Here is a 56,161-nt window from a genome sequence, read left to right on the forward strand (position 1 = left end):
GGAAACGCGGTCAGCCCCGGCTCACAGGCCGTGACCAGCAGGTCGACGACATCGGACGGCGGGCTCGGACCGTCGGGCAGCTCGGCACCCAGCGCGCCCACGATCTCGTCGACCGAGGCGCGGGCGGGAACCGGGCGGTCGTCCAGGCTCGCCAGCCACCGGGCGGCATGGCCGTACGCCCGTCGGAGCGCCTTTTCGCGCGCGTCCATACCTCGGACTATGGGACCAGCGCCGCCGCCCCGCAATCCGCGCAGCGGGCAGTCCGGAGCGGGCGGCCCGCCACAGTGCGCCGCCGCCGACGGACGGCGTCCAAGCCAGGCTGCGCCGCTTCCACCGACGCCGCTCGTAGCCGAATTCGTGCAGGGGCGGCCGTGGTGCATGATCGGGGGATGTCTGATCGCATCATTGCCGCCTGCGACGGCGCGGCGAAGGGTAATCCCGGACCTGCTGCCTGGGCGTGGGTCATCGCCGACACACAGGGCCGCCCGGAGCGCTGGGAGGCCGGACCCCTGGGCCGGGCCACCAACAACGTGGGCGAGCTCACGGCTCTTCAGCGGCTGCTGGAGTCCCTGGCCCCCGGAACGGCCGTCGAGGTCCGGATGGACTCCCAGTACGCCATGAAGGCCGTGACCCAGTGGCTCCCGGCCTGGAAGCGCAACGGGTGGAAGACCGCGGCAGGCAAACCCGTCGCCAACCGGGAGCTCGTCGAGCAGATCGACGCGCTGCTGGCCGAGCGGGACGTCGAATTCCGCTACGTTCCGGCCCACCGCGAGGACGGCGACCTCCTGAACGCGATCGCCGACCAGGCCGCGAGTGACGCCGCAGTCACCCAGCAGGCGGCCGGCACGGCCCTCGGCAGCGAGTCGCTTCCCGTCCCCGCTCCGGCCCGCGCTTCCGCGCCCCGCGCCGCCAAGCCCGCGGCCGGAGCCAAGAAGCCGGCGCGTAGCCGGGGCGGCTCCATCAAGGCGAAGTTCCCCGGCAGCTGCCCCTGCGGTAGGTCGTACGCGGCCGGTGACCAGATCACCAAGCTCGGTACCCGCTGGGGCCATCCGGGCTGCGACAGCCCCGTACCGAGCGACGCCCCCGCGTAGAGGGGGCCGCTACGGCGAGGCCCACCTGACCGTCGCCACCTCGGCCGGAGCCCGCACCCTGGCCGTCATCGAGCCGCCGGCTCATCTGTTCCCGGGGTCACCGCCCACCGCGACAACCACCGCACATTCTCGGCCAGTTAGACGCGTGTGGCGCATGGGACGCCCGGCCTGGGGCACACGAGGCGCAGTGGCGTCCCGGCCCCGTGATGGCGATGTGTGAAGGAGCGAGATCGTGCTGATGGCTCACCCCGCGGTGCTGGCGCGTCTGATGGAGGAGTACGAGACGGTGTCGCAGCTCCATGCCGGAGGCCGTCATGGAGCGGTGCGGCAGCGACTGGAGGACGTGGTCTACACGCTGTGCGTGTCGACCGGGACACGCGACATCGATGCCGCGCTGGCCTCGGCCCGGGAACGGATGGGCACCGCCCGGCTCACTGACGCGGACGGCACGGCGGCGGCCTGAGGACCGTACCGACCCGGCCGGCGCGCCGGTACGTGCCGTACCGGGCCCAGCCGGACCCGGTACGGCACCCCGCCGAGCCGGCGCGGGCAGGACGGTCAGGCGCCCTCGCCCAGGACTGCGGCGATCAGCTGCCGTTGTTCCTCGGTGAGGTACGGATCCCGTAACTCCACCAGCTTGCCGTCGACGTGGACGACGTAGTTGAACCCGTCCGGCACGGGTTGCCCCTCCGCGGGGCACTCGCCGCTCAGGGCTCGCTCGGCCAGCTGCTCCAGCTCGGCGCCGTCGCTGCGGTACTCCGTGTCGAGGGAAGCGGTCCGTTCCCTGCCCGCGAACCCGCCTGTACGGGTGACGGTGATCAGCATCGCGAAACCTCCTTGAGTCGAGCGCCGCCTGCTGCCGGCCGGCCGGGCCGGCCGCGTCAGGCGGCGCGCGGGATGGGCACCCCCTCGCCTGCCCCCGAAAGCCCCACATGTGCCTCTGCGCACGACATCGCCGGGAGATGTCCGAAAGTGGCCCACCGCAGGGATCCGACACCCCCTAGGGAATGCGCAGCACGAGAAGGACCACATCGTCTCCCGGGGGCGGTTCGGCCATCCGGTTGCTGATGCGGCGGAGCAGTTCGGGCAGAGGACGGTCGCCGTGGCGGGCCAGCAGGCCGGCGAGTTGCGCGATGGCGTCGTCGATGTCGTGGCCGCGCCGTTCGACGAGTCCGTCGGTGTAGAGCAACAGGGTCGAGCCCGGCGGAAGTTCTCGCCGCGTCTCGGTGCGCCGAGGCGCGCCGAGACCCGGGTGGAGGAGGACGTCGTGTTCCACGAGGGTGGTGACGGCGCCCTCCGGGGTGCGCAGGAGCGGGGGCGGGTGGCCTGCGTTGGACCAGGTCAGGGCCCAGCCGCCGGCGTTGCCCAGCGGGTCGAGGCGGGCATGGACCAGCGTGCCGCCGGCGTCGATGGGCAGGATCGAGCAGGCTGCGTCGAGGGCGGTCAGAGCGGCGGCCGGGCTGTACGGGGGGTGGTCGAGGGTGGCCTGGCGCAGCATGCTGCGGATCTGACCCATCACGGTGGCGGCGTGCATGTCGTGCCCCGTGATGTCGCCCACGGTGATCATGAGCGGGGCGACGTCGCCGGACCCGGCCCGCGGCAGGTGGTAGGCGTCGTACCAGTCTCCGCCGATCATCTCCTCGTCGGCGGCCGGCTGGTAGAGGGCGTTGATTTCGAGCGCGTCGGTCCGGGGGAGGTCGGTGAGCATGGCGGCCTGGAGCTGGCGGGCGATGGAGATCCGTTCGTCCAGGTACAGGGCCCGCTCCACCGCCTGGGCGGTGTACCCGGAGGCCGCGGTGAGCGCCGCCCGCTCGGGGGTGCTCACCTCGTGCGGGTTGGTCCAGCAGGTCACGAGGACGCCCAGCAGCCCGCGACTGCCCCACAGCGGCAGGCACAGCACCGTGGTGAAACCCATGCGGTCGAAGAAGGCGACCGCCTCGGGGCCGTAGTCGGCCACGAGTGCCTCACGGTCGGGCACGAACACGGTCCGCCCCTCCCGCATGGCCCGGGCGCTGGGGAATGCCGCGTCCCTGGGGAGGCTGAGGAGTTCGTGTTCCATGGAGTGCACGACGTCCGGGTCCGGGATGCGGCGCAGTTCGTTGTCGTCGGCGACCAGCAGGCCCACGTACGAGGGCTTGCCGACGCCGACGAACAGGTCCCGCAGCCGTCGCCGCAGGTCCTCCAGGCCGGAGGTCTGGGACAGCTCCTCGGAGGCCCTCAGCAGCAGCTCGGCGTGGTCCAGGCCGGCCTGGGCCTCGTGTTCCAGGCGCTCCGCGTCGCCCTGGGCCCGCTCGGCGACGGCCCGCGCGGTCTTCATCACGTTCTGCGCGGCATGGCGCTGCGCCGACACGATCCGCAGGCGCAGCTCGGCGGAGCAGGCCGCGGCGAGATCCTGCAGGTCGGCCAGCTCCCCTTCGCTCCAGGTCCGGGGCGTGTGGTCGAGGGCGCACAGAGAGCCGAGGACGAGCCCGTTGCCGTCGGTCACCGGTATTGCGGCGCACGCGACCGCCCCGAGGTCCCGCACGTCCGGGCCGGCGAGCAGCCTCTCGTCGGCGCGGGCGTCGGAGATGCCGAGGGGCTTGCCGGAGTCGACCACGTAACGGCAGAGGGAGTGCGACAGCGGCAGTGCCCGCCTTTCCGCCCAGGGCTCGGGCAGACCGACCGTGCCGGGCAGGATCTGCCGGTCCTCCTCGATCAGCGAAACGAGGGCCACGGGCACGCGGAGGAGCCGCGTCACCAGTCGCGCGAACCGGTCCATCCCCGGATCGGGGTCGGCCGACAGCCCGGCCAGCCGCAAGGCCCGCCGCCGAGCGCCGTCCAGGGCCTCCACGGGCTCCCGGCCCCGTTCCGCCATGTTGCACCTCCGGTCCCGGACCCGAGGCTGTCCTGGCAGCATCGTAAGACATCGGAACGTGGATGACCGGTCGTGTGCGGACGGTGCCGGCGGGCACAGCACCGATGGGGACGGATTTCCGGGGCAGACGCCGTTCGAGGCGCCAAGGCGGTTCCAACCGTTCCGCCGAAACCCCAACGTGAGAACGAGGGCATCATGATTCTCGTCGGACTGATTCTCCTGCTCATCGGATTTCTGACCGGAATTTCCATCCTTTGGACCATCGGGGTCATCTTGCTCGTGGTCGGCGCGGTGTTGTGGCTCCTGGGCTCGGTCGGGCACTCGGTCGGCGGCAGGCGCCACTACTGGTAACCGCTACTGGTAACCGCACCAATACTGGTAACCGCACCAAGCGGTGCACACGGCACGGGCGGGTCCCCCACAGGGGACCCGCCCGCCTCGATCGAGAAGCGCGGGCGGTGCCCGTGACTCGTGAGTACTGCACACCCCATCGGTGACAGGCGTGACTGTCGCCGCTTCCTCCGTGCGTGACACCGTCGGGCCTGCCGCCGACCGAGGGAGCAGGTGTGAACAAGGGGTACGCCGCCTTCTGCGACGCCGACCGCTGGTTCTACGACACGCCGTACCGGCGCGCCGGTGAGAGCTACCCGGCCGCGCTCGCCCCCGTCCCGTCGGGGTGGCGCTCGCACCGCAGCGGCGACTGGCTCGCACTGCGCCCCGCCGACGCCGAACTGCCCGCGCAGGGCTGGAAGATCCACGTCTCGGCCACGCTCGACAACGCCGAATCGCTGCTGACGACGGTGTACGAGTACTGCACCGCCCGACGCATCGCCTTCAAGTTCATACCGAGCCGGTACCTGCTGCACCTGCGCAACGCCAAGTATGCCGACCGCGCGGCGAGCGGCAAGTTCATCACCGTGTACCCGGCCGACGAGCAGCAGTGCCGCCGGATCGCGGAGGACCTCGACGCCGCGCTGGCCGGGGCGGCCGGCCCGTACATCCTCAGCGACCTGCGCTGGGGCGCCGGCCCGGTCCACCTGCGCTACGGCAGCTTCACCCTGCGGCACTGCTACGACGAGCACGGCGAGCTGGTCCCGGCGATCGAGACCCCTGACGGGCGGCTCGTACCGGACCCGCGCGGACCGGTGTTCCAGCCGCCCGAGTGGCTCGAACTGCCCGCCTTCCTGGAGCCGCACCTCGCGGCGCGCTCCGCGATCACCCTGAAGGGCATCCCCTTCACGGTGGAGCGGGCGCTGCACTTCTCCAACGGCGGTGGCGTCTACGTCGGCAAGGACAGCCGCACCGGCGAGTCCGTGGTCCTCAAGGAAGCCCGGCCGTACGCCGGCCTCGCCGCCGACGGCGCCGACGCCGTGACCCGGCTGCACCGCGAACAGGCCGCACTCGAACGGCTGTCGGGCCTGGACTGCGTGCCAGCGGTGCGTGGCACGTTCACGGTCGGCGACCACCACTTCCTGGTGCAGCAACACCTCGCCGGCAAACCGCTCAACACCTACTTCGCCCGCCGCCACCCGCTGATCGAGGCGGACCCCGACCCGGCGGAGCTCGCCTCGTACACCGAGTGGGCCCTGAAGATCCACGGCCGCGTCACCGAGGCCGTCGAAGCCGTGCACGCCCGCGGCGTGGTCTTCAACGACCTCCACCTCTTCAACATCATGGTGGCCGAGGACGAGAGCGGCGAACCCTCCGTCGCCCTGCTGGACTTCGAGGCCGCCGCGCACGTCGACGAGGGACTGCGGCAGACCGTCGCCAATCCCGCCTTCGTCGCACCCGCCGAGCGGCGCGGGTTCTCCGTGGACCGCTACGCCCTCGCCTGTCTGCGGCTCGCCCTGTTCCTCCCGCTGACCAGCCTGCTCGTCCTGGACCGGGCCAAGGCGGCCCATCTGGCCGCCGTCGCCGCCGCGCAGTTCCCCGTACCGCGGCAGTTCCTCGACGAGGCCGTCGAAGAGATCCTGTCCGGCGCCCCGCAGGGCGCACCGGGCGGCCGCCTGGCCGCACCGCCCGGCCCCTACCTGCCCGTCGAGCCGGGGGACTGGCCGGCCGCCCGTGCCTCGATGGCCGCGGCGCTGCGCGCGAGCGCCACCCCGGACCGCGAGGACCGCTTCGTGCCGGGCGACATCGCCCAGTTCGCGACCGCCGGCGCAGGTTCAGGCTTCGGCTACGGGATCGCCGGGGTGCTCCACGCCCTCGCCGAGACCGGCGCCGGACCCTGGCCCGAAGCCGAGGAATGGCTGCTGGCGCGGACCGAGGACGCGGCCTCCGGCACTGCGCTCGGCTTCTACGACGGCCTCGCCGGCACGGCCTGGACCCTGCACCGGCTCGGACACCCGGACCGCGCCCTCGCCCTCACCGAGCGGCTGCTGCACCAGCCCTGGCAGAGCGCGGGCCCCGACCTGCACGGCGGACTCGCCGGAATCGGCCTGGCCCTGGACGCGCTCGGCACCGCGAGCGGCGAGAGCGGGCTGCACACCGCGGCCCTGCGCTGCGCCGAACTGCTCGCCCGGCCCGAGCAGCGGCCCGCCCGCGCCGGACTGATGTACGGAAACACCGGTCCCGCCCTGCTCTTCCTGCGGCTGTACGAACGCACCGGAGACAAAGAACTGCTGCTCCAGGCCGCCCGGGCGCTCCACCGCGACCTCGACCGCTGCGTCACCAGCGCGTACGGCACCCTCCAGGTGAACGAGGGCTGGCGCACGATGCCGTACCTCGGCGAGGGCAGCGTCGGTATCGGCATGGTCCTCGACGACTGGCTGGAGCACGCTCCCGACGAGCGCTTCGAACAGGCCCGGTGCGAGATCGTACGGGCGGCGCAGGCGACCTTCTACGCCCAGCCCGGGCTGCTGCGCGGAGCCGCCGGGATGATCCTCCACCTGGCCCGTACCACCACGCCGGGCCCGGGCACCGGCCCCGCGGACATCGCCCGCCAGATCGACGCGCTGGCCCGGCACGCCGTGCCGTACCAGGGGCATCTGGCCTTCCCCGGCGAGCAGATGATGCGCCTGTCCATGGACCTCGCCACGGGCACCGCCGGCGCTCTCCTCGCCCTCGGCAGCGCCGCGCCCGGCGGGCGCGCGCACCTGCCGTTCCTCCCGCCGCTGCGATCCACCGCGGCGGCCCCAGAGCCGGTCCCGCACGGGACCGTGACCCATCGCACCACTCGACAGATGAGGAATCTGACATGACGCTTCTCGACCTGCAGTCGATGGAGACCCCCAAGGAAGAGGTCACCGAGGGTGCGCTGCACGGCGGCGGCGGTGGCGGCAGCCGGGCCAGCCTGCTGCTCTGCGGCGACAGCAGCCTGAGCATCACGACCTGTAACTGACCAGGTCACCCCGGGCCCGGGCGGTTCGCCGCCCGGGCCCGCACCACACCACCGGAGGCATCCACCGATGAGCCCCCCCGACGCGGCGGGCGGCACGGAGGCCGCAGCGGCGCAGGCCGCGGCCGTGGCACGCACCGCCGACCGGGCCCTCGTGGCAGCGGCCCGGCACAGCGCCGGGCGCAGCGCCGCCGTCCTCGGATGCACCGTCAGCGCCGCCGCGGCGGCGCTCGCCGAACCCGCGGTCCTCGGCCACACCCTCGACCTGCTGCTCCGCCGCGCCCCGTCGGGCCCCGCCTGGACACTGCTGTGCGCCGCGGTCATCGCGGCCGAAGTGGCGCTGGACGCGGCCGCCGCCCGGCTGACCGGCGAGATCGACGGCCGCTCCACCGCCCGCCTGCGCAGGCTCGGGCTCGCCCGGCTGCTGCGGACGGCCCCGCACCACGCCGCCCGCCACGCACCCGGCGAAACCGCCGCGCGGCTGACCGCGCACGCCACCGAGGCCGGGAAGGTTCCGGCCGCCGTCGCGCACGCCGTCGCCGCACTGCTGCCGCCGCTCGGCGCGGTGACCGCCCTCTTCCTCATCGACCTGTGGACGGCACTCGCCTTCCTCGTCGGCGTTCCGTTCCTGGTGCTCCTGCTGAGGGCCTTCGCCCGCGACACCCACACCAGCATCGCCCGCTACCAGCAGGTCCAGCTCGCGACCGCCGGCCGCCTGACCGAGGCGCTGGCCGGGGCGCGCACGATCGCCGCGGCCGGCACCGCGGAGCGCGAACGCGCACGGATCCTCGCCCGGTTGCCCGAGCTGGGCACCGAGGGCAGGCGGATGTGGCAGGTCTACGGCGGCACCACGGCCCGGTCCGCGGCCCTCATGCCGATGCTCACGTACGCGGTCCTGGCCGTCGGCGGCATCCGCCTGTCGGCCGGGGCCATCGGCGTCGGAGAGCTCCTCGCCGCCGTACGGTACGCGGGCCTCGCGGCCGGCATCGGCGCCGTGACCGGGGGACTGGCCGCCATGGTCCGAGGCCGGTCCGCGGCCCGGCGGACCGCCGCCCTCCTGGCCCTGCCCGTACTCGGCCACGGCCGGGCGGAACTGCCGGAAGGCGGTCCGGGGGCCCTCGAACTGCGCGACGTCCGGGTCGTGCGCGGCGGAGCGACGGTCCTGCACGACATCAGCCTGGTGATCCCCGGAGGCACCACGGTGGCCGTGGTGGGCCGCTCGGGCGCCGGCAAAACCCTGTTCGCCGCCGTGGCCGGCCGGCTCACCGACCCCGACACGGGCCGGGTGCTGCTGGACGGGGTGCCCCTGCGGGAGGTGACCGCCGAAGCACTGCGCCGCGAGGTCGGTTACGCCTTCGACCGGCCCGCGCTGCTCGGGGACACGGTCGGCGGTGCGATCGCCTTCGGCGCCGGCCCGGACCCCGGCCCCGAAGCGGTGCGCGCCGCGGCCCGTGCCGCGGGAGCCGACCTGTTCGTACGGCGCCTGCCCCACGGGTACGGCACGCGCCTCGCCGACGCCCCGATGTCCGGCGGGGAGGTCCAACGCCTCGGGCTGGCCCGGGCGTTCTGCCACGCGGGCCGGCTCCTCGTACTGGACGACGCCACCTCCAGCCTCGATACCGTCACGGCCCGAGAGGTGGAGCGGGCCCTCGCCCGCGAGATCCGGCCCGGCACCCGGATCGTGGTCGCGCACCGCCTCTCGTCCGCCGTCCACGCCGACCTCGTCGTATGGCTGGAGGACGGGCGGGTACGGGCGACCGGAACCCACGGTGAGCTGTGGCAACGCGACCCCGCCTACCGGGCGGTGTTCGCCGCCGACACGGAAAGGGACATGCAGAACGACACGGAGCGGGAGGCGGCGCGGTGACCGGGGGAGGGGCCCGGGGCCGGGTGGGCCCCGAGGGCCGGAGGTTCCTGCGCGGCCACAAAAGGGCCGTCGGCCGGCTGGCCGGATGGTCGCTCCTGGAATCCGCGCACACCTTCCTCGGCGGCTACGGCGTGGCCCGCGCCCTCGACGACGGCTTCCTCGCCGGGCGTACCGCCACCGGTCTCGGATGGCTGGCCGCGGCCGGAGCCGGGGCACTGCTCGGCGGGTTCGCGCTGCGCGGCGTGTTCGCCGGGCTCGCGGACCTCGTGGAGCCGCTGCGGGACGGCCTGGTCCGGCGGGCGGTGCGGCAGGCGCTGGACCGGGCGGTCGCCGACCCGGCGGGCGCCGGCGACACGGGCGCCGTGTCCCGGCTGACCCAGCAGACGGAAATGGCCCGGGACTCCTTCGCCGGGCTGGTCCTGACGGCACGTTCGTTCGTGTTCACCGCCGTGGGAGCCATCGCCGGCATGGCCGCCCTGGCGCCCGAGCTGCTGCTGGTCGTGCTGCCGCCCCTGCTGCTGGGCGTGGCCGCCTTCCTGGCCACGCTCCGCCCCCTGGCCTGCGTACAGCGCAGGTCCCTGGACACCGACGAGGCGCTGGCCGACCGGGTGGGGGCGCTGACCGAGGGCCTGCGCGACATCGTCGCCTGCGGGGGACAGACCGCCGCGGAAGCCCGGGTGGAGCCCCTGATCGCCACGCAGGAGCGGCTGGCGCGCACCCTCGCGGGCTGGGCGGCCCTGCGCATCCTGGCCCTGGGCACGGCGGGCCGGCTGCCGGTCGTCGCGCTCCTCGCGGCGACGCCCTGGCTGCTGGGCCGCGGGATCACCGCCGGTACGCTGGCCGGCGGCCTCACGTACCTGGTGCAGGCCCTGCTGCCCGCTCTCAACTCCCTGATGACCGCGCTGGGTTCCGCCGGGACCCGGCTGCTCGTGGTCCTCGAACGGTTCAGCGGTCCGGCGCCGCCGGACCGGGACGGCCACGGCCCCGCGACGCCGAAGCCGACGCCGAAGCCGACGCCGACGCCGAAGCCGACGCCGCAGCCGCCCGGGCCGGTCGGCCTGCCGACCGACGCCGCGGCCGAGCTCCGGGGCGTCACCTTCGCGTACGGCCCCGGCGCGGCTCCCGTACTCGACGACCTCGACCTGGTGGTGCGCCGGGGGGAGCACCTCGCGGTGGTCGGACCGAGCGGAATCGGCAAGTCCACGCTCACCGCGCTGCTCGCCGGAATGCTGTCGCCCGGCGCGGGATCGGTCCTCGTGGCCGGGGCGGCCGCCCGCCGGGATCCGGGGGCCACCGGACCGGACCCGCGGCGGACCCTGCTGCCGCAGCAGGCCTACGTGTTCACCGGCACCGTACGGGAGAACCTGACCCACCTCGCCGCGGCCCCGGGCGCCGCCGGGCCCGGGGACGTCCGAGTGCAGCGCGCCGTCCGCGCCCTCGGGCTGGAGGACCTGGTGGCGCGGCTCGGCGGCCTGGGCGCCGAGGTGTCCCCCCGGCAGCTGTCCCGGGGCGAGAGCCAGCAGCTCGCGCTCGCCGCCGCCTACCTCTCGCCCGCTCCGCTGCTGCTGCTCGACGAGGCCACCTGCCACCTGGACCCGGCCGCCGAGGAGCGTGCCGAACGAGCCCTCGCGGACCGTCCCGGCACCCTCGTCGTCGTGGCCCACCGCGTCTCGTCCGCCGCCCGCGCCGACCGGGTCCTCGTCCTCGACGGGACCCGAGCCGTCTGCGGCACACATGAAGAACTCCCCGCCAGGTCACCCCTGTACCGCGATCTGGTGGGGAGGTGGAACCCGGCCGCGGAGGAGTGACACGACACGGCCCTCGTGCCCGTCCGCGGCACCTGCGGCGCCCGCGGATCAGACCCAGCCGGCCCGCCGGGATATCCGGATGGCGTCGATGAGATTGCGCGCGCCGGTCTTGCGGGTCGCCGCGGCCATGTAGTTGCGTACCGTCCCACTCGCCAGGTGCAGCGTGCAGGCGATCTCGGCGATCGAATCGCCCTCAGCGGCCCGGGTCAGCACGCTGAGCTCCCGAGGGCTCAGCGGAACGGGGTCGGCCTCCATGAACGCGGAAGCCAGCGAGGCGTCGATGAACCGTTCCCCCGCGGCGACCTTCCGTACCGCCCGTACGAGCCGCCCCGGCGAGCCGTCCTTGTCGACGTAGCCGCGCGCCTCGGCCCGGAAGGCCCGGTGCAGCAGCCCGGGCGCGCCGGTCGAAGCGAGCACCAGGACCGGGGACGCGGGCGCGAAGACCTGGCGGTCCTCCGCGCACCCGTCATCGGCGAAGACGGCCGTCGTCCCCGGACAGTCGAGGTCGACGACCGTCACGTCTGGTCGTAACGACTCGGCCTGGCGTGCCGCAGCCCGCCAGCCTGCCGAGGTGACCTCGAAGCGCCCCTCGGATCTCAGCAGGGCGGCCAGTGCCGACCTGACCAGGCTGACGCTGTGCAGGACGAGGACCTTCGTCATCGTGTGCGCTCCTCGGTAGACGTACCAACGGCACCACGGGTGCCCCCATACAGGGCCGATGGAACGTCACTGCGGGGGGCGTTCAGGGGCGTACGGGCAAGTTGGCCGAGATACCCACGCATTCCGCTTCCCTTCGGCGGGTAACGCCCTTGAGCGGCCGGTTCCGCCCCGCCTGCCCGGCGCAAACGGCGGCCCGTCTCAGATCTCGCCCCGCCAGGCGCCCGTCTCGACTCCGCGCGATTCGATGAACAGCTTGAACCGCTTCAGATCGCCGGCCACCTGGCGCTTGACGAAGCCGAGTTTGTCGGCGGCCGTCTCGGCCAGGCCGTCGGGCACCCAGTTCATGCGCAGGACGACCTTGGTGGTGGTCGCGTCGATCGGCTGGAAGGTGACCAGACCGGCCTGGCGCGCCTCCCCGTCCACCGTCATCCACGCGACGCGCCGGTCCGGGAGCTGCTCGGTGATCTGCGCATCGAACTCGCGCTGCACACCGTTCACGTTCGTCACCCAGTGGGTCAGCGTGTCCGTGCGCTGGTAGATGCGCTCGACCCCTTCCATGAAGACGGGGAAGTCCTCGAACTGCGTCCACTGGTTGTAGGCAGTGCGTACGGGGACGTTGACCTCGACATACTCCTCGACGTGTGACACGTGCACCCCTTCCCTATCGTCGGCGGCCCGGCACCGCGGGGTGCGGTCGCGCCGCCTCCAGACCTTTCACGGCCCGGCTACCCGGCCCGGGTCGCGCCATGCGCCGTCGGGGATGCGGGCGCCGACCTGACACCCTCGCCGGACCTGACAGGTATGAAGACGCACCCGCGGCCCTGCGCGGCACCGCTGCCTACTGTGCCCCAGTCGCACGGGATCGACGTGCGGCTTCGGGGGGTCGAGAAAGCCTCCCCGGTCAATCCACGGATGGCTGCAGGGAGTAGAAGTGAACCGCAGGAAGATGTCGATGATCGCCGCACTCGTGGTCACGGGCGCGACGGCGCTGACCGGCTGCAGCAAGGACAGCGGTGCCTCCAACGTCGGAAGCGACGGCAAGGCGATCTACAAGATCGGTTTCCAGGGCCCGCTCACGGGTGAGAGTTCCGCGATCGGCATCAACATGGAGAACGGCGTCAAGCTCGCCCTCAAGCAGGCCAACGCCCGCGGCGACCTGCCCTTCCACGTCGACTACGCCCCCTCCGACGACGCCGGATCCCCGGACCAGTCCCCGGCCGCAGCGCAGAAGCTCATCGACGACGAGAGCGTCGTCGGCCTCGTCGGACCCGCCTTCTCGGGCGCGGCCAAGGCCTCGGGCCGGCTGTACTCGGAGGCGAACCTGGTCACCGTCTCCCACGCCAGCAACCCGAACCTGCCCGAGCTGGGCTTCCGTTCCTTCGTGCGCTCCGTCCCGAACGACAACGCCCAGGGAGGCGCGATGGTCACGTACTTCACCAAGAAGCTGCAGACCAAGAAGGTCTACCTCGTCGACGACAAGAGCGAGTACGGCGTCGGCCTGTCCAAGGTCGCCGAGAAGCAGCTCAAGGAAGCCGGTGTCGAGGTCGTCAAGGCCAGCGTCCCGGCGAAGACCCCCGACTACACCGCCGCCGCGACCGCCGTGAAGCACTCCGGCGCCGACGCCCTGATCTACAACGGGCTCTACGCGGACGCGGCACCGTTCGCCAAGAAGCTCAAGGACGTCGGCTTCGACAAGCCGAAGATCGCCAGCGACGGCACGTACGACAAGAAGTTCACCGAGCTGGCCGGTGACGCGGCCGAGGGCTGGATGCTGACCTGCCAGTGCCTGGACGCCAACGTCGACCCGGGCACCAAGCAGTTCGCCGAGGACTACAAGGCGGCGTACAAGACCGCTCCCGGCCTGTACGCGGCCGAGTCATTCGACGCCACCAACCTCATCATCGAGCAGATCAAGTCGCTCGGCGGCGGCGACGGCGGCGACGTGCGGCGCGAGACCGTCCTGGAGAAGGTGAAGAAGGCCAACTACAAGGGCCTCACCCGGCAGTTCTCGTTCAAGGAGAACGGCGAGTTCGCCGGGAACGGCATCTACCTCAGCGAGGTCAAGGGCGGCGCGATCACCCTCAAGGGGAACGTCGACACCCTGGTGAACGCGGGCTGAGGACCGATGACTCTGCTGGAATTCCGCGACTACCTGGTCCCGGGCCTCGCGCTCGGCGCGCTGTACGCGGTGATCGCCATCGGCTACACCTTGGTCTACGGCGTACTCAAGCTGATCAACTTCGCCCACAGCGAGGTGTTCATGCTGGGCGGCTTCGGAGCGCTGATCGTGCTCACCGAGGTCGCCCCCGGCCACCCCTCCGGGCTGGTTTCGGCCCTGCTCGTCCTCCTCGGCCTGGTCGTCTCCGGTCTGGTCGGGGCGGGCACGGCCTTCGGTCTGGAGAAGGTCGCCTACCGGCCGCTGCGCAAGCGCAACGCCCCCGCCCTGATCTTCCTGATCAGCGCCATCGGAGCCTCGTTCTTCCTCTACAACCTCGCGGGCAAGCTCTTCGGGCGCGACCCCAAGTCCATGCCCGCGCTCTTCGACAACGGCGTGCTCTTCCACGTCCTCGGAGCACCGGTCGACGTCATCAAGCTGCTGCTGATCGTCGCCGCGCCGGCGATGATCGTCGGCCTCGACCTGCTGGTGCGCCGTACCAAGCTGGGGTCCGCCATCCGGGCCGTCGCACAGGACCCCGAGGCAGCCGGCCTGATGGGCGTCGACATCGACAGGGTCGTCTCGCGTACGTTCGTGATCGGCGGTGTCCTCGGTGGAATCGCCGGTTTCCTCTTCGGGCTCAACAGCCAGGTGTCGTTCACCATGGGCTTCGCCCCCGGGATCACGGCCTTCGCCGCGGCCGTCCTCGGCGGCATCGGCAACATCCGCGGAGCCATGCTCGGCGGGATGCTCCTCGGCCTGGTCGAGACCTACAACGTTCCGCTGTTCGGGGAGGAATGGCGCTACGTCGCGGCCTTCGTGGTCCTGGTCGTGGTGTTGATGTTCCGCCCGACCGGCATCCTCGGCGCGAAGCTCGGGAGGACGGCATGAGCACCACGCTGCACGGCACGAACGCGGTGGCCCCCGGGCGGGGTCCGGCCGCGGCCGCCGCGGGCCGCCCCTCCGCCGAGGCCCTGGCCGCCCTGCGCCGGGTGCGCTGGTACCGGCTTCCGCGCTGGCGCAGGCTCGGCACCCTCACCGCGGTCGGCGTCCTGCTGGCCGTGATGACCGGGGAGCAGGGGTCCGGGGCGGACCTGCTGTTCTCCCTGCGTACGACCTTCACCGGGACGGCCCTGTGGGCCTGGACCGCCGCGGCCGTCGCCCTCTGGGCGGTCGCCGAGTTCGGCGCCGCCCCGCGCCGGGTCGTCGCCTCCGGCGCCAAGGCCGCCGCCGCGCCCCTGACCAGGATCCGTCCCGCGCTCGAACGCCGCCCCTGGCTGCGCGTGACGCTGGTCGTGGCCGGTCTCGCCGCGGCCGTGCTCCTGCCGCTGCTGTTCGACCGGTCCACCAACCAGGTGCTGGTCGACTGGGTGGGCATCTACATCCTGCTCGCCCTCGGCCTCAACGTAGTCATCGGCTGGGCCGGCCTGCTCGACCTCGGTTTCGTGGCGTTCTTCGCGATCGGCGGCTACAGCACCGCCTTCTGGAGCGGACACCTGCCCATCAAGCCACCGTTCGAGCTGAACCCGTTCCTGTCCATCCCGGTCGCGATGGTCACCTGCCTCCTCGCGGGCATCCTGCTCGGCGCCCCCACCCTGCGCCTGCGCGGCGACTACCTCGCCATCGTCACCCTCGGCTTCCACGAGATCATCTACCTGATCGCGAAGAACGCCGAATCGGTGACGGGCGGCTCCCTCGGGGTCTTCGGCATCCCGCACTTCTCCGTGGACCTCGGCCCCCTGCAGTACCGCTGGGGCCTGGACCCGCTGGACTACCTGTGGCTGCTGATCGGCCTGATCACGGGTCTGGTGCTGCTCTTCCGCAAGCTGGAGCGCTCCAAGATCGGACGTACCTGGGAGGCCATCCGGGAGGACGAGGTCGCCGCGGCCGCGCACGGCGTGGACACGGTGAAGTACAAGCTGATGGCCTTCGCCATCGGCGCCTCCACCTCCGGGATCGCCGGCGCCGTGTACGCCAGCAAGGTCGGGTTCATCAACCCCGAGAACTTCCCGCTGCTGTACTCGGTGCTGGTCCTCGCCTACGTGATCTTCGGGGGGATGGGCTCCGTCCCGGGCGTCCTGCTGGGGGCCGCGCTGCTGGCCTATCTGCCCCACGGCCTGAAGGACGTGGTGGACCAGAAGGACCGGTTCATGTACCTGGGCGCCCTGCTGGTGGTCATGATGATCTACCGCCCGCAGGGACTGCTGCCCGCCAGGCGCCGCAGGCGCACCGTACCCACGGGGGGACAGTCATGACGACCACGTTGCCGGAACGGACGGCGGCGGCGCGCACCTCCTGCGGCCCCGTCCTGGAGGCATCGGGGGTGACCCTGCGCTTCGGCGGCCTGGTCTCCCTGTCCGGGGTGGACCTCGCGGTGTGCCGGGGCGAGATCCATGCGGTGATCGGCCCCAACGGCGCCGGGAAGACCTCTTTGTTCAACTCGCTGACCGGTGCCTACACACCGCAGGAGGGGCGCGTTCTCCTGCGCGCCGACGACGGTACGGAACACAGCCTGCTCGGTCGCAAGCCGCACCGGATCAACCGGCTCGGCGTGGCCCGCACCTTCCAGAACATCCGCCTCTTCGCCGCGCTCACCACCCTGGAGAACGTCAAGGTCGCCGCGGAGAGCAGCAGCCGCTCCGGGCCGCTCGGCATCATGCTGGGCCTGCCCCGGGCCAAGGCGGAGGAGCGCGCCGCCGAGGAGACGGCGCAGCGGCTGCTCGCACTGCTCGGCCTCGAGGGCCGGGCCGACGAGACGGCCGGCTCGCTCTCCTACGGGGACCAGCGCCGCCTGGAGATCGCCAGGGCCCTCGCCACCGGACCGCGGCTGCTCCTCCTGGACGAGCCGGCGGCGGGCACCAACCCCACCGAGAAGCGGGACCTGGCCGCGCTGATCCGCCGGATCAACGGTGAACTCGGCATCAGCGTGCTGCTGATCGAGCACGACATGCCGCTGGTGACCTCGGTGGCCGACCGGGTGACCGTGCTCAACTTCGGCAAGGTGATCGCCTCCGGCTCGCCCTCCGCGGTGCAGCGCGACCCGGCGGTCGTGGAGGCCTACCTCGGCGCCTCCGACACGAACTCATCACAGGGGGAGACCCGATGACCGTCGCGACACAGCGGGAGCGGCAGACCGCGACCGCCGCCCCGACCACCGCGATCCTGGAGCTCGCCGGCCTTCACGTGTCCCACGGCGCCATCAATGCGCTCAAAGGCATCGACATGGTCGTCCGTGAGGGCGAGGTGGTCGCCCTGCTCGGCGCCAACGGCGCCGGCAAGACGACCACCCTGCGCACCGTCTCCGGCCTGCACGCGCCCGCTTCGGGAGCGGTGCGGTTCTGCGGGGAGCGCATCGACGGGCTCCCCTCCCACGCGATCGTGGGCCTCGGCATCGGTCACTCGCCGGAGGGCCGCAGGGTCTTCGCCGACATGACGGTCCTGGAGAACCTCCACATGGGTGCCTACCGCTTCAAGCGGCTGCGGCAGGAGGACCTGGAGCGGGTGTTCGCCCTCTTCCCCCGTCTGGCCGAGCGGCGCACCCAGCAGGCGGGCACCCTCTCGGGGGGAGAGCAGCAGATGCTGGCCATGGGACGCGCCCTGATGGGCCGTCCCGAACTACTGCTCCTCGACGAGCCGTCGATGGGCCTGGCGCCGCTGGTCGTGGCGCAGATCTTCGAGATCATCAAGGAGATCAACGCACAGGGAACGACGGTCCTGCTGGTCGAGCAGAACGCCGCCCAGGCCCTGAAGGTCGCCGACCGCGGCTACGTCCTGGAGACGGGCCGGATCACGATGCAGGCCCCGGCCTCCGAACTCCTCGACGACCCCCGAGTCCGCGCCGCCTACCTCGGCGAAGCCGCCCGCTGACACAGCCGCCCGGTGCTCACTCGGGCGGCTCACACTGCTGGGGGAGCGTCACGGTCCCGGGCCGGTGCTCGAAGGTGTCCATGACCAGCCACTCGTCCAGCTCGGGGTCGTAGAGGTTCTGGATACCGAACTGCAGCACCTGCCAGAAGGTTCCCCGGTTGTCCTCGTCGACGTAGATGTCACCCAGTGCGAGCGGCAGACGCGGATAATTCCCGGGAGGCAGCTGCGGCAGGACCACGCCCACCCTCCAGTGGTTCACGTGCCGCTGCGGGTGGGTGCTCCGCAGGGTCTCCCGCCCGACGAACCGGGCCTCCTCGAACCCCTGGTTCAGCGCCTCCAGATTGAAGTCCGGGATGCGTGAGCAGGGATGCTCGGTCAGACCGGGCCATTTGTACGTCAGCGTGTAGAGCGTGTCGTGGTAGATCAGGTTGGTGAACCAGATCGGGTACTGCGGTCCCCCCGCGGTCATCTGGCTGTCGCCGTCCCTCCCCTCCCAGGTGAACGGCACCGTGATGTCCAGGTCCTGGACGATCCACTTGCCCTTGCCGCGGAAGTCACGGGGGAGGCGGGGCGGAGGCGGCGTCGCGGAGGTGTCCTGCCGTGCGGCCACCGTCACGAACGGCGGCGCGGTCCCGGTCCGGGGCTCGCTGCCGCCTGGGGGCGGAGCTGCCAGGACGAGGGCGACCGCTCCGGCAAGAGCGGCCGACGTGGCCGTCTTGCGTGTGCCTTTCCAACCCATGGTCTCCCTCGGCTGTCGCGTCTGGCGCCGTCATGGCGCGGGGTACAGTCACGGCGATGCTGGGACACCGTCCCCGGAATTGAAGATTCCGAAACCGGCGGCTCCGGGTTCCCGCCCCGATCATTGTCATGGAACCGGCCGAACGCACCGGCCTGGACAGCGACTCGCTCCGGTTCCCCGGTCCACGACGTACCGCGCGTCCCCGGCCTGCCGTCGCCACTGACCGTCGAGCAGGCCGACGAGGCACTGTCCGGTCTGCTCGACCGGTTCCGCCGTGGGCTGCCCCCGCCTCGCCCGGAACGCCCCCGGCGGCATCGCCACCTACAGCCGGCTCCTGGCAGGCCAAGCCGCGCGCCTCGGCCACGATGTGACGGTCTTCGTCATCACGGGCGGCCCCGCGCAGGCACGGACGCCGCCCTTCACCGGCGGAATCCGCGTCGTGGAAGTCCCCTACCCGGGCCCGTCGCCCTGGGCATGCGCCGAGGCCTTCCGCGACGCGGTACGACGGCACCACGGTCGGGGCCACCAGCTGGACCGCATCGAGGCAGCCGACTTCCTGGGCCGCGCCGGCCTGCTCGACCGTACCGTCCCGCTCACCACCCGCCTCCACGTGCCCTCGTCCTGCGACGGCGCCACGAGGACGACCCGCCCGGCGCCTACGCAGACCAGGCAGCCCGGCTCGAACACCTCCAGGCGACCGGCTCCCGCCTGGTGACCAGTCCCACCAGCTGGCTCGCCGACCAGGCCCGCATGCTGTGGAACCTGCAGGTCACACCCGAGGTCATCCCCAACCCCTACGAACCACCCCCAGCCCGGACAGCCCCGCCCCGGCAACGCGACGAAGGCCCGGACCGCGGTCTGCGGATCCTCTTTCTCGGCATGCTGCAACGCCGCAAAGGCGTCTTCACCCTCGCCGAGGCTCTGAGGTCCTGGTTCGACGCCAGAGGCGAAGGGACCGTCACCTGGGTCGGGCAGGACAACCACTGGAAAGCGGACGGCGCCGCACGCATCGCTGCCATCCTCGGCCGCCACGCCCAACGCTGCACCTTCCTTCCGGAACAGTGCGGCATCAGCCTGAACGCCGCCATCCGGCAAGCCGACCTCGTCGTCCTGCCCTCCTTCTGCGACAACGCCCCCTACTCCTGCGTCGAGGCCATGGCCCACGCCAGGCCCGTCGTCACCACCACCGGCAGCGGCACCCGCGAATTCATCATCGACCGCTGGAACGGCATCCTCGTCCCTCCCGGCAACGCCCCGGCCCTGACAGCAGCGCTGACCGAAGCCGCCGCCGACCGCACCGCCGTGCGGACACTCGGCGAGAACGCACGGCGAAGCCTGGAGCTGAGGCTCTCACCCGAGCAGACCACCGGCCGGCTCTGCAACGCCTACAGCCGGCTCGCAGGATCACCAGCCGACTGAGCCCGCCGCCCACAGCCCACCGCCACCTCGTACGACCATTCCGCTCCAGCGCGCCAGGAGGCAGCCGTGCTGGTAGGAATCTGCGATTTCCCCAGCAACTTCGCCTTCCCGCCCGACGCCTACGGCGGCACCGAACGCCGGCTGTGGGCAGCCGCGGTCGATGCCCGCGCCGCAGGCGCGACCTGGCGACCTTCCAGCACTGGGCCGTCACCCCCCCCCCACGAGCCCGGCGACTTCGACGGCCACCGCTCCCCGCCTCGACTGCTACTCGCCCGAGATGGCCGGCCGCTACCAGGACCGCCACCCCATCCTGGAACTCGCCGTCCACCAAGGCTTGAACGAGGACGAACCCCGCGCCACCAGTGGCCGCGACCTGGTGCGGCTCGGCCGCATCGACCAGACGAAAGCACCCCACCACGCGGTACGGGCGGCCCGAATCCTCGGCCGCCGCATCCGCATCACCGGCCCGGTCTTCGACCGCGACTGCATGCAAGCCCACCGGAAACTTCCAGGCCCTCGCCACCCGCCCGCCCGCTGTACCAGGCCCCGGCCCTCTCCCCGCCTGATCGGCTCGCTCCCCCAAGCCGCCCGGCCCACGGCCTACCGCTCGGAGTTGGCTGACATCAACGGAGGAGCCACTGCCTGGTCCGGGTCATGACCTCGGCGCGGGAGCGACCGGGGTGGTCGGCGGCGATGAAGTGGTAGCCGATCCGGAGGGAGAAGGCCAGCATGCAGCGGACCTCGACTTCGTCCTCGTCGGGGCAGAAAGAGCGGAACAGGGAACGCAGGTAGTCCATGCGGCGGTTGTCGCAGCGCCGGAGGCGTTGTGCGACGTCTTCGTCGCGCCGGGCCCAGTCGCGGATCGCGAGGTCGGCCGCGACGCCCGTCGTCGGGCCGTCGGCGGACGAGGCGATCGCGAAGAGGCGCTCCAGCTTGGCCCTCGCGTCTCCTCCGCCGCTCTCGACCTGCTCGATCACCGACTCGGTGACCCTGCGCTCCCAGGTGTCGAGCATCTCCGTGAGCAGCGCGCCCCGGTTGTCGAAGTACCCGTAGAAACCGCCCTTGCTGACGCCGAGCGCCTGCGCCAGCGGCTCGATTCGCACGGCTTCCGGGCCGCCGGCGGCCAGGGCCTTGAGGCCCTCATCGATCCACTTGCCGCGAGGCGTCCGCGTCACGCCCATGATGTACCTCCCTCGTCTATACGGTGCCGTATAGATGGTGCTAGTTTGATCTATACGGCATCGTATAGATAGGGGCCAACAGATGAGACTCCCCATGACCGCGCACACCTCCCGCCCCTGGCGGATCCACGAGATCGCCGGCGACTTCCAGATCGAAGACGTGTGGGCACTGCCGACCCCAGGCGGCCCCGACGACCTCGCGCGACTGGTGGACCAGTTCACCCACGGCACCGGGGAACCCGTCTCCGCCCCGATCCCGCGCATGCTCTTCGCGATCCGCTGGAAGCTCGGCAAACTCTTCGGCTGGGACAAGCCCGGTGCCGGGGTCGGCACCCGTGTGCAATCGCTCCGGGACCGACTGCCCGAAGACCTCCGCGAGGGCCCCCGGGGCGCCGACCCCGGCTCGGTCCCCTTCACCTCCGTCTACCAGACCCACGACGAGTGGGTGGCCGAGATGGGCAACCGGACAGTGCACGGCCTGCTGCACATCGGCTGGGTCCCCGACGGATCCGGCGGCTACCGAGGACAGATGGCTGTCCTGGTAAAGCCGAACGGTCCCCTCGGCACCGTATACATGGCAGCCATCAAGCCCTTCCGATACCTCGGCGTCTACCCGGACCTGATTCGGGGCATCGGCCGCAAGTGGCAGTCAACCGCCGCCGAACGAAACGCAGATTGACCGCATCCCCTTCCTGCACGCACGACCTCGTCCGCGATCCGCGTCCGTGAGCCCCAGAGGGCCCCCGGGCGCTGAGTCGTGAGGAGCGCCCGGCCCCCGGGACGCTGAGTCGTGGGGAGCGCCAAGCCCGAGGCGGTGGGCATCGTCGGCCCGCTACGACGACGACCCGGAGGTCACCGTGAGCCGGCCCCGCGAAATCGGCCCTACCGTCTGCGCGGCCAGGCCGGCCGGCGGCGGGAGATGCGCGGCCTGCGTCCGGCGGGAGCCCGCGCCGCCAGGGCGAACGACACCGTGATGTGCGCGCCTCCCAGCGGGCCCCGGCCGATGTGTACCGAGCCGCCCGTCGCGGTCGCGGCCCGCCCCGCGATGTCGAGGCCCAGCCCGGTGGAACCGGTGCTGCTCCCGCGGGAGAGGGCCAGGTCCGGCTCGGGGATGCCCGGTCCTCCGTCCGCCACGACCAGCTCCACGGCCTGGGCCGTGCGTACCACCTGGACGGCGAACGGGGTCCCGGGCGCGGTGTGGCGGAAGATGTTGCCGATGAGTGCGTCCACCACGGCGGCGACGTCGTCGTCCGACAGGCCGACGGTTGTGGGTTCCTGGGTCAGGTCGAGGGAGCAGGACCGGTTCTGCTGCTCCGCCAGGACCGACCAGAAGGCGGTACGGCGGCGGACCACGTCGGCAGCCTCACAGCGCGGGCCGGACGCCCCGGCCCCGGCGTCGTGGCCGGCGGTCGGTTCCGTGCCGAGCATGCCCTGGCCCATGGGGCCGACGGCGAGCGGGGTGCGCGCCGCGGCGATGATGGCCCGAAGTTCCGCCTCCAGTTCACCGACGGCCGCCTCGACCCTGGCCGACTCGGGTGTGCCCTCCATGCGCTCCGATGCGAGATGCAGTGCGGTGAGCGGCGTACGCAGCCGGTGGGACAGATCGGCGACCAGTTCGCGTTCGACGGCGAGCAGCTCGGTCATCCGGTGCGCCATCGCGTTGAAGGCGACACCCGCGTCCCGCAGCTCCTTGGGGCCCACGGGGTCCACGCGGGTGTCCAGGTCGCCCTGGCCGAGTGCGCGCGAGGCCTGGGCGAGCTTCCTCGAGGATGTGACGACCTTCGAGCCGAGACGGTCGGCGACCAGGACGGAACCGCCGATCAGCGCGACCGCGAGGAAGGACATGACCGCCCACGATTCCTTGACCCCGTGGGTCAGTTCCTCCTCGGGCACGAAGTTCTCGATCACGGCGACCCGGTCGCCGGGGAGCACCACCGGCTGCAGGCATATCCAGCCGTCGGGGATCGCCTGGGAGATGGACTCCCGCCCCTGCTGCGCCCGTTCGAGCAGCGCTGCGGGCGCCTTGGAGCTGCCGAGGGCCCCGGCGTCCGCCGGCAGGTGAACCACCAGCTGCTGGGCCGGGTCCAGGCTGGCGACGGACTCCCGCAGGGCGGAGGGGTCCGTGGTCAGCGTGAGGACGGGGGCCAGGGCGGCGGCGCGCTGTTCGGCCGCGGTGACGGCCTGTGCCTTGACCAGCGACATCACCAGTGCGGCCAGCGGTATGAGGAAGGAGAGGGCGACCATGGAGGTCACGGCGAGTGCCACTCCGGCCAGCGATCGTCTCAACGCGGTGCCACCAGTTTGATGCCGACGCCGCGGACGGTCAGCAGGTATCGGGGGGCCGCCGCCCGTTCGCCGAGCTTGCGGCGCAGCGACGACAGGTGGACGTCGACGGTCTGGTCGTCGACGTACGGCTCACGCCAGACCTCGGTCAGCAGACGGCGTTTGGAGACCACCTGGCCGGGGTGGCGGGCGAGGAACGCGAGCAGGTCGAACTCCCGGCGGGTCAGGCGCAGCTCCACGCCTGCCAGGTACGCGGTGCGCGCGCCCGGGTCCACGGCGAGTTCACCCACGGTGGTGGGGTGCTGCAGGTCGGCCGCCGGAGCGATTCGCGCCACCGGTGCTCCCCGCGTCCCCGGCGCGGGTCCGGTTGCGGGAACGTGAGCGGTGCGCCGCAGGACGGCCGAGAGGCGCGCGACGAGCTGTCCGCCGGAGAAGGGCTTGACCAGGTAGTCGTCGGCGCCCGCGTTGAGGAGGCTGATGATTTCCCGCTCGTCGTCGCGGGCGGTGGCCACCAGGACGGGTACGGAGGAGATGCCCCGGATCATGCGCAGTGCGTCTCCTCCGTCCAGATCGGGCAGGCCCAGGTCGAGGACCACCGCGTCGAAGGGCGTCTGGGTGATCTCCCGCAGGGCTCCGAAACCGTCGGCCGAGCTGCGTACGGCATACCCGTGTTCCGCCAGAACCTCGATCAGTGACTGGCGGATGCTGGGGTCGTCTTCCACGACCAGGACGCTGGGCATGGGGGACACCTTAGGGTCGGCCGCGTGACTTGCGGCTAGTGGGGGCTGAACGTCGCCCGGTCGCCGGTGACGTGCAGGTGCACCGGGCGGTCGGAGACCGGAATCGTACAGCCGTCCTGCATGCTGCAACTCGCGTATCCGATCAGCACCGTCGCGTCCCCGTTTCCGTCGGCGCGGACCGGCAGCGTGGTGGTGACGGGGCCGTCCGGGTAGACGGGCACCGGGGTTTCGACGCCGGGCACGGTGATCGACCGTGGCTCCGCGGAGGCCGCCAGCCTGCCGTCCGCCCTGAGGGGCCCGGTGACGGCCATCGCCGTCGGTCTGCCCACGCCCTCTACGCCGCCGGCCGGCAGATCGGTGCTGTAGAGGTGGAAACCCTTGCGCTCGGGCGTGAAGACCGCGGTGAGCGTGCCCTTCGAGGCGTGCCAGTCGGACACCGAGAGCGTGACCGTGACGCCCTGCTCGGTGAAACTCGTCGTGGGTGCGGAGTCGCGGGCGCCCTCGGCGTGTTGACTGCCGCATGCCGCGAGGGCGGCGGAGGAGAGAAGGGCGGCCGCGACCCGGACCGTCCGGGAATGCCGTATGTGCAGCCAAACGTTCATGTGCGTCTCTGTATCTCTGTGGATCGGTTCGGTTCTAGAGGGCGGTGGTGAAGTCCGCGCTCCACAGCTGCAGTGTGTAGACCAGGTCGTTCCACACCCCGGTTGCCAGCAGTACGCCGACGAGGACGAGCAGACCTCCGCCGGTCCGTAGGACCCACGGGTAGTGGCGTTTGACCAGGCCGAAGGCGTCCAGGGCGCGGCGGAAGGCCAGCGCGGCCAGGACGAACGGCAGGCCCAGCCCGAGGCAGTAGGCGGCCATCAGCAGGGCTCCGCGGGCCGCGCTCGCCTCGGTCCAGGTCAGTGCCTGGACGGCGGCCAGCGTCGGGCCGATGCAGGGGGTCCAGCCCACCGCGAACACCGCCCCCAGCACGGGGGCTCCGGCCAGCCCCAGCGCGGGCCGTCGGTGGCTGCGGAACTCCCGCTGTGCGAAACCCGGCAGGAAGCCCATGAAGGACAGGCCCATCAGCACGGTGAACCCGCCGACCACCTGGGTGACCGCCTCCTGGTGAGCCAGCAGGACACGGCCGAAGTGGCCGAACAGGGCGCCTCCGGAGACCAGGACCGCCGTGAAGCCCAGGACGAACAGCAGGGCTCCCGTCGCCATGCGGCTGCGGCGCCCGCCGCGCGCGTCCGCCAGGTCGGAGACCGACAGGCTGGTCACGTAGCTGAGGTAGCCCGGTACGAGCGGCAGGACGCACGGCGAGAGGAAGGAGACGAGTCCCGCGATGAGCGCCACCGGGGCTGCGATCAGGAGTGTCCCGTTGACGAGGGCGGGGGCGTCGGCGGAGGCGAGCCTCATGACCCCTCCTCCGCCACGTGCGCGAGCACGGGCCGCAGCTGCTCCTCGGTGACGGCGCCCCCGATGCTGGCGGCGATGCGTCCGCGGCGGTCGATCACGAGGGTCGCGGGGACCGCCTGCGGGTTGAGCAGCGCGGGTGGGAAGCGGAGCAGCAGTTCGCCGGTGGGGTCGGGCAGGCTGGGGAAGGTCAGATCGTGTGCGCGTACGAAGGACCGGGCGGCCGTCCGGTCCCGGTCCCGGCTGTTGATCCCGAGGAACCGGACCCCGTCGGCCCGGGTCTGCCGGCTGAGCCGCTCCAGGTCGTCGGCTTCCGCCCGGCAGGGGCCGCACCAGGAACCCCAGACGTTGAGGACGACGACGTTGCCCCGCAGCCCGGCGAGGCTGACCGGCTTCCCGTCCAGGTCCTCGCCGGTCAGTTCGGGCGCGTCCGATCGGGAGCCCGGGTCCATGACCGCGGCTGCGGCCGCGGTTCCCACGACCGTGCCCGCCTGCTCCCTCGGCGCCCCGTGTCCTGCGTCGTCCGTGGCGAGGCCGGCGAGGACCAGAGCGGCGGCCACCGCGAGTCCGGCCCCGGCCGGGACGACGACCGAGCACCGGGCCGGTCGTCTCATGACGCCCACTGGCGCAGGAAGGAGTTGATGCCCTCCGGGGTCAGGGACGGGTTGCCGGTGAGGTGGGTGTCGGTGCGTACGGTGCCCGACGGGGAGACGACGACCAGCACGGGCATCGTGTAAGTGCCGCCGGACGGGCTGTACTTGCGCAGGAGCGCGGAGTTGGCGGAGCTGTTGCCACCGATGTCGATCTTGACCATCCGGTACGAGGCTCCGAGGATCGCGGCGGTCTGCGGCTGCGCGAACACCTTGTCGGCGGCCTTGCAGTTGCCGCACCAGTTCGCGCCGAAGTCGAGCAGCACCGTCCGCCCCTCGGACTTGGCCGTGCGCAGGGCCGCGTCGATGAGCTTCTGCGCGTCGGCCGAACTGTCGTAGCCGGGTCCGGGTACGGCGGCCGGCTGGGCCGCGGCGGACGTACGGGACGGCTTGGCCGACGTTCCGGTGGCGGCGGACCCGGTCTTGACGGGCGATGAGCCGGGCCGGGGGGTGGAGGGCGCGGACGCCGAGGCCGAGGCCGATGCCGATGCCGATGCGGTCGGGGACGCCGTGGGTGACGCGGTGGCGGACTCGGTGGCGGAGGCGGCGGAAGGCTCCGGGGATGGAGAGGCCGCGGTCGGCGCGGCGGATCCGACGGGCTGGGTGGACGGCCCGCAGGCGGCGGTCAGACCCGCCGCGACCACGGCCGCGGCGACCAGCGGCAGTCGCATCCCCCGCGGCGTGCCGGGGCGGGGCGGCTGCGTACGGCGCTCGGAGCGGACGGGTCGGAGCATGCGAGAAGTCATGGCGAAGACACCCCAGGCGCGGATCGGAATGCGGGAAGGGCAGGGCGCCCCCCGGCGCGGCGAAACGGGCGTGCCGACGGATCGTCGGGGTCACGCCCCGGCGCCGAAGGCCGCTCGGCTGAGGCGAGCATAGGACCGCTCCGGGCCGCCGGAACCGGCTCTGCCCGATCTTGAGGATGCCCTAAGGAACAGCTCACCTTCCGCTTCGTCGGAGCGCGATGCGGGGGCGGGCGCAGGGTGATGAATCCCGTCAAAGGGGGCGGGGCTGCGCCGTGTCGTCACCGCCGAGCCGGCCGGAGTGTCCGGCGCGACCAGGTGTCAGAGGGAAGACTCGTGGACGGTGGCCTTCGCCGACGGATCGATCGTCGCCGTCACGACCGACCGGTGATCGGCGCTGGTGAACGTGACCGAGAGGGTGTCGTCCGAGGTCTGCGAGGTGGTGGTCTTGAAGCCGCGGTCCGGGACCGCGGAGATCAGGCACACGCCGCGGCTTCCGTACCGCACGGTGACCTTGCCGCCCTGCGAGGGGACGGTGTACAGGCCCGGTCCGCCCTCCGCGCAGTCCACGGCGCTCTTCGAGGCGTTGGTACGGGAGGTTCCCGGCGAGGCCTTGGCGGGGGTGGCGGACACGGCCGAGGGGGACGGCCGCTGCGTCACCGGAGGTGAGGGGCTCGCGGATGCGCTCGGGGGCGGCGTGCTCGGCGACGGGGTGCCGGCCTGCCATGCGGGCGGCGTCTCGATGACCGTCGGGGCGGACCGGGCGACCGGGGGCGTATGCCGGGTCGAGCCGACAACGAACTGGACCGTGGCGAGCACGGCGGTCACGCTGGCGGCCGTGCACGACAGCCATATGAGCAGGTAACGCGGAAGTCGGGGCACGGCCCCATAGTGGCGGACGCGCCCGCAGGCCCGTTACCGCCTCCCCGTTCCGCGGAACTCGGGGTTCCGCAGGGCCGGTACGGGCGGCCGGGCCGGCGAACGCCGACGTCCTCCGTACCCGTGGACGGGTCGGAGGACGTGGGGGCGTTCGGTGGGCGGGCTACCTGGAGGCGCCGAAGTCCTGCGTCCACCACGGGCCGCCGTCGCCCTTGTGCACGCCTATGCCGATCTCCTTGAAGGCGCAGTTGAGGATGTTGGCCCGGTGGCCGGAGCTGTTCATCCACGCGTTCATCACCGCGTCGGCGTCGGCCTGGCCGCGGGCAATGTTCTCGCCCAGGTTGGACCAGGAGTAACCGGCGGCTTCCACCCGGCTGGTCATGGTGGACCCGTCGGGCCCGGTGTGGGACATGATGCCGCTGCGGGCCATGGTGTCGCTGTAGGCCCGTGCGGCTGCGCTCAGCTTGCCGTTCGAGGTCAGCGGGCCGCACCCGGCGGCGGCCCGCTCCTTGTTGACCAGGGCGAGGACCGCCGACTCGCTGTCCTTGTCGACCGTGCCGGAGCCACCGGAGCCACCGGAGCCACCGGAGCCACCGGAGCCACCGGCGCCCCCCGAGCCGCCGGACCCCCCGGAGCCGCCGCCCGTGGTCGCTGGCTTGCGCGTGGGCTTGTCGTTCTGGGCCGATGCCGACTTGGCCGCAGTGCTGCTCTCCGCCGCCGAGGGCTGCGCGGGAGTGGCGGACCCCGAGGCGTCGGCTCCGGGCGTCCCGGACGGACTCGGGCTCGTCGTGGCCGAGGCCTCGCCGGTGGGGGCGGGAGGGGTGGGGGCGGCCGTTCCGGCGCCGGTACTCGCCTTCGCGGACAACGGTCCCGCGGCGCCATCGGTGTGCCCGCCCCCGCGCGCAGCACCGTCCGAGTCGGCCACCGCGACGCCGACCGCCACCGCCGCGGCGGCTGCGGTGACGGACAGCACGATGCGCGTGCGCACCGTCTTCCTCCGTCGTGCTTCGACGCGGGACGGACGTCCGGGAGTACGGCTGGGGCTCATGCCGGTAACACCTCACAAGGCAGGGGAGGAGCGGATTCCGTCCGAGCCTAGGCTGGTGACCAGCGAAAAGAGCGATCTGGAGGGGTTCTTCAACTTCCCTTAAGGAAGCCCGCAGGATCGGCGCAGGGGCAATCCGGGCAATCGCCCCGACCTGCGGCAAAGGGCGCACGTGTGCTACCGCCGAATCCCTGCCTGAAGCCAAGTGGCGAGGCCTTACCTGCAGGAGTGCACTGGATATGGCAGCCCATAAAAGGATGTAGATGTAACGGAGGAGAGCCGTGCGACACTCACCGCTACTTGCCGTAACAGGTCTTACGCTCTCGGCTGCACTTGCCCTCGCGCCGGGCGCTGCCGCAGCGAAACCCCCGCCCGGCCAGGTACCCCTGGCACGGATTACGACACTGTGCAGACTGGACGGCACAGTCTGGGACTACAGCACAGGACGTCTCTCCACGAATCAAACCGCCCAAGCCTACTGCGCGGGACTCAGGCAGGGCGAAGCCCGTGGGGCAGAGGACGGCCGACAGTGCCGCCAGAAGAACTATCCGTTGTGGTGGCCCAATCCCAGCGAGGCGCAGCGTGCCCGGGAACGCGGCTACAAGTCTGGTTACGACAGGAGCCATCAACGCGAGTGGGACCGCAACTCCTGCCAAAGCCAGCCGCAACCAGAGCCCTACTATCCTCCAGTGCATTAGCGTTCCGCGTTCGACGCGGAGGCAGTCCCTGGACGCTGCGGGTGGCGGCGGGTGACCTCGGACGGTAGTCGGTGTCGGCCAGGATGCCGCTCATCGAGGACAGGTTCCGGCCCGGCTCGGCCACCAGCACCCGGGCCGGGTCGGGGTCGAGCGGAATGGACGGTTCCCGCGGTACCGCACTCGCGCCTCCTGGCCTGTGGTTGGTACGTGGGAGACGGCGTGGCCGCGGCACGGTCCCGCGACTTTGCCAGGCTTTTGCTGAAGTCGTGTCAGCCGGACAGCGCCGGGGGAGTCTGGTTGCTCACGGGCCCTCAGAACGTGCACACTTGCGCGAATTCCGGCCGGGCGCAGCGTCGCACCCCACTGCCCACCTGCCTGGCATTCGCCGTGCCGGCCATCAGCAAGTCAACGGGAGCAAGGTTGAGCACATCGGGAACTGCCCGCCAGCAGGACCTCCACGACCTCAGCGAGGCACAACTGTGCGCGCTGCTCCGCGAGCGCGACTCGGCGCCCGGTGCCGATGTCAGCGACGTGATGGGCGAGGTGTTCGCCCGTCACCACAACGCCGTACTCGCCTACGCCCGCACCTGCTGCCGCGACCTGGCCACCGCCAGTGACCTCGCGGCCGAGGCCTTCGCCCGCACCTACCGGGCGGTCGCCTGGGGGGCCGGCCCCGAGTACGCGTGGCGGCCGTACCTGCTGACCTGCGTGCGCCGGTTGGCAACCGAATGGGCACGCCGCGGTGCCCGCACACAGCTGTCGGACGACTTCGACACGTGGGCCGCCGGCCTGTCCGACGGTCAGGACGTCGAGGGCGCCGCCCTGTTGGCGGAGGAGGGCTCGCTGGTCCTGCGGGCGTACCGGTCGTTGCCGGAGCGCTGGCAGGCCGTGTTGTGGCACGTGGTCGTCGAACACGAGCCCGCGGCAGAGACCGCCCGGCGCCTCGGGATTTCGGCGGGCGGAGTCGGTTCCCTGGCGGCGCGCGCCCGGGAAGGCCTGCGCGAGGCGTACCTGCGCGCCCACCTGGACCAGAGTGCGAGTGACGAGTGCCGGCACTACGGCGGCATGCTCGCCGCCGCGCTCCGCCGACCGGGCAAGCGCGTCACCCGGGACCTGGGACGGCACCTGCGGGCGTGCGACGACTGCGGACGGGCCGAGCGCGATCTGCGAGCCGTCAACAGCCGACTGGGAGCGCTGCTGCCGGCCGGAATCCTGCTGTGGCATCCCGGCTCCTCCGCGCTCTCCGCCGGCGTACACGGCGCCCACCACCTGGCAGCGGGCAAGTTGATGGGGCTCAAGCTGGCCGCAGCGCGGTTCGGTGCGGGGAAGTGGACCGCGGCGGCGGCCGTCGCGGGCACGACGATGACCGCGTTCGTCCTGCTTCCGGCCGAGGAGCGGCCCGAGCGTGCCGCACCGACGCCCACGGTCGCGAGCCCGAGCCCCGGCCCGATCCAGGAGCCGAACCCGTACCTCCTTCCCTCCCCGACGGACTCGGCGCCACCGATCGTGTCCATCGGCGCCGCCATGTCGGCCGTCGCCGCCCCGTCGGCTCCCGTCGCTCCCGCGCCTTCCTCCGCGTCGCCCTCGCCGACCCCCGCCCCCACCGGCATGCAGTTGGTCAACACCAGCTCGGGGCTGTGCGTCGGCTTCGCCGGCAGCGGTTCCGAGGGGCCGCTGCAGCTCCAGCCGTGCACCGGCGACGCATCCCAGGGCTGGCAGCGCCTGCCGGCCGGCCGGGACACGTACCAGTTGCGGAACGCGGGCACCGGTACCTGCCTCGACGGAACCACCTCCGGCGGAAACGTCGTCGACGTCACCCTTCGCACCTGCCGCTCCGGCACCGGCCGTGAGACGCAGCTCTGGAGGTCCGAACAGGTCGGACGGTCCGGCGCCTTCCGGCTCTGGTTCGTCCCACGGGTCCCGAAGAGCGACTACGCCGACCACCTGCTGGGCCCGCGGAACTGGCCGAAGGCCGATCCTCCGCGCCAGGGTTCGGCCCTGGTGCAGCTGCCCAACTACTACAACTCCGTCAATTTCCTCTTCACCCTGGGATGAGCGCACGGGCGAGCCGGTGGGGCGCACCCCCCATTCTTCGGGGGCTGTGCACGCCGGCGAGCTCTTCGCGGAGCACCCACGCATGATCCGGCCCGTGCAACTGCACCTGGCGAAGAGGCACTCGGCCCACTCGCCGGAGGGCCCGGCGCGGACACCCGCGCCGGGCCCTCCGGCGAACCTTCCCGGTCACAGCACCGGGAGCGTCGCTCCACGGTCGGCTCGGACCGCCGCCAACACTGCTACGCCTACCGGGCGTGCCTGACCCGGACCGTGCTGAGTATCGCCCCCGTCTGGGCGGACCGGAGGGGGCCGGGGCATGCGTGGCCGCCCCAGTCCTGGCCGCCCATGCTGTGGATGCCGAACCCCTGGCCCAGTGGTGTGGAGGCGGGTTCGAGGGGCCACCCGTGCTGCGCCATACCCCAGGCGTAGATCCGGGCGACGGCGTCCACCTGCTGCACGGTGAGCGGCCGGCTCGCGAATCCGGAGGTCTCCACCGAGAGCCACGAGGGGTTCCCGGCGCCCTGCGCCCAGGCGCGGTCGTGCGCGGAGACGTACTGTTCGATCTCGCCGGACTGCGACACCCAGAAGTGCGAGGAACACTCCACTGCCGGGTCGCTGAAGCGATCGTGGAGCGAGTTCTCACCCTCCTGCACATGCAGGACCAGACCCCGCATCTCCCTGATCCCGCCCGGAGTGAAGTTCACCGTCAGCGGTTTGTGGGTGACGTCCGGCATCCACGCCTGCCCCTGTTCGGGAGTCGTTTGCGCGGGTGGCCCCGCTCCACCCTCGTCCTGCGTTTCCGCTCGGCCGGGCCCGGGGTCCCTGCTGACGTCGACATCGACGACGACGCCGAGAGCGGCGGCGATGAGTCCGCCGCCGGTACAGGCGATGGCGGTGCGGCGCGACACCAGTCGCGGCTTCGGTTTGCGGTGGGTCACGCGCGCGGCTCCGGACGTACAGGGCAGGGAGCGGAGGTCCCGCCGCGACGCCCGGATGCGATCGCCGGTCGGTACGGGCCGGCAGGCCGGTTCGGCTCCCTGACCCTGGCCCGTCGGGAACGGGGCATCGGTAGATCCTTTGCTGGGCTGAACGTTCTCCACCGGAATACTTGCCGACCTTTAATGTCGGAATGGGACCGGATGATGACCGTTTCGTGACAGCCCAACGGGTGTGCGCTCCGCCCGACGTGCGGCCTCAGCGAGCCTTCGGTACGTCGGAGCGCGAGCTTCGGTACGGAGGAGAACCTCGTCCTGGGGCGGCGCCCTCAACTCCGGGCCTGGCACGGGTCGCCCGGGTGCCCCCGTCCGTGCTGTCTCACGCGCTGCCGGCGACCGGAGCGTACGCCACTGCGGCAACCGGGTTCGGCACTGCCCGGTGGCGGTCCTGTTCGAAGGACCGGAGCAGGTCTGCCGCGACGCTCACCGCGATCGTGGCGGGTTCCTTGCCGGTGATCTCGGCGATTCCGATCGGGGTCTTGATCCGGTCGATGGCGGCGGCGTCGTGGCCGCCCTCGGTGGCCAGGCGCTGCCGGAACCGCGCCCATTTGGCGGACGAACCGATCAATCCGATCGAGCCGAGACCGGCGGTGCGCAGGGCGGCGTCGCACAGTGCGGCGTCCTCGGCGTGATCGTGGGTCATGATCATGACATGGGTGCCGGGTGGTAGCTCCGTGAGCACCTCCTCCGGAAGCAGTGGGGTGTGGTGTACATGGATCTGCGCCACCGCATCCGCGAGCACACCCAGTCGTTCGCGAGTGAGCATGTCGGGGCGGGTGTCGATCAGGTGCAGGTCGAGGTGGTGGCGGGCCAGGATGCGTGCCAGTTCCAGTCCGACGTGCCCGACGCCGAAGACCGCCACCGCTTGGACCACCGGCAGCGGTTCGAGCAGTACGGTGACGGCTCCGCCGCAGCACTGCACGCCGTGCCGGCCGGTGACCTTGTCGTTGAGGGCGAATTCCATCAGCTCCGGCTCCGGCCCCGGCCCCGGCTCCGACCCCGGACCGGCCGCGCCGTTCAGCTCGCGCGCCCGATCGATGGCCACGGCCTCGATGTTGCCGCCGCCGATCGAACCCCAGGTTTCGGTCCGTCCCACCACGAGTTTGGCACCGGCCCGGCGGGGTGCGTGGCCGCGCACGGTCGCGACGGTCACGAGCACGCCGGGTTCCCGGCGTGCCCGCAACCGCGCGACCGCGGCCACCCAGTCCATGTCAGGCATTGCTCAAAGCGCTTGCGTCGGCGGGGACCTCGCTGCCGTCGGGGGCGCGACCGTCGTGCCGCACGCCCCCCTTGCGGGCTGCTTCGATCGCCCAGTACACCGCCTCCGGTGTCGCGGGGGAGGCGAGCTCCACGCTGATTCCGGACGGCCCGAACTCCCCGGCCGCCTGCCGCAGCGCTTCTCGTACCGAGAAGGCCAGCATCAGCGGAGGCTCACCCACCGCCTTGGACCCGTACACCGCACCCTCCTCGGTGGCGTTCTCCAGCAGCCTGACGTTGAACTCCTCGGGCATCTCCGAGAAGCTCGGCAGCTTGTAGGTGCTCGCGGCCTGGGTCAGCAGCCGACCGCGGTTGGGCCCGTCGCCGGCGTCCCACCGCAGGTCCTCGAGCGTGAGCCAGCCCGCGCCCTGCACGAAACCGCCCTCGACCTGACCGATGTCGATCATCGGGGAGAGGCTGTCGCCGACGTCGTGCACGATGTCCACCCGCCGGATCCGGTACGCGCCGGTGAAGCCGTCCACCTCCACCTCGGTCGCGGCGGCGCCGTAGGAGAAGTACTTGAACGGCGAGCCCTGGAACGTCTTCGCATCCCAGTGCAGGCCCTCGGTCCGGTAGAAACCGGCCGCCGACAACTGGACCCGCTGGAAGTACGCGGTGCGCACCAGGTCGTCCCAGGCCAGTGTCTTGTCGTTGCCGAGGACGCGTGCGACGCCCTCGACGATGCGCACGTCCGAGGCGTTCGCACCCAGTTGTGTTCCGGCCACCTGCAGCAGCCGCCCGCGCAACTGCTCGCAGGCGTTCTTGACCGCCGCACCGTTGAGGTCCGCCCCGGCACTGGCGGCGGTTGCGGAGGTGTTGGGCACCTTGTCGGTTCGCGTCGGGGCCAGCCGCACCTTGTGCAGCGGAATGCCCAGTGTGGTCGCGGCCACCTGCAGCATCTTGGTGTGCAGGCCCTGCCCCATCTCGGTGCCGCCGTGGTTGATCAGGACCGAGCCGTCCTTGTAGATCAGCACCAGGGCGCCGGCCTGGTTGAAGGCGGTGAGGTTGAACGAGATGCCGAACTTGATCCCGGTGATCGCGAGCGCCCGCTTGGTGTTCGGGTGCGCGGCATTGAAGGCCGCGATCTCGCGCTTGCGATCGGCGATGCCCGCGTCGTTCCGTACCTGCTGCCAGACGGTGGAGATCCGTTCGGGGTGGAGGACCGGCTGTCCGTACGGCGTCGATTGGCCCTGCCGGTAGAAGTTGCGCTCGCGCAACTCCATCGGATCCAGGCCGAGCAGCGGAGCGCACCGGCCCATGATGTCCTCGATCACCAGCATGCCCTGCGGTCCGCCGAAGCCGCGGAAGGCGGTGTTGGAGACCTTGTTGGTCTTGGCGATGCGACCGGCGATGCGCGCGTGGGGAATCCAGTAGGTGTTGTCGATATGGCACAGCGCGCGGGCCACCACGGGCTCGGACAGGTCCAGGCTCCAGCCGCCGTCCGCGGTCAAGGTGGCGTCCAGGGCCTGGATGCGGCCCTCGGCGTCGAAGCCGATCTTCCACGTGGCGTGGAAGCCGTGGCGCTTGCCGGACATGGTCAGATCCTGGGTCCGGTTGAGCCGTACCCGAACCGGCCGTCCGGTGAGCCTGGCGCCGAGCGCGGCGACGGCCGCGAACCCGTGCGGCTGCATCTCCTTGCCGCCGAAGCCGCCGCCCATCCGCAGGCACTGCACGGTCACCTCGTGGCTGTGCAGGCCGAGCACGTGCGCGACGATCTCCTGCGTCTCCGAGGGATGCTGGGTGCTGCTCTGGACGAACATCTGCCCGCCCTCGTCGACATGGGCCAGCGCCGCGTGCGTCTCGAGATAGAAGTGTTCCTGATCGGAGAACTGGAACTCGCCGGTGAACACGTGCGCGGAGTCGTCGAATCCGGCATCGACGTCGCCGGTCAGCATCACGGGCCGGGCGCCGTGGAAACTGTTCGCCGCGATCGCTTCCCGCAACGTGATCACGGAGGGCTGTTCGTCGAGTTCCACCTCGACGGCCGCCGCACCGAGCCGGCCCGCCTCCAGGGTCTCGGCGAGCACCCAGGCGACGGCGTGGCCGTGGAACATGACCTCGTCGGGGAACAGTGGTTCGTCGTGCTTCATACCGGCATCGTTGACGCCGGGTACGTCGGCACCGGTCAGCACGCGGACCACACCGGGCACGGCGAGCGCGGGCTCGGTGCGCAGCGCGGTGATCCTGCCGTGGGCCTTCATGACCTGGACCGGGTAGGCGTGCAGTACGTCCTTGGTGCGATGGACCAGGTCGTCGGTGTAGAGCGCGGCGCCGGTGACGTGCAGGCTGGCGCTCTCGTGTGGCATCGAAACGCCGACGACGGGCATTTCGGGGCGCTCGGACAGATGACTCATGACGACACCGCCTCGGTGGTTTGCGCGTACAGCTTCAGCAGGCTCTGACCGAGCATCGCGGAGCGGTATCCGGCGCTGGCGCGGTGATCGTCCATGGGCGTGCCCTGGGCCTGCAGTACCTGGGACGCGGCCTCGACGGTCTCCGCCGCCCACGGCTTGCCCTCCAGGGCCGCCTCGGTGGCGAGGGCTCGGATCGGGGTGGCGGCCACGCCGCCCAGGCCGATGCGTGCCTTGCGCACGATCCCGTCCTCGATGTCGAGCGCGAAAGCGACCGCCACGCTGGAGATGTCGTCGAAGCGACGTTTGGCGATCTTGTGGAAGGCCGCGACGGGCGACAGCGGCAGCGGGATGCGCACCGCGCGGATCAGCTCGCCGGGACGGCGCACGCTCTGCCGGTAGCCGGTGAAATAGTCGGAGAGGGGGACCTCGCGCTCACCGTCGGCGTCCGCGAGCACCACCGATGCCTCCAGCGCGAGCAGCACCGGCGGGCTGTCACCGATGGGGGACCCGGTACCCAGATTGCCGCCGAGGGTGGCACTGTTGCGGATGAGCCGGGATGCGAACTGCGGGAACAGCTCTGCCAGCAGCGGGATGCTGCCGTCGAGGCGGCGTTCGATCTCTGTGAGCGTCTGCGCCGCCCCGATCACGATGTGGTCGGATTCGACTCTCATCTCCCGCAGTTCGGGCAGACGATCGACCGCGATCACGCAATTCGCCCGGCGGGAACGGATGTTCACCTCCACACCCCAGTCGGTGCTTCCTGCGACGACCACCGCGTCGGTTCGCTCGCGCAGTAGCCGCAGCGCATCGGACAGGGTGCTCGGCCGCAGGAACGCGCTGTCGTCCCGGGTGTATTCGGTGGGGGCCGGTTCGGGCGGGGACTGCTCGCGACGCTGCGCCAGGGGGTCGTTCCTGGTGGGCGTACCGACGGCGAACGCGGCATCGCGAATCGGGCGGTAGCCGGTGCAGCGGCACAGGTTTCCGCTCAGCGCGTGCAGATCGAAACCGTTCGGACCGTGCTCGGTGCCGGTCCCGGTGCCGGTGCCGCCGGCCGAGTCCGGGTGGGCGCAGCGGTCGGGCCGGTAGTACTCGGAGGCCATGCTGCAGATGAATCCCGGTGTGCAGTAACCACATTGGGAACCACCGCGGACGGCCATCTCCTCCTGCACAGGGTGCAACGCGACCGGCATGCCGGACTCGCCGGCGGTGGCGAGACCTTCGGAGGTGATGACCTCCTGACCGTCGAGCGCCGCGACCGGGACCAGGCAGGCGTTGACCGCCACCCAGTCAGTGGGCTTGTTCACCCCGGGACGGGCCACCAGGACTGAACAGGCGCCGCATTCACCCTCGGCGCAGCCCTCCTTGGTGCCGGTGAGGCCACGCTCGCGAAGAAAATCGAGCACTGTGGTGTGGGGTGCAGCCGGTGAAATCGGTGTTTCTTTCCCGTTGACCGTGATCCGTGCCGCTACCACGGCGCACTCGCATTTCGGCGCGCGGTCGATGTGACTGTCCAAGTCGCCATTTCAGGAGCTTTCTCTTCCGGTGGTCGCAGCTCGATAACCCCGAGCGCGACAAATCGGCACGCAACGACGTGCCGTAGATGCTGACAGAGATGGGAAGGTGCCGGGGCCGCAATCGGGCACGCCGGGAAGGGGGCTGCTCAGCAGCCGTGTGCGACACGACCGGGAGCCCAGGCGATCTGGTGTGCGAGGCGAAGCAGTTCGGAGATGGTCGACATCCGGCTTCGCCTCCTTCCACCAGTAGCTCGCGAGTCGGTGCGGTCGAAGCTACGTTGCCGCAGGTTCATCGGTCAAGCGGATGTAGGTCGATTCCACGAACACAGACCACTTCGTGCGGCGGATATTCGTACGCGAAACCAGTGGTGTCCAGACCTGATCCGTTGGTTCACTGACCTCCACCCGGGGCCGGGTACCGGATCCAGTGGTTCAGCGTCGCTGCTGCCGCACATCGTTGGAGCCGGTGTCGCCATCACGCCCGAGCTGCTCCAGACCACCTCTTTCACGTGTGTCAGCGTCCAGATCCGCTGACAATCGATTGGCTGCTGCGCCCGGGGCAGCCCTCTTGCTCCTATGCAGACAAACAACGCGGTGCCCGGATGTGGATGACGGGACCGAGTCGGACACCGCCGGCCTCCGCATACAGAGCAGCCTTCTCACGTGCGGCAGCGACGGCGGCCGTGCGCGCCCGGGCTCGCAGCTCCTTCTTCGTGCTCACATTGAACTCGACACCTGCAACCTGGTTCGCGCCGGCCTCGACAGCATCGACGAGCACCGTCTCCAGGATGTCCAGCTCACGCAGCTCGATCACAAACGCGGCCGTGCACTCGTAGCCGAGGAACTTGCGCTCATTGCCGAAGTTCCATGAGGACTCCAGATTCAGACGCGACGGGACACAGCCGTGTCCGGGACCCCGTGGCCGCGCAGAACCTCCCGGACCTGGTTGACACTGCCCCGTGTGACCTCGAACGCCTCGCTCGCCTTCTGCCTCGTCTGCTTGACCGCCACGCGAAGCCGGGCCACATCGGGCGCGGCATCCACGCTCGCCGCACCGAACACGGATATGCCCCAGGGGGCGTTCGACACTGACGATGCTGCCGACATGATGTGGGGCGATGCCGGCGTTCTGTACTGGCTCATCCGCCCACAGGACCTGGCTGAGTGCCGCTTTGACCGAGCCATGTTCACCTGGCAGTGCAGCTGATCAGCACCACGTCGGCCAGGCCAAGAGCAGATCTTCATGCGGATCCTTGGAGAACCCTGATGACACTGGTGAACCACCAACAGGTCAACGTCGTCGTCACGGCAGTCGCCGCCGTCGGGTCGCAAATCGACGCGGCCGGCATTACGGGTTTCATCGACCAGGTCAAGCATCCGTCCTGATGGTCCAGGGATGCACCTCCTCCGCAGGTCGGCGATCACCATTCGCTGCGGCTCCACATGACGGGCATGGCCCCGACGGGTTCGAACCTGATGTGCGGCCGCAGCCCGTCCGGTGGCCTGGTCCGTCCGGAACGTCAGAGACCCCCGGAAACCTGTCGCCGGTTGTTCTGCGGGTGGCCGGCCGAGCCCCTACTCCTTGTCGGCCGCTGTCCGCGATGACGTGGCCCCGGTCTGCGCGGTGGGCCACTTGAGTTCGATCTCCAGCTCGATCTGCCCGTCGCCGACTTCGACCTCGATCTCGGTGCGGAGTTCGTCGGGAACCCGCAGGCTCAGGGTCCCGGGGCCGAGTTCCACCTGGGCATTGCCGCCGTGCCTCAGCGCCTCCGCGAGCGCGGAGAGCTGATCGGCGGCCTCAAGGCGTGACAGGGAGCTCTTCTGCTCAAACTTGAGGTCCTTCACGGATGTCTCCAATCCGCTGCGAACAGCGGGCGGGCACAGCAGGTAAGGCTCATTGTGACGCGGCGCGGCATGTCGGGCATCCCCGGGCGCGGGAGGCAGCCGGAACGCTCCGCTCCGACGGGCCGGCCAAGACCGACGGGCACCTTGTTGGTGGGACCGGACGTTCTCCGTCCGCCGCCTCGTGGTGGTGCGGGGTGGTGCACTCGGGAGTCACGAGGCCCGCTCGCCGCCGGCTCGGGCCTCCGCCGCGGGCCCCGGCCGTGGCCGGTTGAAGGCCAGGGTGACGACCTCACGCCAGTGCCCGCGTGGACCGGCCGCCGGAGGCCCCGGGCGACGCCTCGGGACCAGTACGCGCAATGCGCCCGGGCGGATGGAACAGGTGACGGGCGCAGGCATGGTCAGGGCCTCTCCGTCCACGGCGACCGGGATGGACCCCGCGTCCGATCCGATGACAACCCGGCGGGAGGTCAGTACGTTGAGGCCGACCGCCTTGGTGCCGCGGAGCGCGATATCGGCGGCCTGGGCGGCGTTGTTCACCCGGATCCCGAGGACACCGAGAACTCCGAGGTCGAGCCGGGATCTGCGGAGGCCCGTGGTCATCGGTTCGGGGGCGGCGTAGGGGTTGTTGCTGATCAGCAGCGCCTGCTGGGACTCCAGACGCGCCTCGTCCGTCACCGCGTCGAGAGTGTGACCGGTGTATCCGAGCAGGAGGTCGGGCATCGCGTTCAGTGCCGAGTGTGCCTCGGCATCCCGGTAGTCCGGGCGCTGCACGATCTCCGCGTACACACCGAACGAGGCCGTGTTGACGAAGGTGTGGCCGCCCACGAAGCCCAGGTCGACCTTGACTTCCTCCCCGTCGGCCAGCGCGTCAAGGCACCGGGCCGGGTCCTCGCGGTCCAGACCGAGATCCATGGCGAAGTGGTTCCTGGTGCCTGCGGCGACCACCAGGAACGGCAGGTCGTGCTCGGCCGCCACCTCGGCCACCCGGGCCTGAGTGCCGTCGCCGCCCGCCACCCCGAGCAGGTCCGCGCCTTCTGCCACCGCCTGACGGGCGATCGAAGCGACGTCCGTCCTGACCGACGCGTCCAGCAGCACGACCCGAGCGCCCAGCGCCTCGGCCTTCTCGACCAGGCCGAACCGGCCGACCTTCCCACCGCCGGACTTCGGGTTCATGATCAGTACCGGATGCCGGGGGAGGGAGCAGGCGACCGCCACCATGCCCTGGGGTTGTCGCGCCCCGCGCAACGCCGACCGCGCGCACACCACGGCGGCTCCCCACAGCGCGACGGCGGTCAGCGCCGCGGGCCACAGGTCCGCCCGGGCGTAGACGATCAGGACGGCCACCGGTGCGCCCGCCATGAGCAGCGCCCCGACCACCCGCACCGCCCCGTGGTGGGCCAGCATCCACCACGTACCCACGGCCGTGAGCGCCATGCCGACCACCCCGGTCACGAGGACGAGCAGACCGCCGGGGCCGCTCGCCGCCACCAACGCTGCCACTGCGCCCAGTGCGCAGGCCAAGGCCAGCCGGGCCGACAGCCGAGCGCGCGCCGGTGCGCCGGAAGGGTGCGACAGTGACATCGACCTCACGTCCTCTGGCAAGTCCTCATGCCGGCCGGGCGGCTGTTGCGGATGGATGCCGTCCACGGAGCTGAGCTGCAGCCGAGCGCCGCTGCAGCGCCGGAACCCCGTCACGCGGTGGGGCCTCGAAGGTGCGCACCGTGTCGGGCCACGGGTTCGTAGGGTGTTGTCGTACCGGTCATTCTCCTCCTTCAGGCGACTCCGGGTAGCGGACGGCTTCGAATGCCGCCTGTCGTACACCGAGACCGACTGGGACGAGATCAAGCACACCTGGGCCGTCGCCCGGCGCGGCCGCCTGGCGAAGGACCGGTACGGGGTGTGCGCCGACCGAGTCAACGACATCAACGACATCAACGACGACCAGCGTCCCGATGGCGATGGTGGGTCCAGGGACACTGCCGGCCGCGTCTACAGCGAAGAGCCCCGGCGGCGATGCGTGACGCGAAGTCGCCCTGCTCGGCGATCCGGCCGCGGTCCGGCACGATGATCCGGCCCGCGAGGCCGGCGATGGCCAGTTGCTGCCACTGGCCCCCGGAAGGGTCGCGGCCACCCCACCAGGAGCGCGCCAGACGGGTGTCCGGGCCGTGGGGCAGCCGGTCGATGACGTCGCGGGGTGTCGGCGGCCCGGCGGCGGCGAACACCACGCGTCATCCGTGCGTATGGATAGGCGCCCCCACACCGAAGGCCGCGTGACAGGACGCGTTCCGCTGCCTCTCCGCGGGTTCGGCGGTGTATGAAATTCTTGACATCGTGCGTGAATAATTTTACATTCCCCATGTCAAAAGTTATTTACATGGGAGCGGGGTGCGGACGTGGCCTTCCAGGAGAAGCGCGCGTGGATCATGGGGGTGGTCGCCATCGCCGGCTACGCGGTCTACCTGGCCGTCGTACTGGGCCGGGCCGGGAGTGGGGTGCCCCTTCCGGAGGTCGCGTACGTCGTGCCGCTGCTGTGGACGGTCGGCGGCGCGATCGCGGCGTCGATCGCCCTCAACATCGCCGCCGCGATCTCCTCGCCCGGTGAGGCCGACATCAAGGACGAGCGCGACAAGGAGATCGCCCGCCTCGGCGAGTACACCGGGCAGTCCTTCCTCGTCCTCGGCGCGGTGACCGCGCTGGCCCTCTCCATGGCGGAGGCGGACCGCTTCTGGATCTCCAACGTGATCTACCTGGGCTTCGTGCTCTCGGCGGTGCTCGCCTCCGTCGTGAAGCTCGCCGCCTACCGGTGGGGATTCCAGTCGTGGTGAGGCCGACCGGCATCACCAACCGGATCCGCGTTCTGCGCTTCGAGCACGCGGAGATGACCCAGGCAGCGCTGGCCGAGCGCATCGGTGTGACCCGCCAGACCGTCATCGCCATCGAGAAGGGCCGCTATTCGCCCTCCCTCGAAACGGCGTTCAGGATCGCCCGCGTCTTCGCGGTGCCACTCGAGCAGGTATTCCAGTACTCGGACGACGAAGGGGCGGCGCCGTGAAGGCGATCGTGCAGGACAGATACGGCTCCAGCGATGTCCTGGAGCTGCGGGACATAGAGAAGCCGAAGCCGGGCCGCGGCGAGGTGCTCATAGCCGTCCGGGCGGCCGCTCTGGACGCCGGGGTCTGGCACCTCATGAGCGGGCAGCCCCATCTGCTGCGGCTGATGGGGTACGGGTTGCGCGCACCCGACGTCCGAGTGAGGGGCCGTGAGGTTGCCGGGCGGGTGGAGACCGTCGGGGGCGGCGTGACCGGACTGCGGCCGGGGGACGAGGTGTTCGGGATCTGTGAGGGTTCCTTCGCCGAGTACGCGACCGCCTCGCAGGACAAGCTCGCCCTCAAGCCCGCCGGTCTTTCGCTGGAACAAGCGGCGGCGCTGTCCATCTCCGGGCTCACCGCGCTCCAGGCCCTGCGCGACACGGGCCGCGTCGGGCCGGGGCAGCGGGTCCTCGTCATCGGCGCCGCCGGCGGGGTCGGCACCTTCGCGGTGCAGCTGGCCAAGGCCTACGGTGCGCACGTCACCGGAGTGTGCAGCACCGCGAAGACGGAGCTGGTGCGCTCCCTCGGCGCGGACGAGACCATCGACTACACCCGCGAGGACTTCGCCGAAGGCGATGTGTCCTACGACCTCATCCTCGACACCGCCGGCAACCGCTCCCTCTCCCACCTGCGACGATCCCTGACCCCGCGCGGGACCCTCGTCATCATCGGCGGTGAGAACGGGGGCCGTTGGCTCGGCGGCATGGGCCGGGTGCTGTGGGCCGCCCTGCTGAACCCCTTCGTGCGCCACAGCCTCAAGCCGTTCATGGCCTCGGAGCTGAAGGCGGACCTCGACGTGCTCAAGCAGCACGTCGAGGACGGAACCCTGACCCCGGCGATCTGGCGCACCTGCCCCCTCGCCGGTTCGGCGGAGGCCATCGATCAGCTCCACCGGGGCGAGGTCCAGGGAAAGATCCTGATCTTGCCATGACACTGCGGCACGGGTCGGCTCGCGGCGAGCTGGTCCTGCGCGAGGGCGTGAAGGGGCGGACCGTCGGGTGCGGTCATGGTGCCGACCTCCTTCGTGACGAGACATCTCGAAGATCAGCCGGCTGCATCGTCCATGCGGCACCCGCGGGAACCCGGCACGCACTTCCGGTACGGGTGGAACCCGTACGCCACTTCCAGGAGCGGAACCCGGCCCCGCAAAACTCCACGCGCGCACCAGGACGGGATCATCACATCACCGAGCGGGCGAAGCGGAGCAGGCCGGTACGGTCCGCTGTTCGCCGAGTTCTGGCAGGAGTGCGGCGACGTGGTCGGGGTCGGGTGTGCCGGCGAGCAGGATCGCCACATGGCGCTGCCAGAACCGGTAGGCCCCGATCCGGTACCGGGCACCGGCGGTCGCGGTCTCGGACATCCGGACCAACGCCAGATGGTCCAGCAGGTAGTCGACGCGTACGCGTTGAGGAACGTGGCCAGCCGCTCGTCGGCGGATGCCCCGGGGCCCAGGGGCGGCGGCCCGCTCAGGACCGCTTCGTTCAGCACGCGCTCGCGGGCGTCCAGCAGCGCGGCCCGGTTGCGGGCGGCGTCCGTATTTCGTATCCACGGGCGAGACGCGGTCGTGGTTGCCGGGGTGGTCGATGATGCGGTGATGCGGTGATGCATACGCGGCCGAGTCCAGAGCTACTCCGCTGAGGGCAGCCGGCGTAGGGACTTCCGGCCCCGGGGTGTCAGGTTCGGGTCCTGGGCCAGCTCGTCGCGCACCGCCATTGCTGACGGATGGCCGACCTTGGCCACGAGGTGCACCGCCACCACACGCAAGGGCTCTTCCAGATCAGGGTCGCGGGCGAAGCGCAGGAGATCCTCCGCACCCCGCGGATCGCTGTGAAGCGCGACCACGTAGGCCGCGTTGATCCGCTTCAGGGCCGGACAGGCGGGATCGTCGGCGATGGCCTGCAACCGCGCGATGCCGTATGCCTCGTCGACCGCAACCACGACAAGCACCGCCTTGAACCAGAACTCGCCCCCGGCACGGGCGTCGATCCAGCTGACGAGGAGGTCGAGGCCGCGTTGCCGGCGAAGATCGATGAGCCGCCATGCGATGCCGAGCCGGGTGTCGTGGTCCAGCCCTGGATTGGACGCCAGCTCCACGATCAGGTCGAGCCCGCTCTCGTCGCCGGCGCGGACCATCGCCGTCGCCGCCGCCACCTGGCCCTGCACACTGGTCAGCCTCGGCGAGCGGGCCAGTTCTCGCAGCGCCGCCAGGCCCTCGGCCCGGCTCTCCGCGAAGGCGAGCAGCGCACTGGCCGCGTCGACCCGGGAGTCGTCGATCGCCAGGCCGGCGAGGGCCTCGGCCATCGCCACAGAGCTCGGATCCAGCTGATTCACCCCGTCGATGTCGATCGAGGCCCCGAACCAGGCCCGGCTACCGACCTTGATGTGCCGCTTGAGCTTCTCCACCGCCCGGTCCTGCACCTCGGCCGGGAGGTAGGTGCCGAGCCGTTTTTGGGCGGCGAGGAACGTGCAGCCGCTGATGCCGGCCGATGACGGCAGCTTGTCGAGATCCGCCGCGGCGGCACCGGTGAGCCGGTCGATGAGGAAGCCGAGGTAGGACGTGTTCTCACCCTCGGCAGCCGCCCACATCCGACGGCCCCAACCGCCCACGGGGCGGTAGCCGGGAGCCGGCCGCCACGGCCACTGCCGGCGCCGGTGGCTGTCGAGGACGAGCCGCAGCTCCGCCAGGCCGCGCTCGCGCGGATCACAGACAGCGCAGGCGGCCAAGAACTCCTCGTACGTGCGATGCGCGAACTCCAGCTCCTCGCCATGCTGCTGGAGCACCCCGCTGCGCCGGAAGCTTGCGATGAGCTGCTCTCTCCACCACCTCACCGGCACTCCGCTGGGCGGCTTCGTGAGATCCTCCTCCAGCAGTACGTCCAAGACCGACCGGACGGCGCTGCTCTCCCGCCGACGGGCGGCCACCCGCGCCAGCAACGTACCAAGGTCCGCGGGCGGCAGAGTGCCCAGAGCGACGACATGTTCCCTCACCGTGGGGCTGCGCCAGGCCGGTGCCCCGGTGTCGCCTTGCCTGCCCGCGTGATGCTCCGGCCGGGTATCGGTGCGCGGCGTGGTCGCCATCAGCTGGCTGATGAAGGCGTCGTAGATCTCCCCACGGGTGCTGCCCAGAGGCCGGTCGGGACGGACCCGGTACAACTGGCAGAGAATGGCGCCGATCATGGGCAGCTTGACCAGGTCGGCGAGACGTGCCTCGGCGATCGCAGCCATGAGGCCATCGACTTGATCCGGACCGAGCCATGCCGCGGCCAGCTCCCGGACGTCACCCGCCTCGAACCGCAAAAGCTCGAAATGGACGGGAGCCGCCTCCCTCAGATCGCTGTGCTCCTGCTCGGACAGGTGCCGCGTCGCGACCACGAGGCGGTGGGTCTCCCGCCGTTCTGCGACCCACCGGACCGTATCCCGCAGCACCTCCCGGCGTGCCTGTGCGTTGGTGATCTCGTCGAGGCTGTCGAGCAGGACCAGCCAGTGAGAGCCGGGCGACGGCGGGCGGGCGAAGAACTGCGCCGCGAGTGGGGCTTCGCTGAGCGAGGTGGCCGGAACGAGGACCGGAAGCGCGGCAGACCGGACTCCGTCCGACCACTGGCGGCAGACGTCGAGCTGGTGACGCCGTAAAAGCGCGGACTTGCCGCCACCGGGATCACCGAGCAGCACCACGAGCGGTCCGGTGGTGAAGACCGCGGCGCTCGCCGGCCGGGCCGTCGAACGGTCGGCAGGCCGCCCGTCGTGCCAGCTCACCACCGACTGGGCAACGTAGGGCTCCGAAGCCTCCGCGTGGCGGCAGACATCGGCGAGGTACGCCTCCAGCTGGGCGCCCTTGTCCACGAGGACCGCCTTACGACCCTGCCCGCCCCTCCGGGTCGGGGACCGATCCGCAGCCGCACGCTCGGCGTGGTTGTACGCATGGGTCTGCTGATCGCCGGTGGCCCCCAACGCCCGTGCGACAGCCCGCGCCGTCTCCGGGCTGGGCAGGACAGCCTTTTCGCCGAAGATGCCGCTCAGATGAGCGAGCGACACGTTCGCCTTCTGCCGGATCGTACGTAGCGACGGATCACCCCGCTCCTCGCGCAACCGCTTCAACAGGTTCAGCAGTTCGCGGTGGTACCCCACCGGGGGACCACCCGGTGTGGTCATTTGAGCACCCTCGCATCCATGCGGGGCAGCGTATCGGCCGCGATCGCGCTGTTCACTCAGTTCACTGAACACAGTGCGGTCTTCGTCCGTTCGGCCAGGTCAACGGCCGTTACATGGACGCGGCGTTCGGTGTCTCGTCGTGAACGCCGCCAGATCGCCTTGGCTGGAGCCCGCGGCGGATCAGCCGTCCGTTCCCTCAAGTCCCCAGGAGATGCCATGAGCCGTAAGCCGTTCACCCTGCGCCAGGCCGTCCTGTGCGGCGCCGCCGTCGCCGCCGGATCCACCGTCGGAACCGTCGCCGAGACAATCGCAAGCCACGTCCCGAGCATCGGTCCGCTCACAACCGCCGCCGTGGCGCTGTGGGTTCTCGACAAGCTCAACGCGCTCATCGACGACACCAAGCCGTAGTCGTCGATCGGCGCGGCGCCGCAACTTGGAGGACGCGGGTGCCGGTTCACGAGCAGCGCCGGCGCTCCGATCATCTGGAACAGCGGGACGGAGTACTCCCAGACGCTGTACTGGTAACCAGGGTTCCTGCCAGTGCAGTTGGCCGGTTGTGTACCCGGCTGCCAGCCGGGCTCAGGCACCGGGACCTCGTGCCTCCTGCGTCCTCACCGTCGCCTTGCACCACGCCGTCCGGGGCGACACCAGCGCGGTCACCGCCGACCGCCTTCGGGCCCTGACCATCGGACTCGCGATCCCTCACCGATCATTTACGAGGCACCCTTAGCGTGCGGTCGAGGAGGGGGAGCAGGCGGTCCCAGTGGCGCTTCAGTCCGGCGGGGTCGAAGGCGTCGGTGTCGGACATGGTGAACCCGTGGACGGTGCCGGGGTAGATCTCGGAGGTGTAGCCGACACCCACGGAGTCCAGGGCCTGGTTGAGCTCACCCAGGGCCTCGGGCGTCAGGTCGCTTTCGGCGTGGCCGAAGTGGACCTCGGCGGTGATCTCGGCGAGGGCGTCGGGCCCGTCCGCACCCACGGGACCGTGGAACGCGGCGACGGCGGCCACCTGGCCGGGGTGGGCCGCGGCGGTGCGCATCGCCAGAAGGCCGCCTATGCAGTAGCCGGTCACCGCGACCGGTCCAGCGGCGACCTCGGGCTGGGTGGTGAGGAAACTGAGGTAGGCGTCAGCATCGCTCAGTACACGGTCGGCGGTGTGTGCCTCGATCAGGGGCATCAGTTGGGCGAAGACCGCGGAGCGGACCTCTTCTCCGATGTACTCGGGAAGCTCGATCACCGGCGCCGGGCCGTGGCGGTAGAAGAGATTGGGGACGAGCACGTAATATCCGTGCCCGGCCAGTTCGCAGGCCATCTTCCGCAGGACGGGCCGGAGATGGCTCCGGGAGGCGGACGGCGGTCCTGCGGCGGCCGCACCGATCTATTCACCGGAGAACGGCAGTCCAGAGCGCCGAGTACTGTGGCGCGCTGGCACTGGAGCACTCCGTGTGCCGCCGGGCATGGGTGGGGCGGGGTCAGGGGCGGAGGTAGCTCCCCAGGTAGATGCGTGCTGCGGCCTCGCTCGTGCCCAGCGCGACCGCCACCTCCTCAATCGGTACATCGGAGGCGGCGAGCTCGTGTGCCGCGTCCCGGCCCGACCTGGCGATGACGTACCGCAGATCGGCCAAGGCCTTCAATGCGACCAACGGCTCGTCGACGGCCAAGCCGTCGAGCCGGCGGACGAGTTCGGTGAGCAGCTCGGTGAGTTCCGCAGGAAGTTGGACGGCCGCGTCCCGGATGACCGACAGGTGCGCGTCGTAGTCCGCGATCGGCCCGGACAGATCGACGTCCGCCTCGACCAGCGACTTGTGCTTCAGGAGCTCGGTCCAGTCGAGCGGATACTCGGCCATCCCCCGCCAGCCGCACGAGCAACTGCCCCGCAGGACCGCGGCCCGGGGCCGGCCGAACCGGCCGTCGTAGACGTGCCACTCCCGCGACGACGGCACATGCGAACCACTGCCCACGTCGAAATAGACCGGGCCCGGCTCACTGTCGTCAGCCAGCAACACCCCCACCGACCCCTCGTGCGCCGCCCCCAACGCCTTGAGCACCCTGTCCACGATGATCAACCCCTCCCCGAAGCATGCGATCGGGCCGGCCAGCCGGCCGGTCCACGATGTCCAGGCTGCCCCGACCGGGCCGTCCACGTAGCGGGATCCACCGAAAGCGGTACGGGCGAAGTCCCCCAACCGTCGGCGCGAGGCGGTAGCCGCGCGTTGCGTCACCGAGAGGAGGTGGCCGCCGCCCGCGCGGAACTTCGAACCTGTGTCTGCGTTGGGAGGCGTCGGCGGTGCGTCGTGTTCGATGTTCATGAGAAACGACAGCAAAACCCGTTTGGCGGACGAGGCGACCACTGCTACGTTTCTGGAGGCCGTGCGAGAGATCGAGGAGGTGGTACCCGTGAACGCAGTATCGACATGGGTGCTCCCCTCCGGGGTCACGGTCGGGCGATAGGCAGGTCGTCCGGGAGCGCCGTTCCAGTGCACTCCCGAAAGGCACGACCATGCATTTCACTTCCGAGCAACGCCTCGACGACGGCGTCCTCGAACGCGAATTCACCCTCGGTGACATCCCCGGCATCCTGTGGACACCCGCATCCGCATCCGTATCAGCACCGGCACCGCTAATCCTGCTCGGCCACCCTCCCCTCGGGCTGCGCAAGATGTATCCCCGACTGGTGGCCCGGGCCCGGCACTCCGCGGCGGAGGGCTTCGCCACGGCCACCATCGAGCTCCCCGGAAGCGGCGACAGGCCCCGTTGGCCGGCCGCCGAGCAGGCCCGCGCCGACCTGCGCCGGGCGATGGGGGCCGGCGAGCCGGTCAGCGACGAGATCGTCGACGCCCTCGTCCTTCCGCTGGTCGACAAGGCGGTCCCCGAATGGCAGGCCGCCCTGGACGCCCTCCTTTCGCTGCCCGAGATCGGCGGCCCGGTCGGGTACTCGGGGGGAGTGATCTCCATCGGCGTCCGGCTGGCGGTGGTCGAGCCTCGCATCTCGGCGGCCGTTCTGTTCGCCGGGAGTTTCGTGCCTCGCGCCGTGCTCGAGGAGGCCCGGCAGGTCACCATTCCACTGCACGTCCTGCTGCAGTGGGACGATGAAGGGAACGACCGGCAGGCGGCCCTGGACCTGTTCGACGCCTTCGGCTCCAAGGAGAAGTCCCTGCACGCCCATCTCGGCGGGCACACCGGCGTCCCGCAGCACGCGGGGGACGCGGCGGCCCAGTTCCTCACCCGACATCTGAAGTGAGGCCGGGCCGTCAGACCGGCAACAGACGGTAGCTGATGTCGGCCGGCATCCCGCTCATCGAGGACGGGTCCCGGCCCTCCGCAGCTCTCTACACCGTGGGCCCCTGCTGAACTCTCGGCAGGGGCCCGTGCTGCCTGAAGTCATGAACCGTTCGATTCCTGCAGAGTGTCGAGTGCTGCCCAAACTCGCGTTCTGGCTCACCAGTCGAGGAAGTCGGTGGCGGAAAGCCGTCACCCTATGGGTGGCTGTCGTCAGCTGGCCATAAGCACCTTTTTCCACATGAGGACGAAGCTGGCCCGGCCGAACATCTGGCGCTTGAGCATCTTGATCCGGTTGACGTGTCCTTGCGGCTCGGCAGCCGTTCGCTGCCCGGCCCAAAGCCAGCCCACCACCACTGCACTGGACCCGATCTGGAAAGCTGCTCGTCAATTGATAGTTGGGGCCTCACGGCGGCGGAAGCCGTGGAAGATGGGCCCGACATGACCGGAGCCCACGCAAGGATGCGCTCGTGTCCGCAGCCCGAGCGGCGGAGCGGACGGTGGCTGCGGGCTGCCGTGTTCACGCTGCTGAGCTCGGCGTTGGCGGTCGTAAGCCATCACCTGGCATCGGGGGATCCGATCGCCTGGCACCGGGTGGCGGGTGGGGCGGCGATCGCTTTCGTCCTGTCGTGGCTCGTGGCTCGGACAGCCCGCCCTTGGTGGCTCGTGGTCACGGCCACCGGAATCGCACAACTCGTCCTGCACCGCAATCTGTCCGCGCAGCAGCCGGCATGTCATGTACCCGCCGAAGGTCACGGCGCGGTACCGCACATCGCGCGCGCCGCACACCAGAGCATGTGGGCGATGGCGGCGGCCCATTGCGTGGCCGCATGCGTCATGGCTCTCCTCATGTACCGCGCCGACCGGGCGCTCAGCCGCCTGCCGGAGACGATGAGCCGATGGGCCCAGAGGGCGGTGGCGGCCGCAGCCGCGGCCGCGGCCTTCGGCGCCCTCTGCCGGCCGTGGCTCAGGCCGCACTCACACACCGGGCCCGTGCGGCACGACGGACTTGCCCCAAGTCCGTCGGCGGCAGCGATGCTCTGCCATGCAGTGGTACGTCGGGGGCCTCCTGCCGGGTGCGCAGGAGACGTTCCCCTTGATCCCGGCGGGCAGCGCCCCTGCGGGATGAAGCTCGCCCCGTACCGAGAGGCTCCTCCATCATGACCGGAACACACACCCGCCCTGGTCTTCGCACCCTGGCACTCGCGGGCCTCGGCGCCCTGGTGGCCGTCGGCGTGAGCGCCGGGCCGGCCGCCGCACACGCCGAGGTCACGGCCTCCGACCCACGCGCCCTCGCCGAGAACGTCACCCTCTCCTTCACTTCCGAGGCGGAGTCGGACAGCGCAGGCATCTCGGAGCTGCGGGTCGTACTCCCGAAGGGCATCACCCCGGAGGCAGTGACGCTGAAGGAGGCCCCCAAGGAGTGGAAACTCACGGCCACCCCCGACGGCTACACCGTCGGGGGCACTGCTCTGGCCACCGGTGTCGACGCCGAGTACAGCATCACGGTGCGCCAGCTACCCGACGAGAAGTCGCTGGCTTTCAAGACCCTCGAAACCTACGGCGATGGAAAGATCTCCCGCTGGATCGAGGTACCCACCGACGGTCAGAAGGTCGACAACCCGGCCCCCGTGCTCGAACTGAAGGCAGCGGCACCCGGGGCCAAGCCGATCGCCCCGAGTCCCTCGCAGACGCCGAGCGCCGTCCCGTCCGTGCAGCCGTCGGCGGCGGCTCCTTCTACGCCCGCCGCTGCCGCGAGCGCGGAGACAGCGAGCGGCAAGGAAGCGGGCAGCAATACCGGAGCGGTGCTCGGCGTGGTGGCGGCCGTCGTGGCGCTGGCCGCCGCCGGCACCCTCTGGTGGCTGCGCCGCAGCCGCAGCCGGGCCTGATCGAAGTGGCAGGGGCGGGGCCTGGCTTGCACGGTGCACCCGCCCCTGCCGCTTGGTACGGCCCGGGAACCAGAACCCGTGCGACGACAGGAGGCGAGGCAGGGACGGGTGGCAGGCAGGTCCGTGCCGGGGTGCCGGAGTGCCGGTATGCCGGGGTGCCGGTGTGCCCGCGTGCCGGCGCGCCCGGGGCGGGGAGTTCGGAACAGCGGGCGCAATGTACAAGGAGAACGCCCGATCCGAGACGCACGTACCCGGCTTTAGCGGAAGTTGCTCAACCGGCTCGGGTCTCTGTCCGGCAGCACTATCGTCCACATCTCGTCATCAGCCCCAACCCTGCCGGAGTCCGCCGTGTCGCTCCCGTGAGTCACACCGTCCGTCCGCCGCCTTCGCAGGATCGAGTCCCCGGTGGCGACGGCCCCCGCTCACGAACGCCACCCCGGAGACCGCCCGTCATGTACACAGGACCACCTCCTGCAAGGAAGCCGCCGACCGTCCTGATACTGGTCGGCGGCGTACTCGCCCTGATACTCGGCGGGGCCGGCCCCGCCCTCGCGCACACCGCTCTCAGCGGTTCCGATCCCGCGGACGGAACCGTCCTCGACGCACCGCCCCGCCAGGTCACGCTCACGTACACCGAGTCGGTCAGCTTTCCCGACGACGCACTCAGAGTGCTGTCCCCGGCCAACGAACGCGTGAATCCCGGGCCGGCGCGGCATGCCGACGGCAAGGGGAACACGGCCCGGGTGGAGCTGTCCGACAAGCTGCCCCAAGGCACCTACACAGTGGCCTGGCGGGTCGTCTCCGCCGACAGCCACCCGATCTCCGGCGCCTTCACCTTCTCCGTCGGCAAGCCCTCCGAGACTGCCGCCGCGGTGACGACCGGTTCGCCGGACGACACGGCAGTCGGCCGCCTCTACGGCTTCTTCCGCTACGTCGCCTACAGCGGCCTCGCCCTCCTCGTGGGCGCGGCCGCGTTCATCCTCATGTGCTGGTCCGCGGCAGCTGCGCTCCGCCCGGTACGACGGCTGCTGGTTGCCGGTTGGGCAACCCTGGCAGCATCCACCGTGGCCCTGTTCCTCCTGCGCGGCCCGTACGAGGCGGCGGACCCGCTGACGTCGGCGTTCGACCTGGCCCAGCTGGGCCGAACCGCCACCGGGAGGCCCGGGACCGCACTGCTCGTACGGCTCGCGCTGCTGCTCGCGGCCGCCGCTGTGATGCGGTGGCGTCCGCCTGTGCGACTCGCCGTCCAGGACGACGAAGCGCAACCGCCGGACCTCGATCTCCGTGTCCGCCTGACCGGGGCAGGGTTCGCCTTGGGCCTGGCGTTCACCTGGACCGCCGCCGAGCATGCCTCCGCCGGGCTCCAGGTGCCGCTCGCCGTTCCGGTCGCAGCGCTCCATCTCCTGGCCATGGGAGTCTGGTTGGGTGGCCTGGTCACGCTGGTGATCGCCTTGCGAGCCCCAGAGGCCGGCGGCCGCGGCGTCCCCGCGCCCGCGGTGAGCCGCTTCTCGACACTGGCGTTCACCGCGGTCGCCGTTCTGGTCGGCACCGGGGTGTACCAGTCCTGGCGGCAGGTCGGTTCATGGGAGGCGCTGACCACCACGTCGTACGGCAGGACCCTCATCGTGAAGGTCGCCGTCGTGGTCCTCGTGCTGTACGTGGCGTCGTACTCCCGCCGGTGGAGCGCCCGCCTGCGCCACGAACCGCCGTCGGCCGCCGAGGCATCGAGGACGCCCGACCACAATCAGGTGCGAGTGGCAGAGATGGTGGGGGCGCCCGGTTCCCCGGGGGTGACGGGCTTCAGCAGCGGGCCCGACGCCCCTGGCGCAGGCCAGGCGGGCGATGCCGCCGGGTCTCCACCCGTCGACGGGGTCGACCGGTACCGGCGCAGCCTGCGCCGCACCGTGATGGCCGAAGCCGCACTCGGCGTGGTGGTCCTGGCGATCACCACCCTGCTCACCGGCACCCAGCCCAGCCGAGCCGCGGCCGCCGAGTCGGCCTCGGTTGCCGTCGGGCAGGAGCCGCAGGTGAAGGTGGTCACGCTTCCGTTCGACATGGGGACGGCCGGCCACCGCGGCAAGATCCAGATCACCCTGGCCCCAGGACGCGTAGGCGAGAACACGGTCGAGGCCGTCGTCTACACCGACGACGGCGGCATCGCCACCGTCCCCGAGCTCCGCCTCGCCCTCACCCAGCCCGACCTGGCGATCGGCCCGCTCGATGCCAAGCTCAAGAACCAGAAGGGGTACTGGGCCGCATACGACCTGCGGCTGCCCATGCCCGGCGAGTGGACCATCGATCTCACGGTGCGCACCTCCGACATCGACCAGATCACCGTGCACGGGACCGTGCGCATCACGTAGCAACCACGGTGGCAGTGGCTGCGGCCCGTACATCTGGCCCCGCCGCCGTGCCGGCCGCGGACGCCCCGTCCCGGGGGCTCGCTCGGGGTCGTCCGTGACGGACCATGCTGCTCTACCGGCGGATCGTGAACCAGGGGGGACGGCGGTCATGGTGGAGCGCCCGGCGATGCCGGCGGCGGCGGCCCTCTCGTACAGGTCGGCCTTGGTGAGTCGCTCCAGGCCCGTCTTCTCCGGTTCTCCGGCGCGGTGCGTGTGCGCTTCTTGGCCGGTGCGGGGGTGCACTCCCGCCTCCACGCCTGGATCAGGGCCCGGGTGCCTTCGGCGTCTCCGTGAGCCGACCGGACCGCAGCGCATCAGTTGTCATGTACCGGGACGGCGTCCGACCCTCCTTCACCGCGGCTGGAGAAGGAGGGTCGCGAAGGGGAGTGAGGCAGGCTCCCAGGACGGCGAGGGCTACGGTCCGGAGCCACAACTGCGGTCCCCGCTACGAAGGCGACGGTGCCCAGGCGTACGGTCGATTGTTCGACGACAATCCGGACGACGCGGGGAGAGAGTTGCGGTGAGCGAGACAGGGAACCAGGCCCGGCAGGGCTCCGGAGGCGAGTCCCGTCGCACGGGCGCCGTCGTGTGCGCCTTCATACTCATCCTGGGCAACGTGGGGGTCGGCTACCTGGCGCTGCTGGCGTACGCGGCGCAACCGGCCGGTCCCTGGGACAGCGAGGCCGTCGCTCACTCCGGTTTCGCGGCCGGCCTGGGCTTGGTCGTGGCCGTCGTGACGGCGCTGCTGTCGTGGGTGTTCGTGAAGGCCGAGTGGCTGAGCCGATGGTGGTTCGCCGCTCCGGCGGTGCTGGCCCTTGCTGCGACCCTGCGCCTGACCCTGCTCGCGCCTGGGCTCTGACCGGGCCTTGCACGGCTTCGGGCTGACCTGGTGGCGGATCGGCGAGAGCGCGAAGGCGGCGGTGGTCTTCGGTACCAGTCTGTGGACCACCTGACCGTGCGGGCGGCAAGAAGGGCGTCCCTGGCGCCTGGCCGAACTGGACCAGCCCGGGAGAAGCGCGCTGCCGGCCAGGAGCTCCAGCCGCATGGCGGCCAGCCGCCGCTCCTCGCGCGGACCCGCCACCAGACTGGCAGAGAGGAAATGGCAGAAGCCGGAACCAATGCTGCTCATGCGTGGTCAGCCTTGTGCCGGCCCCTCACTGGTGGCGGGCGTCAACGACTCGCCACGCCCGGTTGTGCTGCCACCGCCTGGCGGAGGCCTGACGTGTACTCGTTCGCGGAGTCGCCGAGGCCGTCCACGCAAAGGCGTGCGGTGTAGCGGGCGCCCCAGCCGGTTACGCGGAACTGCTCCGAAGGGTCGGCGCGGACGCCGGGGTGGACGTCGAGGACGCCGGCGACCAGGCCTTCTACGATGGCGGGAATGAACGCGCGTACGAGGCAGGTGTGTTCTCCGTGTCCGAAGGTGGCCAGAGGCTGCCGTCGGCGGCGGAGATCGAAGGCGTCGGGCTGATCGAACACCATCTCGTCGCGGTTCGCGGAGCCGATCGCGGCCAGGACGTGTGCGCCGGCGGGCAGCCGTGTGCCGCCCAGCTCCACCGGTCGGGTGGTCACGCGTTCGACGAGCCCGAACGGCGGCATCCAGCGCAGGACTTCGTGGACGGCATCGCCGAGAAGCTCCGGGTAGTCCCGGACAAGTCCCCGCTGGTCCGGGTCGTTGAACAGCGCGATCAGGAGGCTGCCCGCCGCCCACCCCGGTTCGGGAAGGGACGGGAGGACCACGCGGATCGTCGGGAGGACCTCCGCGACGCCTCGCGGACAAGCGCTTCCAGGGGTGATGTGCCGCCACCGTGCGATCGCCGAGGTCGGGTCCGGGCCGAGGCCCTCAAACCAGGGGGTAAGCGCGGCGTCGAGCTCGTTCATGGCGGCTGCCGACACCGCGAGCTTGGCGGGGTCCCCCGGAT

55 protein-coding genes (2 of these 55 only partly in view) are annotated in these 56,161 nt (G+C 71.2%); 25 read left to right on the forward strand and 30 right to left on the reverse strand.

The annotated features are described in order from the left end of the window. A protein-coding gene (locus ACIQU4_RS09320) for a pyridoxal phosphate-dependent decarboxylase family protein (protein ID WP_403727596.1) crosses the window boundary here: on the reverse strand, window positions 1-209 show its 5' end (the start). Its footprint begins 1,186 nt before the window's first position; only the first 209 of its 1,395 coding nucleotides appear in the window; it begins with the start codon at window positions 207-209; its stop codon lies off the left edge, out of view. Between the two features lie 180 nt (window positions 210-389). On the opposite strand from ACIQU4_RS09320, the gene ACIQU4_RS09325 reads away from it, so the two are divergent. Together ACIQU4_RS09325 and ACIQU4_RS09330 are read left to right on the forward strand one after the other, a co-directional pair. Further along, window positions 390-1,091: a ribonuclease H gene (locus ACIQU4_RS09325; protein ID WP_403727598.1), complete on the forward strand. Its 702-nt coding sequence runs from the start codon at window positions 390-392 to the stop codon at window positions 1,089-1,091. A 232-nt stretch (window positions 1,092-1,323) separates the two neighbouring features. Further along, window positions 1,324-1,554, forward strand: coding sequence for a DUF5133 domain-containing protein (locus tag ACIQU4_RS09330; protein ID WP_403727600.1), 231 nt, complete (start codon window positions 1,324-1,326; stop codon window positions 1,552-1,554). 95 nt (window positions 1,555-1,649) lie between these two features. Here ACIQU4_RS09330 and ACIQU4_RS09335 read toward each other — a convergent pair whose 3' ends face one another. Together ACIQU4_RS09335 and ACIQU4_RS09340 are read right to left on the reverse strand one after the other, a co-directional pair. Next, window positions 1,650-1,916: a protealysin inhibitor emfourin gene (locus ACIQU4_RS09335; protein ID WP_403727602.1), complete on the reverse strand. Its 267-nt coding sequence runs from the start codon at window positions 1,914-1,916 to the stop codon at window positions 1,650-1,652. 175 nt (window positions 1,917-2,091) lie between these two features. Continuing rightward, the gene (locus ACIQU4_RS09340; RefSeq protein ID WP_403727604.1) at window positions 2,092-3,945 is read right to left on the reverse strand and encodes a SpoIIE family protein phosphatase; all 1,854 of its coding nucleotides are present in this window, start codon (window positions 3,943-3,945) and stop codon (window positions 2,092-2,094) included. A 195-nt stretch (window positions 3,946-4,140) separates the two neighbouring features. Between ACIQU4_RS09340 and ACIQU4_RS09345 the strand changes: the two genes are divergently transcribed. From ACIQU4_RS09345 to ACIQU4_RS09365, 5 genes are all read left to right on the forward strand, one after another. Further along, on the forward strand, window positions 4,141-4,296 hold the full coding sequence (locus ACIQU4_RS09345) for a DUF6131 family protein (protein ID WP_403727606.1): 156 nt from the start codon (window positions 4,141-4,143) through the stop codon (window positions 4,294-4,296). A 215-nt stretch (window positions 4,297-4,511) separates the two neighbouring features. After that, window positions 4,512-7,145, forward strand: coding sequence for a class III lanthionine synthetase LanKC (lanKC, locus tag ACIQU4_RS09350; protein ID WP_403727608.1), 2,634 nt, complete (start codon window positions 4,512-4,514; stop codon window positions 7,143-7,145). Then, on the forward strand, window positions 7,142-7,285 hold the full coding sequence (locus ACIQU4_RS09355; protein WP_030162116.1) for a SapB/AmfS family lanthipeptide: 144 nt from the start codon (window positions 7,142-7,144) through the stop codon (window positions 7,283-7,285). Before lanKC ends, ACIQU4_RS09355 begins: the two co-directional genes overlap by 4 nt. Window positions 7,286-7,352: 67 nt before the next feature. Continuing rightward, window positions 7,353-9,149, forward strand: coding sequence for an ABC transporter ATP-binding protein (locus tag ACIQU4_RS09360; protein ID WP_403727610.1), 1,797 nt, complete (start codon window positions 7,353-7,355; stop codon window positions 9,147-9,149). Next, complete coding sequence (locus tag ACIQU4_RS09365) at window positions 9,146-10,957, forward strand: ATP-binding cassette domain-containing protein (protein WP_403727612.1); 1,812 nt, start codon at window positions 9,146-9,148, stop codon at window positions 10,955-10,957. The genes ACIQU4_RS09360 and ACIQU4_RS09365 overlap by 4 nt, the downstream gene beginning before the upstream one ends. Window positions 10,958-11,005: 48 nt before the next feature. On the opposite strand, the gene ACIQU4_RS09370 is transcribed toward ACIQU4_RS09365, so the two are convergent. Next, window positions 11,006-11,617 (reverse strand): LuxR C-terminal-related transcriptional regulator, encoded by a 612-nt coding sequence (locus tag ACIQU4_RS09370; protein WP_403727614.1) that lies wholly within the window; start codon window positions 11,615-11,617, stop codon window positions 11,006-11,008. Between the two features lie 198 nt (window positions 11,618-11,815). Beyond that, on the reverse strand, window positions 11,816-12,265 hold the full coding sequence (locus tag ACIQU4_RS09375; protein WP_403727615.1) for an SRPBCC family protein: 450 nt from the start codon (window positions 12,263-12,265) through the stop codon (window positions 11,816-11,818). Window positions 12,266-12,548: 283 nt separating this feature from the next. Between ACIQU4_RS09375 and ACIQU4_RS09380 the strand changes: the two genes are divergently transcribed. Genes ACIQU4_RS09380 through ACIQU4_RS09400 form a run of 5 tightly spaced genes read left to right on the forward strand, consistent with a single transcriptional unit; the run spans window position 12,549 to window position 17,639 of the window. Beyond that, window positions 12,549-13,736 carry a branched-chain amino acid ABC transporter substrate-binding protein gene (locus ACIQU4_RS09380; RefSeq protein ID WP_403727617.1) on the forward strand — a complete coding sequence of 396 codons (1,188 nt, stop codon included), beginning with the start codon at window positions 12,549-12,551 and terminating at the stop codon, window positions 13,734-13,736. 6 nt (window positions 13,737-13,742) lie between these two features. Beyond that, window positions 13,743-14,663, forward strand: a complete 921-nt coding sequence (locus ACIQU4_RS09385; protein WP_403727619.1) for a branched-chain amino acid ABC transporter permease — start codon at window positions 13,743-13,745, stop codon at window positions 14,661-14,663. Beyond that, window positions 14,660-16,027: a branched-chain amino acid ABC transporter permease gene (locus ACIQU4_RS09390; protein ID WP_403727621.1), complete on the forward strand. Its 1,368-nt coding sequence runs from the start codon at window positions 14,660-14,662 to the stop codon at window positions 16,025-16,027. The genes ACIQU4_RS09385 and ACIQU4_RS09390 overlap by 4 nt, the downstream gene beginning before the upstream one ends. Next, window positions 16,024-16,878 (forward strand): ABC transporter ATP-binding protein, encoded by an 855-nt coding sequence (locus ACIQU4_RS09395; RefSeq protein WP_403727623.1) that lies wholly within the window; start codon window positions 16,024-16,026, stop codon window positions 16,876-16,878. Before ACIQU4_RS09390 ends, ACIQU4_RS09395 begins: the two co-directional genes overlap by 4 nt. Beyond that, window positions 16,875-17,639: an ABC transporter ATP-binding protein gene (locus ACIQU4_RS09400; protein ID WP_403727625.1), complete on the forward strand. Its 765-nt coding sequence runs from the start codon at window positions 16,875-16,877 to the stop codon at window positions 17,637-17,639. Before ACIQU4_RS09395 ends, ACIQU4_RS09400 begins: the two co-directional genes overlap by 4 nt. 16 nt (window positions 17,640-17,655) lie before the next feature. On the opposite strand, the gene ACIQU4_RS09405 is transcribed toward ACIQU4_RS09400, so the two are convergent. Continuing rightward, complete coding sequence (locus ACIQU4_RS09405) at window positions 17,656-18,378, reverse strand: hypothetical protein (protein ID WP_403727626.1); 723 nt, start codon at window positions 18,376-18,378, stop codon at window positions 17,656-17,658. Window positions 18,379-18,652: 274 nt separating this feature from the next. Between ACIQU4_RS09405 and ACIQU4_RS09410 the strand changes: the two genes are divergently transcribed. Continuing rightward, window positions 18,653-19,093: a glycosyltransferase gene (locus ACIQU4_RS09410; RefSeq protein ID WP_403727628.1), complete on the forward strand. Its 441-nt coding sequence runs from the start codon at window positions 18,653-18,655 to the stop codon at window positions 19,091-19,093. Further along, entirely contained in the window at window positions 19,090-19,797 is a 708-nt protein-coding gene (locus ACIQU4_RS09415) for a glycosyltransferase family 4 protein (RefSeq protein WP_403727630.1), read from the forward strand. Before ACIQU4_RS09410 ends, ACIQU4_RS09415 begins: the two co-directional genes overlap by 4 nt. A gap of 623 nt (window positions 19,798-20,420) precedes the next feature. On the opposite strand, the gene ACIQU4_RS09420 is transcribed toward ACIQU4_RS09415, so the two are convergent. Further along, window positions 20,421-20,978 (reverse strand): TetR/AcrR family transcriptional regulator, encoded by a 558-nt coding sequence (locus tag ACIQU4_RS09420; RefSeq protein ID WP_403727631.1) that lies wholly within the window; start codon window positions 20,976-20,978, stop codon window positions 20,421-20,423. 82 nt (window positions 20,979-21,060) lie between these two features. Between ACIQU4_RS09420 and ACIQU4_RS09425 the strand changes: the two genes are divergently transcribed. Beyond that, window positions 21,061-21,657 carry a DUF2867 domain-containing protein gene (locus ACIQU4_RS09425; protein WP_403727633.1) on the forward strand — a complete coding sequence of 199 codons (597 nt, stop codon included), beginning with the start codon at window positions 21,061-21,063 and terminating at the stop codon, window positions 21,655-21,657. A gap of 203 nt (window positions 21,658-21,860) precedes the next feature. Here the strand turns inward: ACIQU4_RS09425 and ACIQU4_RS09430 are convergent, their stop codons facing one another. The 8 genes from ACIQU4_RS09430 to ACIQU4_RS09465 all read right to left on the reverse strand — a co-directional run bounded on the left by ACIQU4_RS09430 (window position 21,861) and on the right by ACIQU4_RS09465 (window position 28,659). Next, window positions 21,861-23,264 (reverse strand): ATP-binding protein, encoded by a 1,404-nt coding sequence (locus ACIQU4_RS09430; RefSeq protein WP_403727634.1) that lies wholly within the window; start codon window positions 23,262-23,264, stop codon window positions 21,861-21,863. After that, window positions 23,261-24,001 carry a response regulator transcription factor gene (locus ACIQU4_RS09435; RefSeq protein ID WP_403727635.1) on the reverse strand — a complete coding sequence of 247 codons (741 nt, stop codon included), beginning with the start codon at window positions 23,999-24,001 and terminating at the stop codon, window positions 23,261-23,263. The genes ACIQU4_RS09430 and ACIQU4_RS09435 overlap by 4 nt, the downstream gene beginning before the upstream one ends. Window positions 24,002-24,036: 35 nt before the next feature. After that, window positions 24,037-24,603, reverse strand: a complete 567-nt coding sequence (locus ACIQU4_RS09440; protein WP_403727637.1) for a hypothetical protein — start codon at window positions 24,601-24,603, stop codon at window positions 24,037-24,039. A 34-nt stretch (window positions 24,604-24,637) separates the two neighbouring features. Beyond that, a complete protein-coding gene (locus ACIQU4_RS09445; RefSeq protein WP_403727638.1) occupies window positions 24,638-25,402 on the reverse strand; it encodes a cytochrome c biogenesis CcdA family protein in 765 nt (254 codons plus the stop codon). Beyond that, window positions 25,399-26,013: a TlpA disulfide reductase family protein gene (locus ACIQU4_RS09450; RefSeq protein ID WP_403727640.1), complete on the reverse strand. Its 615-nt coding sequence runs from the start codon at window positions 26,011-26,013 to the stop codon at window positions 25,399-25,401. Before ACIQU4_RS09450 ends, ACIQU4_RS09445 begins: the two co-directional genes overlap by 4 nt. Then, window positions 26,010-26,783: a thioredoxin family protein gene (locus tag ACIQU4_RS09455; protein ID WP_403727642.1), complete on the reverse strand. Its 774-nt coding sequence runs from the start codon at window positions 26,781-26,783 to the stop codon at window positions 26,010-26,012. Before ACIQU4_RS09455 ends, ACIQU4_RS09450 begins: the two co-directional genes overlap by 4 nt. Window positions 26,784-27,113: 330 nt before the next feature. Continuing rightward, the gene (locus tag ACIQU4_RS09460; RefSeq protein WP_403727643.1) at window positions 27,114-27,674 is read right to left on the reverse strand and encodes a hypothetical protein; all 561 of its coding nucleotides are present in this window, start codon (window positions 27,672-27,674) and stop codon (window positions 27,114-27,116) included. 160 nt (window positions 27,675-27,834) lie between these two features. Further along, a complete protein-coding gene (locus tag ACIQU4_RS09465; protein ID WP_403727645.1) occupies window positions 27,835-28,659 on the reverse strand; it encodes a CAP domain-containing protein in 825 nt (274 codons plus the stop codon). Between the two features lie 1,175 nt (window positions 28,660-29,834). On the opposite strand from ACIQU4_RS09465, the gene ACIQU4_RS09470 reads away from it, so the two are divergent. After that, window positions 29,835-31,469, forward strand: a complete 1,635-nt coding sequence (locus ACIQU4_RS09470) for a sigma-70 family RNA polymerase sigma factor (RefSeq protein WP_403727647.1) — start codon at window positions 29,835-29,837, stop codon at window positions 31,467-31,469. Window positions 31,470-31,714: 245 nt separating this feature from the next. Here the strand turns inward: ACIQU4_RS09470 and ACIQU4_RS09475 are convergent, their stop codons facing one another. From ACIQU4_RS09475 to ACIQU4_RS09500, 6 genes are all read right to left on the reverse strand, one after another. Next, on the reverse strand, window positions 31,715-32,407 hold the full coding sequence (locus ACIQU4_RS09475; protein WP_403727648.1) for an N-acetylmuramoyl-L-alanine amidase: 693 nt from the start codon (window positions 32,405-32,407) through the stop codon (window positions 31,715-31,717). 376 nt (window positions 32,408-32,783) lie between these two features. Continuing rightward, window positions 32,784-33,674 (reverse strand): xanthine dehydrogenase accessory protein XdhC, encoded by an 891-nt coding sequence (xdhC, locus tag ACIQU4_RS09480; protein ID WP_403727753.1) that lies wholly within the window; start codon window positions 33,672-33,674, stop codon window positions 32,784-32,786. 1 nt (window position 33,675) lies between these two features. Further along, window positions 33,676-36,075, reverse strand: a complete 2,400-nt coding sequence (gene xdhB / locus ACIQU4_RS09485; protein WP_403727649.1) for a xanthine dehydrogenase molybdopterin binding subunit — start codon at window positions 36,073-36,075, stop codon at window positions 33,676-33,678. Beyond that, entirely contained in the window at window positions 36,072-37,547 is a 1,476-nt protein-coding gene (locus ACIQU4_RS09490; protein WP_403727755.1) for a xanthine dehydrogenase small subunit, read from the reverse strand. Before ACIQU4_RS09490 ends, xdhB begins: the two co-directional genes overlap by 4 nt. A 616-nt stretch (window positions 37,548-38,163) precedes the next feature. Then, the gene (locus ACIQU4_RS09495; RefSeq protein ID WP_403727757.1) at window positions 38,164-38,475 is read right to left on the reverse strand and encodes an SIMPL domain-containing protein; all 312 of its coding nucleotides are present in this window, start codon (window positions 38,473-38,475) and stop codon (window positions 38,164-38,166) included. Further along, window positions 38,472-38,615, reverse strand: coding sequence for a hypothetical protein (locus tag ACIQU4_RS09500; RefSeq protein WP_403727651.1), 144 nt, complete (start codon window positions 38,613-38,615; stop codon window positions 38,472-38,474). Before ACIQU4_RS09500 ends, ACIQU4_RS09495 begins: the two co-directional genes overlap by 4 nt. Here ACIQU4_RS09500 and ACIQU4_RS09505 point away from each other — a divergent pair. Then, window positions 38,551-38,796 carry a DUF1963 domain-containing protein gene (locus tag ACIQU4_RS09505; protein ID WP_403727653.1) on the forward strand — a complete coding sequence of 82 codons (246 nt, stop codon included), beginning with the start codon at window positions 38,551-38,553 and terminating at the stop codon, window positions 38,794-38,796. The genes ACIQU4_RS09500 and ACIQU4_RS09505 overlap by 65 nt on opposite strands. A gap of 368 nt (window positions 38,797-39,164) precedes the next feature. On the opposite strand, the gene ACIQU4_RS09510 is transcribed toward ACIQU4_RS09505, so the two are convergent. The 3 genes from ACIQU4_RS09510 to ACIQU4_RS09520 form a co-directional block, all read right to left on the reverse strand. Continuing rightward, window positions 39,165-39,434, reverse strand: coding sequence for an amphi-Trp domain-containing protein (locus tag ACIQU4_RS09510; RefSeq protein WP_403727655.1), 270 nt, complete (start codon window positions 39,432-39,434; stop codon window positions 39,165-39,167). A gap of 210 nt (window positions 39,435-39,644) precedes the next feature. After that, window positions 39,645-41,015, reverse strand: coding sequence for a diacylglycerol/lipid kinase family protein (locus ACIQU4_RS09515; RefSeq protein WP_403727657.1), 1,371 nt, complete (start codon window positions 41,013-41,015; stop codon window positions 39,645-39,647). A gap of 350 nt (window positions 41,016-41,365) precedes the next feature. Further along, entirely contained in the window at window positions 41,366-41,659 is a 294-nt protein-coding gene (locus ACIQU4_RS09520) for a hypothetical protein (RefSeq protein WP_403727659.1), read from the reverse strand. A gap of 168 nt (window positions 41,660-41,827) precedes the next feature. On the opposite strand from ACIQU4_RS09520, the gene ACIQU4_RS09525 reads away from it, so the two are divergent. Genes ACIQU4_RS09525 through ACIQU4_RS09535 form a run of 3 tightly spaced genes read left to right on the forward strand, consistent with a single transcriptional unit; the run spans window position 41,828 to window position 43,454 of the window. Then, on the forward strand, window positions 41,828-42,259 hold the full coding sequence (locus tag ACIQU4_RS09525; RefSeq protein WP_403727660.1) for a hypothetical protein: 432 nt from the start codon (window positions 41,828-41,830) through the stop codon (window positions 42,257-42,259). Next, window positions 42,253-42,486, forward strand: coding sequence for a helix-turn-helix transcriptional regulator (locus ACIQU4_RS09530; RefSeq protein WP_387282644.1), 234 nt, complete (start codon window positions 42,253-42,255; stop codon window positions 42,484-42,486). The genes ACIQU4_RS09525 and ACIQU4_RS09530 overlap by 7 nt, the downstream gene beginning before the upstream one ends. Further along, on the forward strand, window positions 42,483-43,454 hold the full coding sequence (locus ACIQU4_RS09535; RefSeq protein ID WP_403727662.1) for an NAD(P)-dependent alcohol dehydrogenase: 972 nt from the start codon (window positions 42,483-42,485) through the stop codon (window positions 43,452-43,454). Before ACIQU4_RS09530 ends, ACIQU4_RS09535 begins: the two co-directional genes overlap by 4 nt. A gap of 252 nt (window positions 43,455-43,706) precedes the next feature. Here the strand turns inward: ACIQU4_RS09535 and ACIQU4_RS09540 are convergent, their stop codons facing one another. After that, window positions 43,707-43,883, reverse strand: coding sequence for a hypothetical protein (locus tag ACIQU4_RS09540; protein WP_403727663.1), 177 nt, complete (start codon window positions 43,881-43,883; stop codon window positions 43,707-43,709). Between the two features lie 266 nt (window positions 43,884-44,149). After that, entirely contained in the window at window positions 44,150-46,672 is a 2,523-nt protein-coding gene (locus ACIQU4_RS09545; RefSeq protein WP_403727665.1) for an NACHT domain-containing protein, read from the reverse strand. A gap of 216 nt (window positions 46,673-46,888) precedes the next feature. Here ACIQU4_RS09545 and ACIQU4_RS09550 point away from each other — a divergent pair, with 216 nt between their 5' ends. Further along, window positions 46,889-47,080 (forward strand): hypothetical protein, encoded by a 192-nt coding sequence (locus tag ACIQU4_RS09550; RefSeq protein ID WP_403727667.1) that lies wholly within the window; start codon window positions 46,889-46,891, stop codon window positions 47,078-47,080. 301 nt (window positions 47,081-47,381) lie between these two features. Here the strand turns inward: ACIQU4_RS09550 and ACIQU4_RS09555 are convergent, their stop codons facing one another. Next, window positions 47,382-47,984 (reverse strand): dienelactone hydrolase family protein, encoded by a 603-nt coding sequence (locus ACIQU4_RS09555; protein ID WP_403727669.1) that lies wholly within the window; start codon window positions 47,982-47,984, stop codon window positions 47,382-47,384. A gap of 160 nt (window positions 47,985-48,144) precedes the next feature. Beyond that, the gene (locus ACIQU4_RS09560) at window positions 48,145-49,023 is read right to left on the reverse strand and encodes a hypothetical protein (protein WP_403727671.1); all 879 of its coding nucleotides are present in this window, start codon (window positions 49,021-49,023) and stop codon (window positions 48,145-48,147) included. Between the two features lie 149 nt (window positions 49,024-49,172). Here ACIQU4_RS09560 and ACIQU4_RS09565 point away from each other — a divergent pair, with 149 nt between their 5' ends. Further along, a complete protein-coding gene (locus ACIQU4_RS09565) occupies window positions 49,173-49,913 on the forward strand; it encodes a dienelactone hydrolase family protein (protein ID WP_403727672.1) in 741 nt (246 codons plus the stop codon). A 251-nt stretch (window positions 49,914-50,164) separates the two neighbouring features. Here the strand turns inward: ACIQU4_RS09565 and ACIQU4_RS09570 are convergent, their stop codons facing one another. After that, a complete protein-coding gene (locus ACIQU4_RS09570; protein ID WP_403727674.1) occupies window positions 50,165-50,305 on the reverse strand; it encodes a hypothetical protein in 141 nt (46 codons plus the stop codon). 806 nt (window positions 50,306-51,111) lie between these two features. Between ACIQU4_RS09570 and ACIQU4_RS09575 the strand changes: the two genes are divergently transcribed. From ACIQU4_RS09575 to ACIQU4_RS09585, 3 genes are all read left to right on the forward strand, one after another. Next, window positions 51,112-51,840, forward strand: coding sequence for a DUF1775 domain-containing protein (locus ACIQU4_RS09575; RefSeq protein WP_403727675.1), 729 nt, complete (start codon window positions 51,112-51,114; stop codon window positions 51,838-51,840). Window positions 51,841-52,292: 452 nt separating this feature from the next. Further along, entirely contained in the window at window positions 52,293-54,203 is a 1,911-nt protein-coding gene (locus tag ACIQU4_RS09580; protein WP_403727676.1) for a copper resistance CopC/CopD family protein, read from the forward strand. Window positions 54,204-54,762: 559 nt separating this feature from the next. Beyond that, on the forward strand, window positions 54,763-55,101 hold the full coding sequence (locus ACIQU4_RS09585) for a hypothetical protein (RefSeq protein WP_403727678.1): 339 nt from the start codon (window positions 54,763-54,765) through the stop codon (window positions 55,099-55,101). Between the two features lie 311 nt (window positions 55,102-55,412). Here ACIQU4_RS09585 and ACIQU4_RS09590 read toward each other — a convergent pair whose 3' ends face one another. Then, window positions 55,413-56,161, reverse strand: partial view of a cytochrome P450 gene (locus ACIQU4_RS09590; protein WP_403727680.1) — the 3' portion only. The gene runs 481 nt beyond the window's last position; the window shows 749 of its 1,230 coding nt (coding positions 482-1,230); the start codon falls outside the window, past its right edge; it ends in the stop codon at window positions 55,413-55,415.

This window comes from Streptomyces sp. NPDC090741 (assembly GCF_044769045.1).
Lineage (GTDB): Bacteria > Actinomycetota > Actinomycetes > Streptomycetales > Streptomycetaceae > Streptomyces.

Bases quoted from the DNA above. Each gene is read 5' to 3' on its own strand.
- ACIQU4_RS09580 (WP_403727676.1), top strand. From the start codon at position 52,293: ATGTACACAGGACCACCTCCTGCAAGGAAGCCGCCGACCGTCCTGATA.
- ACIQU4_RS09515 (WP_403727657.1), bottom strand. From the start codon at position 41,015: ATGTCACTGTCGCACCCTTCCGGCGCACCGGCGCGCGCTCGGCTGTCG.
- ACIQU4_RS09335 (WP_403727602.1), bottom strand. From the start codon at position 1,916: ATGCTGATCACCGTCACCCGTACAGGCGGGTTCGCGGGCAGGGAACGG.
- ACIQU4_RS09440 (WP_403727637.1), bottom strand. From the start codon at position 24,603: ATGAACGTTTGGCTGCACATACGGCATTCCCGGACGGTCCGGGTCGCG.
- ACIQU4_RS09345 (WP_403727606.1), top strand. From the start codon at position 4,141: ATGATTCTCGTCGGACTGATTCTCCTGCTCATCGGATTTCTGACCGGA.
- ACIQU4_RS09370 (WP_403727614.1), bottom strand. From the start codon at position 11,617: ATGACGAAGGTCCTCGTCCTGCACAGCGTCAGCCTGGTCAGGTCGGCA.
- ACIQU4_RS09355 (WP_030162116.1), top strand. From the start codon at position 7,142: ATGACGCTTCTCGACCTGCAGTCGATGGAGACCCCCAAGGAAGAGGTC.
- xdhB (WP_403727649.1), bottom strand. From the start codon at position 36,075: ATGAGTCATCTGTCCGAGCGCCCCGAAATGCCCGTCGTCGGCGTTTCG.
- ACIQU4_RS09400 (WP_403727625.1), top strand. From the start codon at position 16,875: ATGACCGTCGCGACACAGCGGGAGCGGCAGACCGCGACCGCCGCCCCG.
- xdhC (WP_403727753.1), bottom strand. From the start codon at position 33,674: ATGGACTGGGTGGCCGCGGTCGCGCGGTTGCGGGCACGCCGGGAACCC.
- ACIQU4_RS09390 (WP_403727621.1), top strand. From the start codon at position 14,660: ATGAGCACCACGCTGCACGGCACGAACGCGGTGGCCCCCGGGCGGGGT.
- ACIQU4_RS09550 (WP_403727667.1), top strand. From the start codon at position 46,889: ATGAGCCGTAAGCCGTTCACCCTGCGCCAGGCCGTCCTGTGCGGCGCC.
- ACIQU4_RS09325 (WP_403727598.1), top strand. From the start codon at position 390: ATGTCTGATCGCATCATTGCCGCCTGCGACGGCGCGGCGAAGGGTAAT.
- ACIQU4_RS09455 (WP_403727642.1), bottom strand. From the start codon at position 26,783: ATGCTCCGACCCGTCCGCTCCGAGCGCCGTACGCAGCCGCCCCGCCCC.
- ACIQU4_RS09555 (WP_403727669.1), bottom strand. From the start codon at position 47,984: ATGGCCTGCGAACTGGCCGGGCACGGATATTACGTGCTCGTCCCCAAT.
- ACIQU4_RS09340 (WP_403727604.1), bottom strand. From the start codon at position 3,945: ATGGCGGAACGGGGCCGGGAGCCCGTGGAGGCCCTGGACGGCGCTCGG.
- ACIQU4_RS09545 (WP_403727665.1), bottom strand. From the start codon at position 46,672: ATGACCACACCGGGTGGTCCCCCGGTGGGGTACCACCGCGAACTGCTG.
- ACIQU4_RS09395 (WP_403727623.1), top strand. From the start codon at position 16,024: ATGACGACCACGTTGCCGGAACGGACGGCGGCGGCGCGCACCTCCTGC.
- ACIQU4_RS09360 (WP_403727610.1), top strand. From the start codon at position 7,353: ATGAGCCCCCCCGACGCGGCGGGCGGCACGGAGGCCGCAGCGGCGCAG.
- ACIQU4_RS09420 (WP_403727631.1), bottom strand. From the start codon at position 20,978: ATGGGCGTGACGCGGACGCCTCGCGGCAAGTGGATCGATGAGGGCCTC.
- ACIQU4_RS09450 (WP_403727640.1), bottom strand. From the start codon at position 26,013: ATGAGACGACCGGCCCGGTGCTCGGTCGTCGTCCCGGCCGGGGCCGGA.
- ACIQU4_RS09425 (WP_403727633.1), top strand. From the start codon at position 21,061: ATGAGACTCCCCATGACCGCGCACACCTCCCGCCCCTGGCGGATCCAC.
- ACIQU4_RS09445 (WP_403727638.1), bottom strand. From the start codon at position 25,402: ATGAGGCTCGCCTCCGCCGACGCCCCCGCCCTCGTCAACGGGACACTC.
- ACIQU4_RS09385 (WP_403727619.1), top strand. From the start codon at position 13,743: ATGACTCTGCTGGAATTCCGCGACTACCTGGTCCCGGGCCTCGCGCTC.
- ACIQU4_RS09435 (WP_403727635.1), bottom strand. From the start codon at position 24,001: ATGCCCAGCGTCCTGGTCGTGGAAGACGACCCCAGCATCCGCCAGTCA.
- ACIQU4_RS09405 (WP_403727626.1), bottom strand. From the start codon at position 18,378: ATGGGTTGGAAAGGCACACGCAAGACGGCCACGTCGGCCGCTCTTGCC.
- ACIQU4_RS09575 (WP_403727675.1), top strand. From the start codon at position 51,112: ATGACCGGAACACACACCCGCCCTGGTCTTCGCACCCTGGCACTCGCG.
- ACIQU4_RS09540 (WP_403727663.1), bottom strand. From the start codon at position 43,883: ATGTCCGAGACCGCGACCGCCGGTGCCCGGTACCGGATCGGGGCCTAC.
- ACIQU4_RS09565 (WP_403727672.1), top strand. From the start codon at position 49,173: ATGCATTTCACTTCCGAGCAACGCCTCGACGACGGCGTCCTCGAACGC.